The following is a 56,516-nucleotide window of genomic DNA, read 5'->3' as shown; positions in this document are numbered from 1 at the left end:
TCGATCTGGACGATTTTTATATGGCCGGGGAACCGGCATCCAAGCCGCATTATCGCTTTGAGCTGACGGTCTTTAAAGGAACTTTAAACGAGACGGTAAAGCAGAAGTTGACTCAGCAACTGACGGAGCTGATTCTACGCTTGGAAGGAACTGACGATAATATTCTGAATGCGGCCCGTGTATGGGTGATTATTCATGAGATTGAGGATGGGAATTGGGGCGGAGCAGGCAAAATATATTACCTGCAAAGTCTCCGCTCCATGATGAAGCCCTCGTAATTCGGATTACAGGGCTTTTTCGACAATCATAATGCCTGGGTCGTCTTCGCAAGGAAGCAGTTGAAAGTCGAACTGCGAGACCAACTGAAGCATGCTCTGGTTCTGTTTCAGGACTTCACCGGTCATGCGCTTCAACCCTTTATTTCGGGCATGTTCGATCAAGCTTTCCAACAGCTGACTGCCGATTCCTTGATGCTGGTAATCGTCGCGGACAACCAGTGCGAATTCACAGCTTTTCCCGTCCGGGTTAGTACTGTAGCGGGTGACTCCCAGTTCAACTGTTTTACCATGCTCTTCGGTGTAAGCGATAAATGCCATTTCCTGATCATAGTCGATCTGTGTAAAACGTACCAGCATCTCTTTGCTCAGGTTTTTCACACTCTGCATGAAACGCAGGAATTTGGTATGTTCTGACAGGTTGGAGACGAATTCAGTTTCCAGTTCGGCATCCTCGGCGCGGATTGGACGAATCCAGATGTCCAGACCGGAAGCACTGGTGAAGTGACTTTCCAAGTGAGTCGGATAGGGGTGAATCGCCATATGGGAATAAGGTGCCTGACTGCTGGCAACCCGCTGCACGCGAATACGCGCGTCGACCGCCAGGGTTTGTTCTTCATTGGCCAATACCGGGTTCAAGTCAAGCTCAAGAATTTCCGGCAGTTCGCTGACCATATCGGAAAGGTTCATTAAAATGTCGATCAGTTGCGATTGATCTACCGCCGGCAAATTACGATAGTTGCCGAGCATCTTGCTGACCTTGGTCGACTGGATCATGCGCTGGGCGATAAAAGCATTCAGTGGCGGTAAAGCGCTGCTGCTGTCTTTAAGAATTTCTACCATGGTGCCACCGCTGCCGAAAGAGATTGCCGGGCCGAAGACCGGATCGCGGCTGACACCGATAATCAGTTCGCGGGCGTGCGACATGCGCATCATCGGCTCGATACTCACCGAACGGATATCGTCATTCGGATAGTGTTCTTTGACCGATTCAATCAATTCGTTATAAGCACGTTGCAGCTGACTCGGTGTTTCGATATTCAGTTTGACTCCGCCGCTGTCGGATTTGTGGGTAATCAGGTCGGAATGCACTTTGATTGCGACCGGGAATCCGATGTTTTCCGCGGCAACCAGCACTTCTGCCGGAGTATTGGCAATCATCGCCTGAGTAACCGGAATCTGGAAAGCTTTCAATAGGGCCTTGGTTTCAAGGGTATTCAGCAGTGTGCGATTATCGTGCAAGGCGTTGTGGATAATGCGGCGCGCGCCATCAATATCGAAATGGCCGTGCTTGTTTGGTTCGGGAACCTGCTGTAACAACGTTTGGTTGTGGTGATATTCGGTAACGAAGTGCATCGCTTCCACCGCGGCTTCCGGCGTGCGGAACGTCGGGATGTGCGCTTTGGTAAAGGCTTCCCTTGCCGGTCCGACCAGATTGTCTCCCAACCAGGCGGTCAGCAACGGTTTTTTGTGTTTTCCTTGTTTGGATAATTCAACCAGGCTTTCGGCGATAGCAACCGGGTCGGTCATTGCCTGGGGTGTTAACAGCACCAGAACGGCATCAAAAGCGTCGTCTTCAAGACAGACTTCAATCGCCTTGCGATAGCGTTCGGGAGTCGCGTCTCCCAAAATATCGATTGGGTTATTATGTGACCAGTGCTCCGGTAAGAATTCGTTCAACTTCGCTTGGGTTTCTTCACTGACCTGAGGCATTTTAATACCAAGCTCGGCCGCGAGGTCGGTTGCCATAACACCCGGTCCTCCGCCGTTAGTGACAATGACTAGGCGTTTGCGTTTTATGGTTAAATCATAGGAAAGGGTTTTTGCCGCGGCAAACAGCTGGCTGATGGTTTTTGCTCGAACTACGCCTGCGCGTTCGATTGCTGCATTAAAGATATCGTCTCCGCCGACCAGTGCTCCGGTATGTGAGATTGCCGCCTGAGTTCCTTCCGGCATACGTCCGGATTTGAGCAGAATGACCGGTTTCATGCGCGCCGCTTTTCTGAGTCCGCTGAGGAATTTGCGTGCATTGACGATCCCTTCGATATACAACAGAATGCTATGCGTCTGGGCATCGACGGCGAGATAGTCGAGAATTTCTCCAAAGTCGAGATCGGCGGCATCGCCGGTTGAAGCCACTAAAGAAAAGCCGATTTCATTGGATTCCGCCCAGTCGAGAACGCCGGTACACAGGGCGCCGCTTTGCGAGACCAGGGCCAGTTTTCCCGGTTGTGCCTGGTTTTTGCTAAAAGTAGCATTCAAACCGATTTTCGGGCGCATAATACCCAGACAGTTAGGACCGACCAGACGCATGTTGTAATGGCGTGCGGTTTTCAACACCGTTTGCTTTAACTGTTTTCCTTCTTCACTTTCAAAACCAGCGGAGAGAATAATCGCAAATGGGATTTTGGCCTGGCCGCAAGCGTGAAGTATTGATTGAATGCTGTGTGCCGGTGTGGCAATAACGGCAACGTCGATCTCATTATCAATGGCTTCCAAAGATGGATAGCAGGCTTGACCTTGCACCTGCGCATGCTTAGGATTGATAGGATAGATATTGCCTGTAAACCCTGCAGTAAGAAGGTTCTGAAATGCGGTGCCACCAACTGATTCCGGTCGGTCACTGGCTCCAAAAACAGCAATGGAAGTCGGATTAAATAATTTTGACAGATAATGTGGTTCCATTAATAACGTCCTTGCTTCTGCAGAAATGGAAAGTGAAATAGATGTTTCTTTATATTAGCCATCCAAAATGTAAATTGCATGACAATGGATGGGGTCATCCTGAAAACTCCCAGCGTACGGCGCGTATAGAAGATCAATTAATCGCCCAGCGTTTATTTGATTTTATGCTGACGAAGGAAGCGCGTAAAGCGGAAGTTGCCGATGTCGTCAGAGTCCATACCGAGCATTACTGGAATGTTCTGCTTCGCAATCTGCCCGAGGAAGGCGTGGTTCGAATCGATGACGATACCGTTCTATCTCCCGGATCTCTCGAAGCGGCATTGTATGCCAGCGGCGCTGTCCTGGATGCAGTCGATGCTGTGATGGAAAACCGAGCTTCCGGCGTTTTCTGTAATGTCAGACCGCCGGGGCATCATGCCGAAGTGCATCAACCTATGGGGTTCTGCATTGTCAATAATATTGCCATCGGAGCGGCTTACGCCCTTGATAAATTCGGTTTGCAACGGGTCGCGATCCTCGATATCGACGTGCATCACGGCAACGGTACCGACAGTTATATCCATCAGGAACCGAAAGCCAGCCTGATTTCCAGTTTTGAAGAAGGGCTCTATCCGTTTACTCCGCTTGAATCCGATGTGGCTAACTTGCTTAAACTCGGTTTAAAGGCCGGGGACGGTTCTGCAGAGTTTATGCAGCTCTGGGAAAGCCAGGCCTGGCCGTTTTTGCGCGAGTTTCAACCGGAACTGATTCTGGTTTCCGCCGGGTTTGACACGCATCGTGCCGATCCTCTGGCGCATATCAATCTGCGAGAGGACGACTTTGCGATTTGGGCGAATTCGTTAAAAGCCTTGTTGCCGGAAATCGGAAATCCCAAAGTGGTGTCGGTTTTGGAAGGCGGCTACGATCTGAATGCACTCGGTTCCAGCGCAGCCGCCTATATCAAAGCCATGGCAGGACTTTAATACCGCTTCTCCAATTCAGCGAATATCCGCTCAGTTAGGGAAGTATTTATCCAATTCCTCGTAAACGACTTCCATATACATCAGCTTCGGACCGCCGCCCATAACGACTGCCATCATAGCTGCCTCAAGAATCTCTTCTTTGCTGGAGCCCTGATCGACACAGCCTTTAACATGAATCGCGATACACCAGGAGCACTGGAAAGCAACGCCCAGAGAAAGCAGCATCAAGTGCTTGGTTTTCTCTTCGATTGCGCCTTCGGCTTCCGCTACTTTTACGAAGCCGCTGAAATTTTTCAATTGGGTCGGCATATCTTGCATTAAACGACCCATCATGGCGCCGGTTTCTTTTAATCGTTCCATTTTGTCCTCCAAAATTAAATAACGAAATAAGGTATGGAATTTTTAGCCCAGATTCCCAGTGTTGTCAGAGAAATATTTATGACACTTCGGGTCGCGGAAAGGACGCAGCTAATAAAACAAACGCCATTCACAAACACGCAGCTTATGTTACGGAGGTTTAGCGGCCGATTAATTTTTTCGACACATGCAGGTCGAGTGGAAAGAGAATAATATTATTTTTTAATTTTGGATATTTTCATGCCTGAAAAAGGCGAATGAATCGGCTGTTTGAACAGCCGGCTTTATAGGCCGACCATTCGAAGCGCTTAATAAGATTATATGAAGGTTGGTTGGAAATGAAAAGCAGATTTTAGAACTAGTTTTAAATACCTTTATTTGGCTGCCACTGACAGACACACTCGTCATAGGCGCGATCACCGAAACTCTCAATCAGTTGCTGTTTCGCTTCACTGTCCAGCATGACCGGGATTTGGTAGGCACGGTTAATATAGGTTTTGGCAAGATTTCTCGCACCACTGAATTCGTTGCCGACTTCGGAAATTCGATTTTGTACAACTTGCTCGACAACACCGTTTTGGCGTGAGCTAATGACATTTTCAGCAATGACTTTCATAAGCTGGCAACTGATTTGTTGTTCCATAACCGGTTTTTCAGCAGACATCGCTAAAGGCGAAGCCAGAGCGGCGGCGATTAAAGCAGCAAATGGAAGGGATTTGATCGTTTTCATAAAGCACCTCTGATTTTTATTCGATATGAACCGACCCAAATCGAGCGGATTCTATATAGTGTCTCTATGCTTGCAGTCAATTTAGGACAACAGAGAGACGGTTATAGATGTCCGTTGGAATTGAAGCCAGAGCGTATTGAAAAATACTCTCTAGAAAAAACTCTACTCCGATTAGAAAAGTTTGGAAATAGAATTTTTTTGGCACTATTTATGCATATCTTATAAAAGCGTTTAATGAAATGTGTAAAAGAAAAATAATAAATTAAAGTGGGAAATCGTAATGAGTAAAGGATATCAGTACTCATGGCCGAGATGATGAAAGTCATGCTGGTGGATAATGAATCGGCGCGTTCTGCCTTGTTGGCTCAGGCTTTGGCCGATCATGGATACAAGGTTGTGGCGCGCGTCCAGCCGGGTCCGAACCTGCTGGCTATGGTTGCGCGTTATATGCCGGATATGGTCGTGATCGACACGGATTCGCCGGACAGGGATATTTTGGAAAGCATGTCGTTGCTGAATGAACACAACCCTTTACCGGTGGTGATGTTTGCCGACGAGGATAACGAAACGGTCATTCAGGAAGCGATCCGTTCGGGAGTGAGCGGTTATATCGTGCGTGATGTCGATAAAGAACGGGTCAAATCGGTAATGAATGTCGCCGTAGCGCGTTTTCGCGAATATCAGGCTTTGAAGAACGAACTCAAGGTAACGCAAAACGAACTTGAAGAGAGTCGTTTGATCGATAAAGCCAAGCGTTTGTTAATGAAACAGAAAGGGGCGACCGAAGCACACGCCTATGAATCGATACGCAAGATGTCGATGGAGACCAATAAGCCGATGGGTGAAGTGGCAAAAAATATTATCAGTGTGCTCGAGTTATAAGGATAACAAGAATGCTAAATACAATCGAAAAATCACAATTAATGATCGGTTTTATTCCTTTAACCGACAGTGCGCCTTTAATCATCGCTCAAGAGGAAGGGTTCTTTGCTGATGAAGGTTTGGAGGTAACGCTTTCCCGCGAGGTTTCCTGGTCGAATATCCGCGATAAATTGATGTTCGGCGCATTGGATGCCGCACATATGCTGGCACCGATGCTATTGGCTTCATCACAGGGTGTCGGCAGTGTGAAAAAGCCTTTGGTCACGGCTTACTCATTTGGTTTGAATGGTAATGCCATCAGTGTCTCCAACCAGATCTATGCGGAACTGGAGAAGCTGGAGCCGCAATTGATTATGCAGCCGCAAGCGACGGCGGTTGCGATGAAAAAGCTGGTCGAGCAGCGTAAGCAGCAGGGAGACGCGCCTTTGAGACTGGCAGTGGTGTTCCCGTTTTCCATGCATCACTATTTACTGCGTTTTTGGCTGAACTCGGCCGGAATCGATGTCGATAACGATATTCAGATTCTGGTCGTGCCTCCACCGAGTGTGGTTCAAGCGCTGGAAGAGGATCTGATCGACGGCTATTGCGTTGGTGAACCCTGGAACAGTCACGCTTTGGAAAAAGGTGTCGGAGTTCCTTTGATCAGTGGTTACGATATCTGGAACAATGCCCCGGAAAAAGTGCTGGGGGTGCGCAGTCAGTGGGCAGAAGCCAATCCGCAAACCCACGCTGCTTTGATTCGCGCACTTTATCGCGCCAGCGAGTGGATTTCTCAACCGCAGAACCGTGATGAGGTTATTGAATATCTGACTGCTCCCGAATATATCGGCGCGCCGAAAAATTCGATCATGAACGCCTTTGCTGGAAAGCTCATGTCGCCGGACGGAACTCAGGTTCGCGAAGTAAAACGCTTTACCTTGCCGTTCCGTTACCAGGCTAATTTCCCATGGCAGTCGCACGCGGTATGGATTGTCGAGCAGATGCAGGCTTGCGGACAACTTAATGAAGAGATGGATGCGCAGGCAATTGCCGAGCAAAGTTATTTGACCGATTTCTATCGCGATACCGTTCAGGCCTTGGGTGTCAAGTTGCCGGACAGTAATTATAAAGTTGAAGGGCAGCACGCAGAACCATGGTCGATGGATGGAATCGATTTGGCCGAAGATATGTTTTATTGTGGTGCCAGTGATTCATAATGGTTCAGAAAAGTATTTAAAAAATTGAATTGAAAATCGAAAAAGCTTCTTTTGATGCTTTTTAAATGGCGTATTTATACTTCTAATTAAAAGTTGGCATCAAAATCGCTTTAGGTTTGGCAAGTTGTTGAGTGCAGACGCTCATAGAACTTCGCATTATTGCGGGGATTCTATGGGCGTTTTTTTTTGCCTGCAGTTTTTGCAAAGCTCAACTCCAAATACATTTTTAAAGGGAGTATTTAGTTATGGGTTCGCATTCTCGCCGCCAGTTTTTGAAAAAGACCGTATTAGCCGCCAGCATCGCTTTGGCCGGTTCGGCGGTTTCTTCACAGGCCTTAGCTTCGGGTTATCCAGAAAAAGAAGACCTTAAGTTTGGTTTTATCAAACTGACCGATATGGCGCCTTTGGCAATTGCCTATGAAAAAGGTTATTTCGAAGATGAAGGGCTGTATGTGCAGTTGGAAGCACAGGCTAACTGGAAGGTATTGCTGGATCGCGTTATCGATGGCCAGCTGGATGGTGCTCACATGCTGGCCGGTCAGCCGATCGCCGCAACTATCGGTTACGGCACCAAGGCAAATGTTATTACGCCGATCTCAATGGATTTGAACGGGAATGCGATTACGGTTTCCAATAAAACCTGGGAGGCGATGAAGTCCTGCGTTGAAATGAAAGACGGTAAACCGGTTCATCCCATCTCTGCGGCAGCGTTAAAACCGGTAGTGAAATCTTATAAGGATGCCGGTAAGCCATTCAAAATGGGCATGGTCTTTCCGGTTTCAACACATAACTACGAACTGCGTTACTGGTTGGCAGCCGGCGGTTTGAATCCGGGTTATTATGCGCCGGATAAAGGTGATACCTCCGGAACTTTGAAAGCCGATGTCCTGTTATCCGTTACACCGCCGCCGCAAATGCCGGCAACCATGGAAGCGGGTACCATCGAAGGTTACTGTGTAGGCGAACCCTGGAATCAGCAAGCGGTATTTAAAGGCATCGGTGTGCCGGTCATTTCCGATAATTCCATTCAGAAAAACAACCCGGAAAAAGTCTTCGGCCTGCGTGAAGACTTCTACGAAAAATATCCGAATACCACTATCCGCATCGTCAAAGCAATGATCCGTGCCGCCTACTGGTTGGACGAGCAGAACAACAAAAACCGTCCTGCGGCGGTAAAAATTCTGTCGCAACCGAACTACGTCGGAGCCGACTATAAAGTGATTGCCAACTCCATGACCGGTACCTTTGAGTATGAAAAGGGCGATAAGCGTTCCGAGCCGGATTTCAATGTCTTCTTCCGTTACAACGCAACTTATCCTTACTATTCGGATGCCATCTGGTATATGACACAGATGCGCCGCTGGGGGCAGATTTCCGAACAGAAATCCGATGACTGGTACAAACAGATGGCCAAAAAAGTCTACCGTCCGGATATCTATAAAAAGGCGGTGCAAGAGTTGATTTCCGATGGAAAGTTCAAGAAATCCGACTTTGCCGAAGTGTATGAAACAGATGGTTTCCGTGGCGAGCAGGATGACTTTATGGATGGCATTCCGTATGACGGTTCAAAACCGAACGCCTATATTGAAAGCATGAAAATCGGTTTGAAAGGCAACGAGAAGCCGTAATTCTACTCAACCTCACGGCTCCTGTTTCTTTTGTGGAGCCGAACGAAAATAACAACCAGGGACAGATAAATGAATCCGTTAAAGTGGGCTTTTGTCGAGCCATTCTACAAATTGATTATCGGTGAGGATCGCAAAGGGCAGGTAAATCTGCTCGTAAAAAGTATCGGTCTTCCGATTGCCGGATTACTTGCCTTTTTAATTATCTGGCAGGGCGTATCCAGTCATATTCATACGTCTCTCGGCCAGTTTCCCGGACCGGTGCAGACGTACCAGCAGTTTGTCGCCTTAAGTGATGAAGCCGATGCTGCGGCAGAAAAAGAGGCGGCTTTCTATCAGCGACAGGAAGAGCGCAATGCGGCACGCATGGCAAAAGATCCGAACTATGAGCCTCGCGTCCGTGATTATGTCGGACCGCCAACTTTCTTTGATCAAATCTGGCGCAGTCTTGTCACGGTAATGAGCGGTTTCGTTCTGGCATCGATTATTGCCATTCCGATCGGCATTGTAATCGGCCTGAGCAGTAATGCCTACGCCGCTTTCAACCCGCTGATTCAAATTTTTAAACCGGTTTCGCCTCTGGCTTGGCTGCCGCTGGTGACTATGGTGGTGTCCGCGGTGTATGTCAGCGACGATCCGATGTTTGATAAGGCGTTCCTGAATTCGATGTTTACTGTGTTGCTGTGCTGTCTGTGGCCGACGATTATCAATACCGCGGCGGGTGTGGCGACGGTCACGCAAGACCTGAAAAACGTCAGCCAAGTATTGAATCTGAGCTGGTGGACGCATGTTCGCAAAATCGTACTGCCTTGTTCGATTCCTATGATGTTCACCGGTCTTCGTATCTCTCTAGGGATTGCGTGGATGGTGTTGATTGCCGCGGAAATGCTGGCACAGAACCCGGGCCTGGGCAAATTCGTGTGGGATGAATTCCAGAACGGCAGTTCGGATTCGCTAGGACGCATTATGGTGGCAGTATTGGTGATTGGTGTGGTCGGTTTTGTTCTAGATCGCGGTATGTTGACCATTCAACGCCTGGTCTCATGGGATAAGTCAGTTGCGCTTCGCTAATCGAAAAGGAAATTAAATATGTCTGAATCACATTTGGAACTTACCCGCGTCGGCATCGAATTTCCTACTCCGAAAGGACCGTTTCGTGCGCTGACTGACGTCAATCTTAAAATCGAACAGGGCGAATTTATCTCATTGATCGGCCACTCCGGCTGCGGTAAATCGACCGTGCTGAATATTGTCGCCGGACTTTACCAAGCGACCGAAGGCGGGGTTTTGCTTGATGGTAAAGAGGTCAATTCACCCGGGCCGGAACGTGCGGTGGTCTTCCAGAACCACTCGCTACTGCCTTGGCTAACCGCCTATGAAAACGTCGAGCTGGCGGTCGATCAGGTTTTTAAAAAGACCAAAAGCGCCGCCGAGAAAAAAGAGTGGATTGAGTACAACTTGAAACTGGTGCATATGGATCACGCCATGCATAAACGTCCGGATGAAATTTCCGGCGGGATGAAACAGCGTGTCGGTATCGCTCGCGCTTTGGCAATGCAGCCTGAGATTATGCTGATGGATGAACCTTTTGGTGCTTTGGATGCTTTGACCCGTGCGCATTTGCAGGACTCGCTGATGGAAATCCAGAAAGATCTCAACAACACCGTGATTATGATTACCCACGATGTTGACGAAGCGGTTCTGCTGTCGGATCGGATTGTGATGATGACGAATGGCCCGGCAGCAACAATCGGCGAAATTCTCAAGGTCGATCTGCCGCATCCGCGTGACCGTTTGGCGCTGGCAGATGACCCGACCTACAACCACTATCGTTCCGAAGTCTTGCGTTTCTTATATGAGAAACAGCGCAAGGTTGAGCATTAATAACGGAGTGCATGGAATGGCAGCAGGCGTCAATAAGCCCGAGCTGATTATGGTCGGTGCCGGTATGGCGGGCACGCGCTTTCTGGATGAGCTGCTTGCTTTGACGGATCACTATCGGATTCGGGTTTTTAACCGAGAACCGCATGGCGGCTACAACCGCATTATGCTGTCGCCGGTTTTGGCGGGCGAAAAATCTCTGGCCGAGATTATGACACATGATGCTGACTGGTTTGCCGCGCAGGGCATTGAATTGCACACCGACCGATCAATTGTCGGCATCGACCGTCAATTACGTCAGGTGCGGGATTCATCAGGTAAGTCGTATCACTATGACAAGCTGATTATCGCCACCGGCTCGAAGCCGTTTATGTTGCCGATTGAAAATATTGATCTGTCAGGAGTCGTGAGTTTTCGCGAAATTGGCGATGTGCATAAGATGCAACAAGCCGCCGATGGTGGCACGCACGCGGTGATTATCGGCGGCGGTCTGCTCGGTTTAGAAGCCGCCTACGGTCTGCAAAAGCAGGGCATGGATGTGTCGGTAGTGCACCGCAGTAGCGTGCTGATGAATGCTCAGATGGACGCGGAAGCCGGTGGCATGTTGCAAAGCGAGTTGGCGACCGATTCAGCCGAGCGACAGGGAATGCGGTTTTATATGCAGTCCGAAGTTGTCGAGATCATTTCCAATGAAAACAATCGCCATATTCAGAGTGTTCGCCTTAAGGACGGACGGGAATTGTCCTGCGATCTGTTGGTGATGGCCATCGGCATTCGTCCGAATGTGGAACTGGGCATGCAAGCAGGGCTGGAGGTCAACCGCGGTATTGTGGTGAACGATCAGTTGCAAACCTCGGATGCCAATATCTACGCCTTGGGCGAATGTGTTGAGCATCGCGGACAAACTTACGGGCTGGTCGCACCGCTCTACGAGCAGGCTAAGGTTCTGGCCGATGTTTTGGCGGAGCAGGGGGCGGAAAAAGAGCCGGTTTACGAGGGAAGTTTGACTTCTACCATGCTGAAAGTGACGGGTATTAATTTGTTCTCAGCCGGTGATTTTAATGCCGATGGCGAAAACAGTGAAACCTTAATTTTCAGAGACCCGCAAGCAGGTATCTACCGCAAGCTGGTTTTACAAAACAACCTCATCGTCGGCGTACTGCTATACGGCGACACCTATGAAGCCAATTGGCTATTTGAACTATTACAAAACCGAGCGGACGTTAGTACTTTTAGAGATACCGTTCTATTTGGTTCCGGGTTTACTAGCGCTGCCTAACCGCGGTGGATGGAGAAAATTATGCAACAGCAAAAAATCGTCGTGATCGGTAACGGCATGGTCGGTCACACTTTTATCGAAAAATTGGTTAAGAGCGAAGCGCGCCAAAATTACGAAATTATTGTTTTTGGTGAAGAGCCGCGTAAAGCCTACGACCGCGTTTATTTGTCGTCATATTTTTCCGGTAAAACGGCCGATGATTTAAGCTTGGTCAAGCCGGGTTTTTATGAAGAGAATCAAATTGATATTCGTCTGAACTCGAAAGTGGTTTCAATTGACCGCGAGGCAAAAACAGTGACTGCTGATGATGGTTTGGTACAAGATTACGACCGTTTAGTATTGGCAACGGGTTCTTATCCGTTTGTACCACCGATTAGCGGCAATGATCGCGAAGGGTGTTCGGTGTATCGCACGATTGAAGATTTGGATGCCATTCAAGCGGCGGCGTCAAAAGGCAAAATAGGTACCGTAGTCGGTGGCGGTCTGCTTGGACTGGAAGCGGCTAAGGCGCTAAAAGACCTGAATCTGGAAACTCATGTGGTCGAATTCGCACCACGCCTTATGCCGGTGCAGTTGGACGAAGGCGGAGCGGCTCTGCTAAAACGCAAAATAGAAAACTTGGGTGTAATGGTGCATACCAATAAGGCGACGCAAATTATTAGCGACGGCGAAACGTGCATTAATAAAATGGAGTTTGCTGACGGTCAAACGCTGGAAACCGATATTGTACTCTTCTCGGCAGGGATTCGTCCGCGTGACGAACTGGCGAAACAGGCGGAACTGGAACTGGGGCCGCGCGGCGGGATTGTGATTAACTCGCACTGCCTGACTTCTGATCCAAGTATCTATGCGATTGGAGAATGTGCGTTGCATGAAGGCATGATTTACGGTCTGGTTGCGCCGGGTTATGCCATGGCGCAGGTAGTGGTTGACCAACTGAACCTCAATGAAAACCGTTTTGAAGGTGCTGATATGAGCACCAAACTGAAGCTGATGGGTGTGAATGTGGCGTCTATCGGTGACCCGCACGGCAATGACGAAGATGCGCTGAGCTATGTTTACGAAAATGGGCCGGAAGAGATTTATAAAAAAATCGTGGTCAGCAAAGACGGCAAAAAACTGCTTGGTGCGGTGCTGGTCGGCGAAACCGAAGACTATGGCAATCTATTGCAGTTAAAACTCAATGACATGGAACTGCCGGAACATCCTGATATGTTGATTCTGCCAAATCGCGACGGCTCGGCAGGCGCGCTGTTTGGGCCGGATGCTCTGCCGGATACTGCTCAGCTCTGTTCTTGCTATGACGTCTCAAAAGGCGATGTGATTTCGGCGGTAGAAGGCGGTGCCATGTGCCTGTCGGATATTAAATCCTGCACCCAGGCCTGTACCGGTTGCGGAGGCTGTACTCAGTTGGTCACCAATGTCTTGAATAACGAACTGGAAAAACGCGGTGTTGAAGTCAGCAAAGACATCTGCGAACACTTCCCTTATTCGCGTCAGGAGCTGTATCACCTGTGTCAGGTTGAAGAGATTAAAACCTTCGATGAGCTTCTGCATAAACACGGTAAAGGTTGTGGCTGTCCGGTTTGTAAACAGGCGGCAGGCAGTATTTTCGGCTCGCTTTGGAACAGTTACGCGCTGGAAAAAGACAAGATTCCGCTGCAAGACACCAACGACAACTACCTCGGCAATATGCAGAAAGACGGTACCTACTCGGTAATTCCGCGTGTGCCGGGCGGGGAAATCACGCCGGATAAACTGATTACGCTCGGTGATGTGGCGAAGAAATTCAACCTCTACACCAAAATCAACGGGGGTCAGCGTATTGTGCTGTTCGGTGCGCAAATGAATGACCTGCCGGCAATTTGGACGGATTTGCTGGCGGCAGGATTTGAATCGGGACAAGCCTATGCCAAAGCCTTGCGTACCGTTAAATCCTGCGTCGGTTCCACTTGGTGTCGTTACGGTTTGGACGACTCGGTGACCATGGCCATCGAGATGGAAAACCGCTACAAAGGTCTACGTTCACCGCACAAACTCAAAATGGGGGTGTCTGGTTGTACCCGCGAATGTGCCGAAGCTCAGGCGAAAGATATCGGTCTGATCTCCACCGAAGAGGGCTGGAACCTGTTTGTGTGCGGAAACGGTGGTATGAAACCGCGTCACGCTGATTTGTTCGCCACCAAATTGAGCAAAGAAGAGGTGTTTAAATACGTTGATCGTCTATTGATGTTCTATATCAAAACCGCTGACCGCCTGCAACGTACCGCAACGTGGATGGACAATATGGAAGGCGGATTGGAATATCTGCAAGATGTGGTGATTAACGACTCACTCGGCATCGGCGAACAACTCGAAGCGCAAATGGCAGGCATTATCGACACCTACGAATGCGACTGGAAACGAGCCATCGAAAATCCGGAATTCACCAAACGCTTTAAATCGTTTGTAAATACCGAAGAACCGGCAAAACAAGTCTTCACCATCGAGCGTGGACAAGTCCGCCCATCCACCACCCAAGAAAAACTCGACGGTATTGCAATAGAAATCAAAGCCAAAACGGATTATACAAATGTAGCCTGATTAATCGAACGTCAAAAAAACTTAATATAATCAGCCACTTATTTTAATTAACGAGTGGCTTTTTTACTTTACATATAGGTAGTTTTTTGTACTATGGATTATTATTTATAAACGATTTATGGAGGAAGAATGAGATTTTTAAATATATTGCTTATAACCGCTCCTATTTTATTAACGGGATGCTCATCAGGCTTCTATGTATACGACAATGAAAGCGAAATTGGATGCAATGCCTCTAATCCTTGGAAAAAGTGTGGGGGTATTCCTTTTAGAGAGCAAAAACTGTTTGCTGTGACAAGAACGGTTACCTTTAAAGTTTCTGAAAAGTTTAAAGATAAAGCTGAAGCTATCCGAATTTGTAACCAGTCTGTTTCAGAAGAAGTTCCAATGTATTTACCTTTAGGAAAACAGCGGTATATACATTACGAGAAACCTATTATGGGGAGCAGCAATTTTACAGTGCAATTTGATAGAACAGGTTCGCTATTGGGTTTATCTGTTGCATCTGATTCTTCACAGATTGCTAAGGCAGCGTTGAATACAACAGGCACCGTGGCAAGCGCAGTTATTGGTGCTTTACCAGCTTATGTTGCAGCAAAAGGTCTGGCTGATGGGATTGGAAGTGTAACTGATAGCTTGAATATAATTAATGGAAAAATAGATTTTATAGAAGGCAAAATAGCACCTCTATTAAAAGATAAAGAAGTTATTAACTTTGTTAAGGAACGAAATAAAAAGTCTTCTTTTCTCAATAGTGGAGAAAGTGATTTGGAAAAATCGGGAAAATCTTCAAAAGTAAAGCAGTTTATAGAATATGACAAGCAATTAGATACATACAAGAAAATAGAAGAATCTTTAATTACATTACTTCAGAAGCAAAGTGATGCCCAACTTAGAACGATTTATTGTGAAATAGATAAGGTTGAGCTAGATAAAAATATTAAGGCAATATCTGAAAACTAAGCAATGGGATCATAAGGATAAGCAATGGGGTCAGACTCGATTGCTTTTTAATTTTTTAGGCGTGAAATTGCCATGACCACACTAAAAGAGGTGTTGTTATGGCTCGTCTTCCTCATTTTACTATTCTCGGTCAGCCACAGCATGTGATTGTCCGTGGCAATAATCGCGAACCGATTTTTTATGCGGATGCGGATTATCTCTTCTATCTTGAAAAACTTCAGCAGGCTTGTGAAAAGCACCATTGTGATTTGCATGCTTATGTCTTAATGACGAATCATGTTCATCTTCTAATTACTCCCAATACGGAAAACGGCATTTCAAAAGCGATGCAGATGATTGGGCGCTATTATGTTCAGTATTTCAATCACACTTACCAACGCACTGGGACTTTATGGGAAGGGCGTTACAAGGCGACCTTAATTGATAGTGAGGCTTATGCGTTGAGTTGTTATCGCTATATTGAACTTAATCCAGTTCGCGCCGATATGGTTAGCCATCCCGCCGAATATCCTTGGTCGAGTTATCGTTATAATGCGCTCGGCGAAAAGTACAAGCTAATCCCCGTACTTTTAGTTAGGTCAAAATGAAACGGATCGTGCTTAGAATTTCCGGAAATTATTTGATGTAGCGGTGAATGCTAAACATTGGATGGAACTTGGACGAAGGAAAACTTTTCTTTGCATAATCAAGTTCGAAATTCGGCTTCATCTAGTTTCTTTTCAAAAGCAGCATCGATATTCTTCAATACGACTTAATTCCGACCTTGATTATGATTGTTGGTCAGTTTTTCATTTTTAGCGCCCTACAGGGCGTTGATCGTTCGCTTATTCGTGGTGAATAGGTGACGATTCAAAATAATGTCTATTACGACCGCGCTGGTGGCGTGAATTTTCTGTTGTGCTTTGTCGAGTACAAATTCAATTGTATTAACTGTTCTGTTTTGGTTCGCATGCACTATTTTGAGAATCATGTTACGGATGCGTGCGGTTTTGTGCTTGATGTGCGAAAGGAGGTTGAGAGGCTGGTAGGCGTGGCGATGGCCCGAGCGAGAGAGGCTGTTTTTAGCGGAAGAGAAGACAGGTGAGTTGGCGTTGAGAGAAGAGAGATTTAGCTTTTGAGCAAGGCTGCTCAGCGCTTTGGCTTGCAGGAGGCTTTTGTTGGCGAGTTGAGTGGAAAAATAACTAAGTGCGACAAGAAGGGATAAAAATCCCAGCAGGAATCCAACTAAGGGTTGGTATCCCATTTTTGCGGGGTGTGACATTGGATAAAAAGGTCCTTTGGGTCTAAGGTGATTAAAAAAATGGCGACATTGTGATCAAGTTGATCGTCGTCAGTCGTTTTAAAGCATTATTGGTGCCTGTTCTTAACAGCGAAGATCGTTTTTTGAAAAGAGTTAAAAAAAGCTAAGAGATACGTTTCTGGCATGCGCAATATTTATTTGGAAATGTGTGATTTATGCTTCGCTTGGGCTTTTGAAGGAAACAATGACCGAAGAAAATACTATAGCCCTGATTTCGACCGTAAATTACTTCGGTTCATCAAGCTCGCTAGTGTTTGAACCTTTTCAGGTATAATCGTGTTTTAATTTCAGACCTCAGTTTGTGTTGCCGGTTGGCGGTGTTGCAAGCTGCCGTTAGCAGGCTTTCCTCAATGACTTCTCTTTCTTTTTCCGAACTGGGCTTACGCCCGGAATTGCTCACCGCTCTTGAGAGCATTAATTATCAGCTGATGACGCCGATTCAAGCGGAAAGTCTACCGGGAATTTTGTCAGGCAAAGATTTGATTGCCCAAGGGAAAACCGGTTCGGGGAAGACGGCGGCTTTTGCGCTGGGAATTTTGCAGAACATTCAGCCGAAAAACTTCCGTGTTCAGGCATTGGTTTTATGTCCTACCCGCGAGTTGGCCGAGCAGGTTGCCACTGAAATTCGTCGTCTTGCCAGTGCCATTGAAAACATTAAGGTGTTATTGCTTTGCGGTGGCGTGCCGTTTAAACCACAGGCGGCATCGCTGGAATACGGTGCGCACATTGTGGTTGGTACGCCCGGGCGGATCGAGGATCATTTGCGCCGGGAAACGTTGCACCTGAAGCATGTGCAGATGTTGGTTCTGGACGAAGCCGACCGTATGTTGGAAATGGGATTTGAAGAATCTTTGAATGCCATTGTCGAGCAGACACCATCTAATCGGCAGACATTGTTATTCAGTGCGACCTTTCCGGAAGCGATTCAGAGCATTTCCAGCCACATTTTGCACAGCCCGCAACAGGTGAAAGTGGAGTCGGTGCATGATGAAGCGGTGATTCGCCAGCACTTTTATCAGGTTGCCGACGATATGGAACGTCAGCAAGCGGTGAAGTTGTTGCTGATGGCGCATGAACCGACGTCGGCCGTCATCTTCTGCAATATGAAAAAAGAGGTTCAGAGCCTGACAGAGAATCTGGCGGCGGACGGTTTTAGCGTGATTGCCTTACATGGCGATCTGGAGCAGCGAGAACGCGATCAGGCGTTGATCCAATTTGCCAATCAGAGTGCGACGGTGCTGGTGGCGACCGATGTTGCGGCTCGCGGTTTGGATATCGACTCGGTGGAGATGGTGATTAATTACCATCTGGCGCACGATGCCGAAGTGCATATTCACCGTATCGGGCGTACCGGCCGTGCGGGAAAACAGGGTTTTGCTTGCTCTCTGTTTACCGAAAAACAGCGTTTTAAAATCGCGCAATTGAGTGAAGTTCTGGGGCAGGAAATTGTTACTGAAGAATTGCCGGGCAAGGAAGTATTAAATCAAATTCCACGTCGCGCACCGATGGTAACTCTACTGATCGACGGCGGCAAAAAACAGAAAATCCGTCCGGGCGATATTCTCGGAGCCTTGACCGGAGAGGGTGGAATCAGCGGCGATGAAGTCGGCAAAATCAATGTCACCGCCATGCGTTCTTTTGTGGCGGTAAACAAGAAATCCAGCCAAAAAGCGCTGAATAAATTGAATCACGGTAAGCTGAAAGGCAAAAAAATCCGCGCACGTTTTGTGCAGTTGGAAAACCGCTATTAAGGCCGATTCTTAGAAATGAGTTGCTCTAAAGCGCTTGCAGAGCAATTCATTTGCATTGTTTTTTATTTTGAGACGACATTGATTTAAATCGTCTCAAAACATTCAAAGCCGATGGCGCTTTAGATCCCTCGCTTAGGTTTAAAACGATTTCTCCGGCATCATCGATGAGTGATGGTGGCTGATTTTCCATTCGCCGTTGCGGAATTCGTACACAAAGGTATAGCGCGCCGGTACAACGACTTTTTCACCGTTTTTAACCACTTTAAACTCATATACGCCGGCATCGGTCAGTTTGTTGCAGCCTTGTTTCAGGTTGCGCGAAACAATCGTGCCGTAAGGTTTCGATTGCAGGAAGTGGTGGAAATAGTCTTCGATTTCCGCATGATTGACGCGAGGCACGTTGGAGACGGTCGGCAGCAGAATCGCATCGTCCCAGTAAAGGTGTGCAACCGCTTGCGGCTCGCCGGTTTGCAATGCCTGGTTCCAGCGTTCGAACAGTTCTTTGGCGACCTGTTCGGTGGCCGGAGCGCAATAACAGCTTTCATTGGCGTTCGGAGTATCAATCGGCGCACGTAAATCGCGTTGGGTCACTGGGCTGGTTGCCGATTGAGTCCGCTGGAATCCGCTGACGCTGACATTTTGATTGGTGTCCCATTCGATCCCAACGGTGCCGCTGATCGGGTAACGGTTGCTCATAATTTTGTCCTCTTGATTCTTAAATTTTGTCGCCGGAATAATTAGTTCAGTTCTTTGTCGTCTTCTTTAAATTTTTCGAAATATTTACGCACGATCGAACCGGTTGGCTGACAGTTGATCTTTTTAAAGATGACGTAATAGATCAGCGCGTGAATCACCAGCGTGATAACCAGGCCTTCGAAAATACCGACTTCGAAAACCAGCACGCCGCACAGCGTAGCCAGCAGCATGGCATAAGGGCCATGTTTGGCGATATGCAGCAGTCCGAGAACCATCTTGATGCCGACAAAACTCATAATGATTGCCAGCGCAAAATACGGCAGATGATCGAGGTGATGGACATTAAAGACGAAGAAGGTAATCAACAAACCGATTACCAGCACCGAAAATTTGGTATAGGCGCCGGCCAGACGGTTGGTCGAGGATTTGGCCAGTCCGTCCAGATTGGTCATACCGCCGAAAAAGGACGAGCCCATATTCGATACCCAGATCGACAACAACGAGTTGTTCGAGTTGCAGGTGCGTTTCAACGGATCGATTTTCTCGATGGCAGCGTTGCTCATAACCTGCTCGATGACATCGACCACTGCCAGCATCAGAGCAAAGAAGAACGCATACACCCACATCCAGGCGCTATCAAAACTTGGAATCGGCAGGCCGATATTGAACTCGACATCTTCGACCTTAAGCATTTTCACTTCGACAAACATCGCGGCGATAATGCCGAAGACGATCAGCGCAAAGTAGGGAAGGGCCGGATTGGTGTCTTTAAACTGCTGGAACAGGCCAAAGAAAATCAGAGCGCCGAGAATCGAGAGAATCACAACATGCATTCTCGATTCGTTCCAGAACTCTTCGCCGCCAGTCATACCGACCGGCAGCATCCATAAGAACGGTAAAAATTTCATGGCAATCTTCAGGCCGATTCCGGCGAGCAGGCCTTCGACCAGATAACCGGGCACGGCCATCAGCAGATAACGCTGCCAGTTAAACTTCCAGATCAATGCCTGGAAGGTGGCGGTCAGGAAAATAATGAACGCCATGTTCTCGATGCCGAAGGTGGCGACGCCCAACGCCAGAATCGGCGCCAGACCGGCGGCAATTCCCGGCGCGCCGATAAAGTTGCCGGGTCGGAACCAGGCAAACAGAAAGCCGATAAAGGACGCAAAGGCAACGGTCGCCAAACCGACTTGAATCGGATAGTCGGACATCAGGGCGATACCGATCGACAGTGGAATCGCCATGGTGGCAGTGATCACACCTGCCTGAACGTCACGAACGGCATATTCTTTTCTGAATGCGGCCGATCCCTGATTTTCAATATGCGCATGCGCGTTTTCAGTTTGCATATTTTCTTGTGCCATAGTTTTCTACACCTTCGTAATGACAGTCATAAGTGCTTAAGCACTAAAACCCAAAACGTCACTGTTACTCAGTTATGCAGCTTTCGACGTGGTTCTACCTGAAAGCTAAATTCATTATTGCGGTCAAGACTTTTGCCCTTCACTTGTCGCCTCTCAGCCGGTTCTCTTAAGCCTCCCGCAACGATTGCAAGAGAATGAAACAAGAGCATACAAATCCAATATGAGTTTGACGGGCATAAGCGTTTACCCAGAGAGAAAACCGAACAAATTTATGCCAAGCTTAAAAAATCGTTCTTAAGCGAAAACCATCCTAGTAGCTCAAGAGGCAAATTAAAAATTGATAATCCAACTTGAACCTATAGAAACTATCAATAGATTCGTGTGAATGAAGTGGTAAACGGCGAGAGTGACAGAGTCGAGATTCTTTGTATATCGGTATGACACTTGTGGAGAAAATTTAATTTATCGTGGGTTGTACGCTGCTATGGCCAGATTGTTTGCCGTAAATGGACAAACGTTGAAGGCAGGTTTTCGAGTTACGATGGGGTCGGAAAGGATGCTTAAGGCAAATTGACGATTTTAATTTCAGCTGTAAAGCGCTATCCTAGGCACCATCATAGTGATGCGCACAAACAAGGTCCAAGGCGAGAGTGATGGATATTGGATTAAATCCGTTTTTGGTGGTCTTCTATTTCCTGTATGTCTTTCTGGTATTGTCGGCAGTCATTCACATGCTGTACCAGAGGCGTTCGCCACAGAATCTGATGGCGTGGCTTTTGACCCTGTTATTGCTTCCCTATCTCGGCGTATTCCTGTATCTGATTTTCGGTTCGCGAAAGCTACTCTATAAACGCAATAAGCCGAATATCACCATTCCGTCTAAAACCGATGAAACCGCAATCATTCCAGCTGAAAATCGCCTGGCGAGGCAAATTGACGAGTTATTGATCGCCGACCAGATTGCCAGCACCACGCATCATAATCGCATCGAGCTTTGTGGAGATTCCTGTCAGTCTTTCGAGTGTTTTATGCAGGCTCTGCAAGATGCTCGGTATAGCATCCATCTCGAAACTTATATTTTTGAACTGGATCAAACCGGCCGACGAATTTTGCGGGCGTTGATTGCCAAAGCTCGCGAAGGGGTTCAGGTTCGATTATTACTGGATGCAGTCGGTTCTTTCGCTTTGTACCGCCGTCCCAAAGCGCTGCAGGATTTGATCGAGGCTGGTGGCAGGGTGGCTTTTTTTCAACCGGTATTCAAGAACTTCTTCAACAGTCAGGTCAATTTACGCAACCACCGAAAAATCTATCTGTTTGACGATTCGCTCGGTTTTACCGGCGGGATGAATTTGTCCAACGACTATTTCGGAACCGAGGAGGACAAGCCGAAAAACGATCGCTGGAAGGATCTGTTATTCCGAATGCACGGCCCGGTTTTGTCGCACTATCACATTGTTTTTAACGAAGACTGGTTTTACACCACAGAAGAAAAATTGCCGTTACCAAAAGAGTCGGTTCCGGCGGAACGACCAGGGCAGTTGATACAAACCATCCCATCCGGGCCGGATATTCATAAAGAAGCACTGTTTGAATCCTTGTTGCAGGGACTTTACGCTGCACAACGGGAGATCGTGATCGTGTCGCCCTATTTTATTCCCGACGGTTCGATTATGACGGCGCTGCTGATTGCCATTAAACGCGGCGTAAAAGTGGTGCTGGTATCGCCGGAAAAATCCGACCATATCGTTTTTGACCTAGGGCGCAGCTCGTACCTGCGAGAGTTTTCCGAGGCCGGGGGAGATATTCACTTTTTCGCCGGTAAGATGCTGCATGCGAAATTGATCTTTATCGACCGGCAGGCGATGCTGTTCGGTACCGCCAATCTGGATTACCGCTCGCTGTTTATCAATCACGAACTGGCGAATTGGGTATATGATACGGCTCTGATCGAACAGACGGCGAACTGGGTTGAAGCTCTGATTCGAGGCAGTCGACCTTATCAACTTTCCAGCAGCAGGGGGAGAAGACTGTTGGAAAACCTCACCCGAATTTTTGCGCCTATTCTATAATCGGGATATAGAGTGATTTTGAGGCAAGCCGCGCAGAGATGTACAAACCCAAATTAACCCCCATATCGCATGAGCGCAAGATTCTGCATGCCGATTCCGCTTTGCCCAATCCGTTTCGTCTCTTGACCTGGAATCTATATAAAACCGATTTCTCACATTATATTCACCGGCCGATCGAACAGCTGCTGAATATTGAAACCCCGCATCTGTTGTCTTTACAGGAAGCCGCGACGGTTCCGATGCAAGGACGGTTTTTCAACCTGCCATATGTGATGGCACCGAATATCGAAACCCGCCGCAAGCATTTCGGTGTGCTGACTGCCAGTGAATACGGCATGACCGCACAGCATCAGTGCCTGACCCGCAGTCGCGAGCTGGGATGGATGACGCATAAAACCGCTCTGATTACCGAGCATCTGTTGGAAGACGGGCAGACGCTCACGCATATTAATATCCATGCGATTAACTTTGTTCCAAACCGGCTGTTTCGTCAGGAGTTGAACCTGCTCTGGAGTCTGGTAGCGGATAAAAAGGGACCAATGATTGTCAGTGGTGATTTTAATACCTGGAATAAGGCGCGGGTCTCTTTTCTGGAAAACTCGGCACGCCAATTAGGGTTATCTCAGGTCTCTTATCCCGACACTACTCCGATTCGGACTTTGAATCGTCAGATTCTGGATTATGTGTTTTATCGCGGTTTAACCGTCGATTCGGCACGTGCATTTCATGTCAAAACCATTTCCGATCACAATCCGCTGGAAGTGGTTTTTTCCGTTTGATTTCAATTTGTTGCCGATCTGAATGAAATTTCAAGAGTTTGACATAAAAACTCTGTATTATTAAGCCTATTACTGCTTTTAACGTAGTTAATGTGTTTAAGGAATGAACACGATGGCAAGAGCGCAGAAATCTCCGTTTATTATTGATCTTGAGGCATCCGGCTTCGGTCCGGATAGTTACCCGATTGAAGTGGGTCTGGTGCTTGCTGACGGTTACCGGTTTTGTACTCTGATTCAGCCGATTCCTGAATGGACTTACTGGGACGATGAAGCGGAAAAAGTGCATCGGATTTCTCGGGAAATTCTGCATAAATACGGAAAACCGGTTGATGAAGTCGCGGATATTTTGAATGAGTTATTACGCGGCATGACACTGTTTTCCGATGGCTGGGTCGTCGACCAGCCGTGGCTCAATAAGTTATTTTATGCGGCCGGTAGAAGGATGGAATTTTTCATCAGTCCGCTGGAAATCATCCTTACCGAGCGGCAGATGGAGATTTGGCATGATGCCAAGGATCAACTTCTAAGCGAGACCGAGCTGCAAAGACATCGTGCCAGCAATGATGCCTGGATTATTCAGGAAACTTTCAAGCGGACGCAAACCATCTCGAGCTGATATCGTTCATGTATGAAAATGTGTATTGCGGGGTTTTTATCTATTTGCTGAGGCATGGTAAATTTCGCTGAAAAATCTCGCGATCGATTATCTTTCGATAGCGCCAATTTCATGAGCGTATTCCACTTAAATCTGCAGCCTCCATTCTGATTTTTTAATCCAGATAAAGCAATTTTAGCAACCATCCACTGAGGTATAAGCCGAATCCAAAAACGGCATGGGTGATTAAGCTGTGAATGCGGGCTTGCCTTGGGTTGGAGGTTCGAGATGCGGCAACACCAGCCCCCATTCCCGGTTGCATAAGAAAAAAGGGCGCGATAACTGTTGCGATGCCAATCGCTAAAGCAGGCAGGAGTGTTGGGTTTTCTAGCCATGACTCGCCATTCAAGAAAATCATCAAAGCGGCAAAGGCAATACCAGTCAGATAGTGGACACCCCATCCCAGAACTTGCTCCCCTCGTACAGGAGCAGCCGCCATAATAGAATGATGGTAAAAGCGTCCGTAACGCATATGAGCGATCCATCGTCCAACTAATCCGTAATCGGCTGACGGAATTCGTAAAAACTGTTTTCGAAGAATAGACCAAAGATCCATTATCAGGGTCGCTCCAATACCGATAAAAAAGACTGAGAATAGTGTGTTCATTCCATTTTTTCCTATATTTGGGTTTTCGTTTAATGTAATGCTAGACTAGCACTTAAAGTTAACTTTAAGTCAAGAGGGGTTATGGATATTTCTGAGGTGGCGAAACTTTCAGGTGTCTCGGCAGCGACACTGCGTTTCTATGAAGAAAAAGGGTTGATCGCTTCTTTCGGCAGGCGAGGAATCCGTCGGCAATTTAAAGCGAGTGTTATGGATCGATTGGCGCTGATTGCTTTGGGTCGTTCGGCGGGTTTTTCATTGAATGAAATTGCCGGTATTATCGGTTCGGACGAAAAGCCCTCGATTGATCGACAATTGCTTCTGGACAAGGCTGAGGAACTTGAGCGCTCGATTCAGAAATTAACGGCGATGCGAGATGGCCTCAGGCACGCGGCCGACTGCACGGCACCCAGTCACCTGGAATGCCCGAAGTTTAGACGACTGATGGGATTGGCCTCTATGGGTGTATTTGATGAGGCCGTTAGAAAATCGTTTTTGCAAAAGTAGGCTACAGGTTCTCGACGGATTAAATTCTGCCCAATTACAATAATGAGTCTTGACTGATTTTTAGGAAGTTTTGCAGGTTATCCTCTTGATAGTGGTTTTTTTCTTATGTCAGGTAAATAAAGTCAGCAGCTTCCACGCAAAATCCAGCCAGGCGATCAATAGAATCGCTCCCCCGAAAAGAAACGTATTCCGCCGCCAGATCAGACGGTTCGATCCAAGATGAATGAAACTGTGGACTATTCGACTGGTTACAAATATCCAGGCCAGATAGAGTTGCAATGCATCAACTTGTTTGCTGGCGAAGAGGGTAATAGCCAGAAGATAGAACAGTACCGGCAATTCGAACAGATTTTGGTAGTGCTGTTCGATCTGAGTAAGATAGGCCGGGAGCTTACCGCCGCGGTTGAGTAAAAAATAGTGCGGGTTTAAACCATCCTGTCTGACCGCTTTGACTCTAAGTAGTAACATTCTGAACCCGACTGAAAGGGTCCAAATCACTAATGCAATTAAGGGAAAAAGTATCCATTCCTGCTGCATGACGCTTCCTCTTGTTTATTGGTTGTTCAACAATTTGCTTTTCATGCTAGGCAAAATCAAAATATGTTCAAGAACATATTTTTAGATGGAGGAGCGGATGATGGCTAAGTCTCCGAATAAAAAGCAGCAAACCAGACAGAAGATCGTAGAAAGTGCCGCACAGCTATTTACCGCGCACGGCTTCGATAAGGTGTCGATCGACGATATTATGCATAACGCTCAACTGACCCGAGGCGGGTTTTATGCGCATTTTTCTTCCAAAGAAGCCCTGTATTCGGAAGCGATTACCTCAGCCGCAAGTCTGAGTTTTGCTGCAAGAATTCCTGCAGCGGAGCTTTCCGACCAGGAACGACTCTTACTGCTGCTAAAGAGTTATTTGAGCGAGAATCATTTAAGCGACACGAACCCTGCCTGCCCTTTGGCATTTTTGGCGACCGACGTGGCGCATCAGAACGACGAAGTCCGTGATGCCTATACGACTGTATATAAAAGGTTGGCAATTTACATCGCCCGGTTGATGGCGGAGTCGCCGAACAGCGATAGGGTTTTGGCTTTGAGTGCAATGATGATTGGCGGGGTTGCCGTTGCTCGATCACTGAATGATGAATGGACGCGAGTGAAATTGTTAACGGCCTGTGAAAAAACCGCGCAGGAGTTGATCCGCAAAAGAGATGGAAAAACGACTGTTTAAAGTCTAAGGACGCGAGGGGGATTGAGAGATTAAATTTTGTTCCTGTACCGTTTGTGGGTATTATTACGGTATCACGGTAATGAGATGTAATCACATTTGTTCTTAAGTATTACCGATTTCAAAAGTCTGTTTGAGCGTATTTCATTATGTTTTGGGATGAAGCATATTTTGAGAAATAGCCTGTATATTTTGACTGTATTACTCCTGCTGCTAAGTCCAAAAGCATGCTGGGCAATGAGTGACACTTCCGTTTCTAGAGAGACTGATGCCCCAATTTCTCTTCAGTTGCGCTGGACGCCGCAATTTCAGTTTGCAGGTTATTACGCCGCGCTTTGGCAAGGGTATTATCGCGATGCCGGACTGGATGTCACAATCATTCCCGGTTCGCCGCAGCGTCAGCCGAATAAGGAGGTTTTGGCGGGGAGAGCGCAATATGGTGTTGGAAACAGCGAAGTGCTTTTAAGCTATCTTCGTGGAAAGCCTTTAGTTGCTTTGGCGGCGATTATGCAGCACTCACCGTCGGTTCTGCTTACCAGAAAGGACAGCGGAATCAGAACGCCGCAGGATTTGATCGGTAAAAAAGTCATGATGTATGGCGGAGCCAATGATGTTGAGTTTCTCGCTCTACTGGCAAGTGAGGGCGTTAAGCCTGAAAGCCTGACAATTCTTCCCAGCAGTTTCAATATCAATGATTTGATTGACGGCAAAGTCGATGCGTTCAATGCGTATTTGAGCAATGAACCGTTTTATTTGTGGGATAAAAATATTAAGCCGTATGTGATTAATCCGGTGGAATATGGGGTGGATTTCTATAGCGATATCCTCTTTACCCGCCAGGATGAAGTCAAAAAGCATCCCGAAAGAGTGAAAGCTTTTCTTGCGGCATCTATTAAAGGCTGGGACTATGCGCTGAATCATCAAAGTGAAGTGATCGCGCGTTTATTGAAATTGCCAGGAATCGAAAAGACCCGCCAGCAACTCTTGCAGGAAGCAAGAATATTAAAGAAATTGATTCAACCTGATCAGGTGCCGGTCGGAAATATCAATCCGGGTCGTTTTGAACGTATGGCTTATCATCTGGAAGAGTTCGGTTTTGTCACGGATCACCATGAGATAAACGGTTTCATATTTGATCCGAATCCGAAAATCAGTCAGTCGGCCTTTTTTAAAGTGCTGGGACTGATTTTAGCGGGTCTATTACTGACAATCATGATTGCCACCTGGTTTTGGCGAATCAATGCTCGCCTCAACAGCGAAATCGAATTAAGAAAGCAGACCGAGGGTTCTCTGGAAGCTTCGCGTAAACACTTTCAACATATTGTGGAAAACCTGCAGGAGGTTTATTACCGCACCGATCTACAAGGAAAGGTAAAGTACGTTTCTCCATCGGTTCAGGAAAAAATGCACTATTCTCCACAATCGGTTATCGGTCTCAATATTGAAAGTTTCTATGCACCGCCTTTTTCTCGCAGAGATTTTTTGAAAGCTCTGAAAGCGAATAACGGCAAGATTAAAAATTACGAATTAAAAGCCGTTAACGGGCAAGGGCGGGAAATTTGGGTGGCAACTAATAGCCGTTACTATTACGAAAACGGCGAAGTTTGTGGTGTTGAAGGGACATTTCGCGAAATTACTCAGCAGAAAGACCATGAAGTCATGATGAAAACCATGGCGTTTGAGGATCCTTTAACCAATCTTTTGAATCGCCGCGGTCTGGTAAAACATCTCGATCAAGCCCTAAGAAACTGTTCGATGAATGGACTTTATTGTGCACTGTTATTTATTGATCTGGATAACTTTAAGCCGGTGAATGATAAGCATGGCCACAATATCGGCGATCAGCTTTTGCAGGCGGTTGCCAGACGATTGAGAAATGCGGTTCGTAGCAGCGATCTGGTTTTCCGTCTTGGTGGAGATGAATTTGTGATTTTGTTGAATGATCTGGGCACTGCCGACTTACATGCTGCCCAGGATCGAACCGAACGGATCGTTGATAAATTATTAAAAGTTTTAAATGATCCGTTTCGGGTTGAGGAGTTGGAACTGACGATTTCCGCCAGCATTGGTATTAAGGTTTTTCGTGATAATGTGACTAATACCGATGAGCTGATCGAACAGGCTGATCAAGGACTGTATGTGGCCAAGAAAGAAGGTAAAAACCGCGCTCATATTGTTTAGTTCTAAATAGCACTGTCTTCGACTATTTTCAGAAGTGTACTATTCAATTTTTCGACATTGGCACATTCGCTGATTTGGTGTCTTGCAGCGAGGTAGTTCAAGTCATTGAAACTAAGCCATACTGTGCCTTCTTCATCTTCCCAGGCCAAGACCTTTAACGGTAAATCCAAGCCGATTACTTGTGAGCACTCCATCAACGGGGTGCCGCCTTGCGGGCTGCCGAAAATTAACAGCTCGGTCGGGCGAAGATCAGCACCGATTTTTTGCGCGCCTGCAGAGTGATTGACCCGGGCGAAAATATTCATATTGCGCTTATGAATTTCTCTTTCGAGATTATCGATCGACTGGGTAACACTGTGAGCGCTCTTTATGGTAATTATGCCATCGTTATTAGACATTGGAATATCCTGAGTTTGCTGAAAATTAAGAGTGAATTTACATTTAGTATATTCGGTTCATAGGGCTAAATTCAGCACTTTTTAAGCCAAGAATCAAATTGCTTTTGCTTGTTGTACTTAGTGCAATTTAGATGCAATTTGTTTTTATAAAAGATGTTCGTTATTTTGGTTTTTGTCTGTTTTTGTGTAAAAAAGTTCAATTTGGTAGCGGGCGTTTTGCCTGAATCACCTCTCGAAGTCTAAACTATCAGTTACTCTGGTTTGATTGAACGTAAACTTATGGGAAGGCCTTTTTAATGCTGGTAAAAGTTATTAGCGGCGGTCAAACCGGCGCTGACAGGGCGGCACTGGATGTGGCTTTGGATTACGGTTTTCCCTCAGGAGGAAGTTGTCCCGTCGGTAGGCTTGCCGAGGATGGAGTGATTAATCAACGTTATCCGTTGGTGGAGTATGGTGAGGGATATCCGCCCAGAACCAGAAAGAATGTTTTGGATGCTGACGGTACGGTGATTTTTTATGAGTCCGACTTGAATGGTGGTACCAAAGCCACGTTGGATTTTTGTATTGATCGTAAAACCCCGTATATTCTTATTGATAGTCGGGCGCTGGCAGTGTCGCAAGCCGCTCGATTAATAGAGCAATTTATTGCAGAGTCTGAGATCGAGACTTTAAATATTGCCGGGCCGAGAGCGAGTAAGTCTCCGCAGATCTATTCGTATGTAAAGCAAACCCTTGAACAGGTTATTCAAATAGTGAAGTCATTCGAGTAGGATGGGGGGCAGCAGCAAAAACGCTAAATTTTTACTGAGACGTCGTTTTTAATTTAGGGTATTAAATATGTCAATTCATCCTGATTCCCGTGCCAAGGCGCATCATATCTTATTAGACTGCGCCGAGGCGTGTCTTGAGCTGATCCCTCAGATTCATTCGTTAGAGGATTTTGAACGCATGGCCCGCGAGCATTCGAAATGTCCGTCGGCCAAGATTGGCGGTGACATCGGTTTGGTTAAACCCGAAGTCATTGTTAAAGAGCTGGGTGAACAAATTTTCAGTGATTTGCCTTTGGATCAGGTTCACGGTCCTTTTCAAACTGTGCATGGATACCATCTGATTTGGATAAAACGCCGGCATCTGGCAACTTGATCAAATACCTTGATTTCTTGTTACTCCTCCATTTAACAAGTGAGCTTAAATATTCCTCTATGCTAAATGCGCAATATCGATCAGGTTTTATCTCATTCTGTTCTTGATAATAGAGCTCGCCAATTAAGGGACTATTCGGTTGCAGATATGAAAAACAGGCGTTATCAACAAAGTATCGACGCAGTATGCGATCACATCTACAGACATCTGGATGAACCGATGACAGTGGAGGAACTGAGCGAGATTGCCAATTTTTCCAAGTATCACTTTCATCGCTTGTTTGCTGTCAGTGTCGGGGTTAATGTTTCTCGCTTCATTCAGCTACTGCGTTTGAAACGCGCCTCTTATCAGCTGGTATTTGATCGTGATCAGAAAATCATCGATATTGCATTTTCAGTTGGTTACGACAGCGCAGAGGCGTTTCATCGAGCGTTTAAAAAGAACTTCGGGGTTTCTCCAGGCGAGTTTCGTAAACAGCCGGTTTGGTCCGATTGGCATGATCAATATCAATTTAAAATGCATGGGAGAGATATGGTTATGCAACTTGGAGATAAGGTGGAAGTAATTGATTTTCCGGAAATTAAAATCGCGGTCTTCGAACACAACGGCAGCCCGCTGGTGTTAAATGATTCGATTGCTCAATTTATAGACTGGCGTAAAAGCAGCGGCTTATCGCCGATTAAAACAAGCCGGACTTTCGGCGTGCCGTTTAACGATCCGAATATGGTCGAGCCGGAAGCATTCTGTTTCGATATTTGCGGTGAAGTTAAGCAGATGGTTCCGGAAAATCCGCAAGGTGTGATTAATAAGCTAATTCCAGCCGGGCGTTGCGCCAAGATTCGTCATATCGGGAGTCGGGATCATCTTGACGATAAAATTTACTATTTGTATCGCGAGTGGCTGGGCGAAAATGATGAAAGTACGCGGGATTTTCCGGTGTTTTTTGAGTATCTGAACTTCTTCCCTGAAGTCGCCGAACATGAACAAATCACGGATATTTATCTGCCACTGGTTGGATAGGCTTGATTTGTGATTTTCAATAGCCGCCCATTGTGTATGAGCGGCTTTTTGTTTTGTCTTTTTGAGCGATGATTTCAAGGTTTTAGGCAGAGTAATGTGTTTTTACAATGATATGATTTCTAGAAAAATTAACCACGAAAATGGAGAGAGTGATGAGAAGTCATGAAATTGATTACCGTTTGATTGGCGACGACATGCAAGTGGTGGAGGTTGAACTTGATCCGCATGAAACGGTTATTGCCGAAGCGGGAGCCATGGCGTGGATGGAGGACGGTATCGGCTTTGAAGCGAAAATGGGCGACGGTACGGAAACCGACAACGGCTTCTTTGGTAAGGTACTGGGAGCCGGCAAGCGTTTGGTTACCGGCGAATCCCTGTTTATGACACACTTCACCAATCGTGGGGCGGGCAAAAAAATCGTTGCCTTCGGCGCACCTTATCCGGGCAAAATTATTCCGATGGATATGGCGGAACACGGCAATGCCATCACCTGCCAGAAGGACGCTTTCCTGTGTGCAGCCATGGGAACCAAAATCGATATCTCATTCAGTCGTAAAATCGGCCGAGGCCTTTTTGGTGGAGAAGGTTTTATTATGGAGCGTCTCAGCGGCGACGGTATGGCATTTCTACACGCAGGTGGGACCGTGGTGCAGAAAGAGCTGAAAGGCGAGACCATTTTTGTCGACACCGGTTGTGTCGTCGCTTATACCGATGGCATCGATTTTGATATCCAGAAGGCCGGTGGTTTGAAGTCGATGATTTTCGGCGGAGAGGGCATTTTCCTGGCGGTACTGAAAGGGCACGGAACCGTTTATCTGCAAAGCCTGCCGTTCTCGCGCCTTGCCGACCGTATTCTGCAGGCTGCTCCGGGCGGGGGCGGTAACGATCAGGGTGAAGGTTCGGTATTGGGCGGTTTGTCGAATATCTTCGAGAACCGCTAGAATCCGTTCTTTTTCATGTGTTAGCCCGGAACCGGAACCGATTAGGTCAATTCGGTTTTGAGTTTACGCCCGCCGCTGATCTGAAAACCTTCGCGCTGGTAAAACGCCAGCGTTTTATCAAATTGCGGTAACGGCGGAGTAGTGACTTCGAGCCGTTTCCAACCCTGCTGCTTGCCATGTGTTTTAACGGCATCGAGTAACGCTTTGCCAACACCCTGCGCACGATATTCCGGTTTGACGTAAAGCTCGGCAAGGGTGGCAAAAGCGCCTTCGGCGTAAAGTGCAAAACTCGGGTAGATAGTGACAAAACCGATCAAAGCGTTATTCCGTTCGGCGACGAAAACGATATTTTTACCTTCGCGAATAAACTCATGCAGGCGCTGTTGCGCTTCTTCAAGATGAAAAGAGAAAGCGGTTTCATTAATTGCTTGCATGATTTCCGCCAGCAGTTCACCGATCAGTTCGGAAATTTCAGGTGCTTGATGCGCCTGTGCCAAGTGTATATTCAGCATATCGGTACTTCATTTATCAGAATTTAAGTCAGATCTTTAATTAAACCGCCTCCAGCGATTTTCGCAACAACTTTATAATTTAAATAAAATTGGTTAATGTTTTAACTTGGCAGGGCATTGAACTTCATTGGGTGGTTTAGATGGGAATACAGACACTGGCGTTGTTATTGATCGGCTTTTCAGTCATTTATAGCTCCGAGCTATTGCTCACGCAGTTCCCATCCGAGAGATACCGGAACAAATCCGTTAATAACAGATGGTTGAGCGTACCGTGAATCGACTGGAAGAATGCGCCCATATCACGTTTACGTTCTTGATCAGGAATCTCCGAGCAGGCTTGATAGAACTGGCGGTTCATCGCATGGTTGTATTGAGCCTGCCATTGCAGATTTTCGAGTAAATTCACTCTATTTCGCCTCGAGTCAAACGGTGGTAAGCCTGAACCAATTGTTGGAAAACCGGCCCGACGGCTTGTTTCAGTTTGCGGCCGTTGACTTCACCGATCGGAATTAATTCGGCGCCGCTGCCGGTCAGGAAGCCTTCATCGGCATTGTAAACATCATACAGACTCATGGGTTGTTCTGCGACGGTTAAGCCGTTTTGCTGTGCCAGTTCGATAATAGTATCGCGGGTAATTCCCTGTAGGATTCCGGCTTCAAGCGGCGGAGTGAGCAAGATACCGTTTTTGACGATAAACAGATTGGCGGCACTGGCTTCGGCAACCTGTCCGGCATGGTTCAACAGGATGGCGTCATCGGCTCCCGCCTGATTGGCTTCCATCTTGGCAAGGATGTTATTCAGATAGTTTAAGGTCTTGATTTTCGGTTCGAGCACATCCATCGGCGTTCGGCGTACCGAGGCCGTGATCAGGCGGGCGCCGCGTTGTTGAATTTCATCGTGGCCCATTTTCAAGCCGCGATAAAGAATGAAGACATTCGGCTGGTTGCAGTTGCGCGGGTCCAACCCTAAAAAGCCTTCGCCGCGAGTCACTACCAGACGGATATAGCCGTCGTGCATGCCGTTAGTGTTGATCAGTTGTTCGCAGGCTTGCGTCAGATCGGCGATCGAATAGGGCATTTCAAGTTGCAGCGCATGTGCGGATTGCTGCAAACGTTTCAGGTGTTCAGCCAGTTTAAAAGTGCGCCTGTTGTAGACGCGCATGCCTTCGAAAACGCCGTCGCCGTAGAGTACGCCGTGATCCAGAACCGAAACTTTTGCTTCTCCGACCGGAATGATTTCGCCGTTTAGCCAACAGTATTCTTGCATTCAATTTTGTCCTTGTTTAATGGATATGCCACCACCAGGGGGTGGCGCGAGGTTGCAGCGAACTTTTCTCTGTATCGCAGTCGGCTTGCGGCCAGCTCTGAAAAATGCCGAGCAGTGTAATCGCGACCAGTAAGAAACCCAACCAGCGTGACATCTTATTTATCCTTAAAAATCATTGAACTATAGTTTATGAAGGATGCTATATTAAATACAGATTTAGAAAAATAGAATTTTTACGGTACAGATTGAGTGTTATGTATTTTGTACTGCTGATCGGTGCCGGAATTGTATCGGTTTCGATGAAAGTTGTAGGGTAATGCGCTTGTGTTCATTGCTTCCATAGTGAGATTTTAGGAGTATCTGATGTCCGGTTTTTTGTATGAGAATCTGGCGGCCGGTTTGGGGCAGCAAATCAAGGAAGGGCTCTATGCTCCCGGGGATAAACTTCCCCCTGTGCGGCGTTTTGCCGAAACTCAAGGAGTCAGTGTCGCTACGGCTGTATCGGCCTATTACCGACTGGAGGCGATGGGGTATATCGAAGCACGCCCGAAATCCGGATTCTATGTAAAGCGTCTATATCGGGGAGAAGTCGATACCCCGTCGCAGAGTCAACCCGATTCGGTGCCTTCGGCGGTAACCGGGCAGGAAATGGCGCTGAATTTGGTTAAGTCAACGAATAACCCGAATATGGTGCAATTTGGCGCGGCCGTCCCGGCACCTTCTTTTTTGCCGACACAGATGATTGCCGAGGCGGTTCGCAAAGTTGCAAGACAGGATTCCGAGATTCTCAACGATTACCTGTTTCCGCCTGGATTGCCGGAGTTGAGACAGCAGATCGCACGGCGAATGGTCGGAAACGGCTGCAATATTTCCTCCGATCAAATTATTGTAACTGACGGTTGTCAGGAAGCTTTGCGTCTGGCTTTACGCGCCTGTGCCGAACCGGGCGACGTGATCGCGATCGAATCGCCGACTTTCTACGGTTTGTTGCAGGTGATCCACTCCTTGCGCATGAAAGTCATCGAGATTCCGACGGATCCGGATACCGGCCTGTCGCTGGAAGCATTGCAGATGGCGATTGATCAGTGGCCGATCAAAGCTTGTGTTCTGGTGCCGAGCTTTAGCAATCCATTGGGATTGAGTATGCCCGATGATAAAAAACGCCGCCTGATTCAGATGCTCTCGAAACGTGAAATTCCGATTATCGAAGATGATGTTTACGGTGAAATTTCTCATGATAACCGCCGTCCGAAACCGTTGAAGGCGTTCGATAGCGACGACTGGGTGATCTATTGTTCGTCATTTTCCAAGACCCTGTCTCCGGGGTTGCGTCTTGGCTGGGTCGCTTCGAAGCGCTATCGGGAGCGGTTGGAGTATTTTAAGTATGTGGCCAATCTGGCAACATCCTCGGTCGCGCAATTGGCGGTGGCGGAAATTCTGCAGTCCGGAAAGTTCGACCGCTATCTGAGCAAAATCCGTCAGCAATATGCCTTTGCGGTGGATCGAATGACGGCGGCAATCGTTAAATTGTTTCCCTTCGGTACCAAAGTGACCCGCCCAAAAGGGGGCTTTGTGTTATGGATCGAGTTGCCTTTTGCGATTGATACCTTTGAACTGGCCAATCGTCTGGCTCGCCACCAGATCAGTATTGCTCCGGGGAGAATTTTTTCGATGACCGAAAAATATAACCATTTTTTGCGCTTGTCGTGCGCGCTTGACTGGAATACCGATACGGAATTGGCTTTACTGAAAATCGTGAATGAAATTGAGTTGATGAGGATCGATTCTTAAGCAAGTATGACAGTGTGGCTAATTTCATATTTTTTGTAAGGAATTAATTGTGCGCACCGTGGTTTTACTATTAGTATTTGCAGAGAATTAGCCAAAACTAAATTTTTCTGTTGAGCGAGGTTCCTGACAGCGCGGCTTGAATTGCCGCCGTGCCTAAACAAGAACCTTCTTAACCACTTCTGTAAATAATTCATGCATTACGGTCAATCTGATATGAGCACCTCCGTTCAAAAGACATTGAATTCCGAACGATCCTTCTGGTTCTTTCTCGGTCCGGCGTTTTTGGTTTCCGTCGGTTATATGGACCCGGGCAACTGGGCAACGTCTCTGGAAGCGGGCTCACGCTATGGTTACGATCTGTTGTGGGTTATTACCCTGGCATCGCTGGTGGCGATTTTAATGCAGTTGTTGAGCGCGAAACTGGGGATAGCTACCGGTAAGAACCTGGCTCAGATGATTCGAATCCAACATCCGGGACGAAGCGGGACTTTTTTACTGTCGACCGCCGCTGTGGCAATGGTTGCGACCGATCTGGCCGAATTCCTCGGTGTGGCGGTCGCTCTTAACCTTTTGTTCGATATTCCTCTGGTGGTTGCGATCTTCCTGACGATTTTCGATGTGTTGCTGATTCTATGGTTGGAGAGATTCGGTTTCCGCTGGGTTGAGATGACGATTCTGGCATTTGTTGCCACCATCGGTCTGGGATATATCGTCGAGCTTTGGCTGGCGCAACCGCAATGGCTGGATGTCGCGCATTCAATGCTGGTGCCGAATGCGACGATCTTTGACACTACGGCGCTGTTTATTGCGATGGGAATTCTCGGTGCAACGGTGATGCCGCACAATTTGTATCTGCATTCGCATCAGGTAATGACTCGTCGTCAGTCAGGTGTAGTCACTCCGGCAACGCGACTCCGCTGTTACCGGATGATGAAATGGGATACGGTGTTGGCCCTGACGGCTGCCTGGTTGGTGAATTCGGCTATTCTGATTATGGCCTCGGCCGCCTTTCATGAGAAGGGATTGCTGATCACCGATATTGACGAGGCCTATAAAACGCTTGGTCCGCTTCTGGGGAGCGCAGCGGCTTTGACTTTCGCCATCGCTCTGCTGGCATCCGGCGTCGCCAGTTCCACAACCGGTACTCTGGCCGGACAAATCGTGTTTGAATCTTTTTTCAAAAAGCGTCCGGTCAATATTCTAAAAATCCGGGTTTTTATCCGTCTGGCGACAATGATTCCGGCAGCGGTGGCAATTCTGATGAGTGCCACGCCTTTGAGTCTTCTGGTACTGTCGCAGGTGATTTTATCGATGCAGTTGCCGTTTGCGGTAGTTCCTTTGGTGAAGATGACTTCGAATCCGCATTTAATGGGTGATCTGGTGAATGATCTTAAAACCAGGATCATGGCGTGGAGCGCGACCGGTATTATCGTCGGTTTAAATATCTGGTTGCTGGTAATGCTGGGGTTTGAGTCTATCGGTTAGAATCTATTCTCGAAACAGACAAAATTGATCGGGTTCGCAAAATGGTTTTCTTTCGAAAAACGGCAATAACGGATGTCGAAGCACTGCTGGAATTGTATCAAGGCGTGGCTGAAGTTCCTGGCGGTCTGGCGCGATTGCAGCATGAGATCAGCCGGGAATATATTCATGGATTTGTTGAAAAGACACTCGCAACCGGCATCGGGCTGGTGGCGGTAAATAGCGAAGACGAAAGGATTGTCGGTGAATTGCATGCCTATAGCCCGAACCTGTTCTACTTCGAACATGTTCTGTCCGATTTGACGGTTGCCGTCGACAAAGCTTTGGCTGAGATGTGCATCGCTAAAGCGATTCGGGATGATGCGAAAATTATGGCTTTGCACACTAGCGTGATTATGCAGACCGCGCTACCGATGTATCAGCGAATGGGCTTTCGTTTTTTAAAGGAGGTACCGGACATTTTCGGTGTTTCCTATGCGGTTTATACGAAGCAGCTATCAGCCGCCGTCTGAGCAAAGGTCGCTTTTGGCACACGAATGCGTTTATGCTGTAATGCAACAGTGATGTTATTCGATGTGCAATAAGGAGGTGGATTATGCAAACCGTGCGCATGAAAAATACTGCCAAAGGTATTCTATTACAGGACGAAAAAGTTCTTTTTCTGCGTAAAGAGTATTCCGACGGTCGTGTGGTCTATACGTTACCCGGCGGAACTCAGGAAGCGGGCGAACCTTTGGAAGAAACGGCCATCCGCGAAGTGTGGGAGGAAGTCGGCGCTAGAGTGAAGGTGCTGTCGTTGCAAAAGGTTTATGAGCATCAACGGCCGTCAAAATCCGATCCTGAGATGGTTAAGTACAAGGTAGAATTTGCCTTTTTGTGCGAACTGCTTGAAAGTTATGTACCGCATAACGGCATCCATCCCGATCCAAGTCAGGCAGGAGTAGAATGGCTGGCTTTGGCAGAGCTGGATAACAAAGTATTGGATCCACTGCCGCTTGCGGAAATCCTGCAGGAAATTCTTCAGGATTCCGGCTCTTGCTACCATAATTTAACCGCCTGAATCGACGGTGTTTATATCGTTCAAGGATGAATCAATGCAGAAATGGCTGGTCGCTTTATGTTTGTTTTTAGTTGCGTTTTCCGCTTCGGCGGAAGATGCCGAATTAGGCGAATTGTTTTCCAAACAGAATGTAACCGGGACCTTAGTTCTCTCTTCGCTTAAGGGAAAGCAAGCGTTTGTTTACAATGAAACTCGCTCGGAACAGCGTTTTACTCCGGCGTCGACTTTCAAAATTTTAAATACCTTGATTTCCGTACAGGAAAAAATCGCTTCGGGTAAAGACTCTGCTTTTAAGTGGGATGGGCATCATTATGATATTCCTGCCTGGAATCAGGATCAGACCCTGCAAAGCGCTTTTCAGGTCTCTTGTGTATGGTGTTACCAGCAACTAGCCGAGAAAATCGGCGGGGCGAGTTACCGTCGCTATATCGAGAAGTTACATTACGGGGAGTTGGGCGAGTCATTTAAGGATACGACCTTCTGGCTGGACGGTTCTTTAAAAATCAGCGCTGTCGAGCAGATCGCCTTTTTAAAGAAAGTTTATCGTCAGGAGCCGCCGTTTGACCACTATGCTTACCAGACGCTAAAAAGCATCATGCTGGTAGAGAAAAAGCCCGGGTATTTTATGGAAGCCAAGACCGGCTGGGCACAAGGAATCGGCTGGTATGTCGGCTATGTAGAAACGGCCAATGATGTGTGGTTTTTTGCTTTGAATATGGATGTGAAAGATCCAAAAAAACTTTTTTGGCGTCAGGAGTTAGTGCGTCAGGCACTGAGATTAAAAGGGATTGTTTAAAATGTCTCGGTACGGAAGTTTTAAGGTTAAAAAGGACTTGATCGGATGAATGGGGAATCGGTGAAATCATCTTTTTGGTTGCAACTAGGCAGTCTGTTATTATTTTTGGCCGTGGCTGCCGGCGCCTTCGGTGCGCATGGCCTGCAGGATGTCTTTTCCGCCAAGCAACTCGATGTCTGGCATAAGGCGGTTAATTATCAAGTGATACACGCTTTTGCTCTGCTTGCGGTTGCTGTATTTTTACCGGTTTTTCCGCAAGGCACATCTTTGTGGCGCAAAGCCGGTTGGAGCTTTTTGATCGGGGTGCTTCTTTTTAGCGGCAGTCTGTATTTATGGGCATTGACCGGAGTGAAATTTCTGGTATTTTTAACGCCCATAGGCGGAACTGCATTTTTAATCGGCTGGCTGTTTGTTTTTCTCGGTGCCAGAAAGCTGACTCTTTCTTGATAAGCTCAATTAGAAACGCCGGATCCGGCGTTTTTTCTCTTAATTTTCGCATGATTTAATAAGGTGTCTGTATGGACTTTGAAGGCCTGATTGCCGAATATGGCTATTTGGCAGTATTTATCGGTTCGTTTTTGGAAGGCGAGACGGCTCTGATTCTGGGCGGTTTTCTGGCGCATAACGGACACCTGCTTTTGCAATGGGTAATGATCTCTGCCGCCTTGGGATCGTTCCTGGGTGACCAGCTGTATTACTATATCGGCCGCTACAAAGGTAAAAGCTACCTGGAATCCAAGCCTCTTTGGAAGCAGCGCAGCGACAAGATATTCGACTATTTGAATCGTCATCCGGTATTGTTTATTCTCGGTTTCCGCTTTATGTACGGACTGAGGACGGTAGCGCCGTTTGTTATAGGCGCCAGCGGTTTTCCGCCGCTACGTTATACGATCTTGAATATTATCGGAGTCACTATCTGGGCAATCGTTATCGGTAGTCTCGGTTATTATCTCGGCCGTTTCGCCGAGCAGATCCTGAATGACGTTCAGAAATACGAGATGTGGATTCTCGGTTTTATCGCTTTGGCCGCCTTCGGCTACTGGATCTATCGAATGCGGAAAACCCGTCGTGAAGCTCTCATTAAGGCTTCGGAAGATGATCGGCAGGCTTGATTATTCGATGTATTTTCCAGAAAAGGTGTTTTCATGTCTTTTTTAGCAGGGCATTAAGTATTTTTACTTCTATTTACTGTTTTCTTGTGTCATATTCTGTACGAGGAAGAAGGGTGATTTGGTTCCATAGCTAAAAACGACCATTTTTCTTTATTTTAAATCAGAGTTTGCATAAGTGGATAAGGAAAATAAAAGTATGAAGAAGAGCATGAGTCTAGTGTTGATTTCGGTGTTTTCGGGAGTTTTGACCGCTTGTGGAGGTGGCGGTTCCGATGAAGGCGTCAGCTATACCGTTGCCAGTCTTCCCCAGGAAGCTGAAGTTGTAATCACCGACGAAAATGGTGCTGCTGTTGCGAAATCAACCGCTCAGATGATTAATGGCGGTTTAGCCGAGAGTTTTATTAATGATTTTTACACTACCGCATCTTTGTCGTCGGGATCATCGCCAAAGACAGCGAAAGATGTAATTGATTTAATTCGTGAAGAATTTATGCAAGCCCAAGGCAGTTTGGGTAGTGTCCCTGTCGGGGTTGAAGGGAGTGGCAGTGAGAATTGTCCTGTTTCCGGAAAAGTTAGCTATTACCTTAATGTATCTGATCCGGATGCCATTTTTGCCAATAACGGCGACTATGGAAAGATCGTTTATGATCACTGTGTCGATCTTTATGATGGAGATTTCTTTGAGCAGAACGGTGTCACTGAGCTCAAGATGAATCAGGTTAGCGCATCCTATAGCGATTCCGATCTGACATTGAAGAACTATACGGCGGATCTTGAAGGGAGTTTTTCCATGTATAGCTCTTCAAGTAAGGTTAATTTGAGAGAGTGGGGCGAAACGGATAATTTTTCTCAGAAGTCTATTTCCATTACCACCGGCGATATGAATTTCACTCTTGACGGCGTAGTTTCGAATCTGAAATACAACACGTTTACCGATCAGTATATTGACGGTGAAAATGGTGCCAGCTCGGTCTCTTATTCATACGATGGATTATATGATTTCGGTGTCAATAACGTATTCCACGGAGCTCTTGATTTGCAGACCATGGAACCGTTTGTCGTTTACTATGGCGATGATTTCCCGTCATACGGTCAAATGATTATTAATGGGGCGAGTGGTTCGGTTCGAGTGACAATTTATTCTGCTGAAGAAGTTCTGATTGAGGTTGATGCTGATGACAACGGCGTGTATGAGTATTCTGAAACGATGACTTGGGCGGAACTGATCGCATAAGGTGAAGCGTTTTTTATTTGCTATTTCTGCGGTTTGCTGTGCTTTTACTTCCATAATTACTTATGGGAGTGAGTTGCATTTGAATGCCGGCCTTCAATCGATAGACTTGTCCGAGTTCTCTATTAACGGCAATCGGCTGGTCAGCGAGTCGGGTATTCTTCCGGTTATCGGACTGCAAATCGATACTGATCTGGATTCCCGCTGGTTGTTGTCTGCTTATGCAAATTACTCCCGCGGAGATCTGGATTACGACGGTCATTTGCAGAGTGGTAGTCCATACCGCTCAAGTACGGCAACGGAAATCTCCACTTACGGCGTATCGCTTAAATCGCCGCTCGGCGGAAAGGTTTTAAACGCCGAGCACTCTTTGTTACTTGGTTTCGAGTATGAAAGGTGGCGGCGGCAAATTGCTGGTAGTCATTCGGTTTCTGAGTTGACCGAAAAGTACGATTCCCCAAGTATTTTTGTCGGGCTCAACTCCGAATGGCCGTCTTTTGAAAGCAGCTTGATTGCCGCCTATCGCTATAACAGCACAATGGACCTTGATCTGTCTGATCAAGCCTATGGTTCCATGGAGCTGCCGGGCAGTCTGGTAATTCGTTTACACCTCGAAAAACCGCTCCTGAAGCGTCTATCAGCCAATCTCTCCGTTCAATATGCGCAAACCACCCGTTCTTCCTCTTATCCGCTATATGCCAGTAGCGATTCATCCTTGATAGGCAATATCATTCAACCGGAACATAGCAAAAGCAGTATCGCTTTTTATCTGAGTTACCTGATCGACTAAGATTCAGTACACTTTGTAAACGTTTTGGTTATTTTTGATTTTTTTCCCGAGTGAATAGGGTGCGATGGACTACAAAGGATTTTTCAGCTTTGCCGCAGTTCTGCTGACGTTTGTCGGTTTCTTTCCGTACATTCGCGATATTTTGCATAACCGGGTAAGGCCGCATGTGTTTTCCTGGGTTATTTGGGGGACAACGACCTGCGTTATCTTTTTTGCCCAGTTGCAAGGCGGCGGTGGGCTGGGTGCCTGGCCGATCGGGATTTCGGCGCTGATCACTTTGTATGTCACTATCCTGGCCTTTCAAAAGAAAGGCGATTTGAGCATTACCCGCTTGGATTGGTTCTTTTTGCTGTCCGCCTTGGCATCTTTGCCCTTATGGTTCTTAACCGCCAATCCTCTGTGGGCAGTGCTATTGCTTACGTTTATCGATCTGTTGGGATTCGGTCCGACTTTCCGCAAATCCTATGCTTTTCCCTATGAAGAACAACCAGGGTTCTTTGCCATTTTCATGCTGCGTAATCTGTTGGTGGTGGCTGCTTTGGAACATTATTCCTGGACCACGGTGACTTTCCCGGCGGCGGTCGCAGTGGTTTGCCTGGCGCTGATCATAATGATTCTGCTGCGACGATCCGTTGTGATGCCTCCCGAGTACAAAAGCCGAGGATAAACCGTACGTTTTTACGGTTTATTTTTTTGGCGAAAAAATACGTTTGGCCAGTAGAACCAGCGCCAAGGCGATGATTCCGATAACAAGGCCCAGAAGCAGCTCTCCGAGGATAATCGGCATCCATTCGATAGCGTGGTGTACCGTTTCGAGGTTGTGTACGAAAATGCCGCCGCCGACCAGCAGCATGGCCAGGGTGCCGACCACACCGAGAATACGGATTAATTTCGGCAATGCTGCGATAAGCGTGCGTCCCGTTTTGCGAAGCAGACCGGCTTTAAAACCGCTATGTTCCCGACTGTTTTCGACCAGAGCAAAACCGGCATCGTCCATTCTGACCATTAAGGCGACCAGACCGTAAACACCGATCGTGGCCACAATAGCGACAAAGCTGACCGCACCGATCTGAATACCTATCGGCTGATCGGCGACTGAACTGAGCGCGATAATAATAATCTCGATTGACAGGATAAAGTCGGTGACGATCGCCGAACGGATTTTGCTTTTTTCCAGTGACAGAAGTTCTTTCTTATCGGTCACACTTTTGGCAGCCGGTGCTGCATGTTCACGATGAAACAGGAACTCGTAGATTTTTTCTGCACCTTCGTAACTCAGATAGATACCGCCGAGAAGCAGTATCGGAACAATCAGCTGCGGTAGAAATGCGCTTAACAGGAAAGCGATCGGCAGAATAATCAGCTTATTGATAAACGAGCCTTTGGTAATCGCCCACAACACAGGTAATTCCCGACTGGCGTGGAAACCGGAGGCGCGCTGGGCACCCACCGCCAGATCATCACCCAGTACGCCGACAGTCTGTTTGGTGGCAATTTTGGATTGTGTCGCGACATCGTCAAACAGAGACGCGATGTCGTCTAATATCACTAAAATCCCGCTGGCCATTGAACTCTCCTCAGCCTTTTAATTGATTACAGCATCATAACGTCTTTAAACGGAAAATGTTAACAAGACAAGACAAGACAAGACAAGACAAGACAAGACAAGACAAGACAAGACAAGACAAGACAAGACAAGACAAGACAAGACAAGACAAGACAAGACAAGACAAGACAAGACAAGACAATGCCTTAACGATTTAAATTCATAAAATAAGGTATGCTGAGTGAAGTTTCAAATAATGAGAGTGAGATGAAATGAAACTGCCGATTTATCAGGTGGATGCGTTTGCCGACCGGGCTTTTGAAGGGAATCCGGCCGCCGTGTGCATACTGGATTCCTGGCTTTGCGAAGAAACCATGCAGGCGATCGCAGCGGAAAATAATCTTTCGGAAACCGCTTTTGTTGTTCCGTATCAAGAGAATGCTTACCAAATCCGCTGGTTTACGCCGACGGCCGAGGTTGATCTATGCGGCCATGCGACTCTCGCAGCCGCTTATGTCTTATTCGAGTGCGTCGGTTTGCCCGATGAAGAGATTCGTTTTTGGTCTCGTTCCGGGTGGTTGATGGTTTGTGTTGCGGAAGATCTGTTGCAGATGGATTTTCCGGCTCAGCAACCAGAGTCGTGCCCGTTACCGACGCAAATTCAAAGAGCTTTCGGCATTGAACGGGCAGAATGTTTCCAACATCAGGATTATCTGGTGGTTTTGGACGACGAGTCCTTGTTAAGAGATTTAACGCCCGATTTTCAAGCGTTAATGGATCTGGATTTGCGTGGTGTCATCCTTACGGCACCTTCCAAAGATTTTGATTTTGTGTGTCGATTCTTTGCTCCCCGCTACGGAATAAACGAAGATCCGGTAACCGGTTCGGCCTTTACTCAGTTGGCGCCTTTTTGGGCCGAGCGATTATCGAAAACCGATTTGACGGCTAAGCAGGTCTCGCGTCGCGGCGGCAAGGTTTATTGCCGATGGGAAGGTGAGCGGGTATTTATTTCCGGTCGAGCAGCACTCTATTTGCGTGGTGAAATTGAAATACAGGATGTGTGAGGTGGCCAAAGATATCCGAATCTGTTTTTGGGGAGGCCCGTGTGAGAACTGTGCCGGAGAAACGGCTTAAACTAAAACGTTCGACTTTTTCGTAAGAGAGATCATTTAATGTTTAGGAAAATTACATCAATAACTAATTATCTAAAACTCGGTTTATTAATCGTTTTGAATTCAGTAGTGCTTTCATCTCAGGCAAGCCCACTTGAACGTCATATTTTCGTTAATGGCAAAGATCGAAGTTATATTGTTTATTTGCCCGAGAATGCACAACAAAAAAATAACCTATCAGTCATCTTTGCATTTCATCCCTTTTTAGGCAGTGGAAAAGGATTTTTCGAACAAACTGGTTTTAGCGGTTTACCGGAGGCAAGCAATTTTATTTTTGTTTTCCCAAACGGTTATAGACGTTCTTGGAATGCAGAAGAGTGTTGCGGCGCTGCCGTCAAGAAAAATATTAATGATGTTGAATTTGTGAAAGAAATTTTTAAAGATCTTCAGCGATTTGTTAGTGTCAGTAAAGAGCATAATTTTGCTGTTGGGTTTTCTAATGGGGCAATGTTCAGTCAGAAATTAGTTTGTCATATGTCTGAGCGGTTTGCTGGTTTTGCTGTTTCTGGTGGTTTGTATAAGTTAGATGGAAGTTGTTATTTAAAACGACCGGTTTCTGCTTTGTTTATGTCAGGATTAGAAGATCCGTTTGCCCCTTTTGATGGTGGTGAGAGTTTAGCTGGAGGAGGAGAACGCCCCGGTGTTCCTTATGTTTCAGAAGCTTGGGCCAAAAAAGAATCCTGTAAATCCCAATATCAAACTTCTTTGGTTAAGGACGTTTCTTGTATGGGCTATGGAGAGTGTTTGGGCGGTTCTCGCATTATAAGTTGTCCCATTCCTCGTATGGGACATTGGTGGCCGGGGCAGAAAGGAAATTCTTTTGCTAAGAAAAAATTTGGCCCAGATCGCCCGGACCTTCCCATTTCTAGAGAAGTTTTGAAGTTTTTCCTCTCTTTGTTGTCTTAATTCATGAGGAGAGCCATTTTTTAGCTATTTCGAAACTGGAGTGTTAAGAGGTAGGTGCATTTCATCCAATAAGCAACGGCTATCGAAAAATGGCGAATATTCTGCAGTCCGGTCATTGATGGTTCTAACAAGATTGCTGCTAACCGCAACACTTCGGTAAGCGACGGGGTGTTCCGGTTCCCTGGTATGCATTTCTCTGGCCGATGACCCAGAAATGGGGAGAAAAAAGTTACCGGAACAATCCGCGCCGCAAGGAAAATGCCCGGCTGGCGCTTAAAAATTCCACTTTAGGTTAATCTCTTAACTTGAGTTAACCTTTTGTTAACCTCGGTTGTTTTATAGTAACCATACTATAAAGGTTAAGGCATCATGTTGAATATTCTGTTGGTTGAAGACGACTTGGATCTGGCGCAGACGCTGGTGGAGTATTTGGCTCTGGAAAACATCGCCTGTGATCATGTGGCCAACGGCGTAGCAGGAGAAAAACTGGCTGGAGAGACTGCTTATAATGTGCTGGTCTTTGATGTCAATCTTCCCGGGCAAAGCGGGTTTCGTAGCTGTGAAAATCTGCGTGCAGACGGTATTGATACGCCGATTTTACTGTTAACCGCGCGTGACGGTTTGGAGGATAAATTACAAGGATTCGAATCAGGCAGTGACGACTATCTGGTGAAGCCCTTTGAAATGGCGGAACTGGTTGCCCGTCTCAAGGCTTTGTCCTTGAGACAGAGTGGTCAAGCAAAGCGTTTCCAGATTGCAGACCTGACTGTAGATGTGCAATTACGCCGAGCGGAACGCGGCAGTCGGGAACTGCGTCTTTCTCCCGCAGGATGGAAGTTGCTGGAAATTTTGATGCGCAACAGTCCCCGTGTCGTTAGCAAAGCGCGTTTAGGGCAGGTGTTATGGGGTGATGATCTGCCGAACAGCGACAGCTTGAAGGTTCATTTGCACAAGCTGCGAAAACTGGTGGATGCCGAAGGTGAAAGTCCTCTGATTCATACGGTTGCCAACCACGGCGTTGCCTTGAAAGTCGAAGAATGAGGGGGAAGGATTTGCGCTGGAGTTTGCGGTATTATCTGGCGGGCATCGTTCTGTTCATCGGAGCGGGGCTGGTTGTCGGCTATACATTTGTTGCAGGGTCTTTTTTTCGTCAGGGGATCGATACTTATATTCTTAGCCAAATGCATGGAGCCGCAGAGCTTTATCAGCGAAATCCTCAGGTGTTCGAATCCTCGCCGGCCGATGGCTTATTTACTGTTTCCGGAAACTGGGAGAATTTTCCAGCGGAGTTCAAACGGAGGTTTTCGGCATCCGAATTGGATGACGGAAAACTGCATAAACAAGAGATTCACACGGATGATCGTCTTAAGGATCGCTTGTTATTTGCACTGAAGGTTACCGATGTGAGTGAGGAAGCGGTTTATGTCGGTAAACTGTTGAAGCCTTCCGAAGTCCCGGAAATCGGTATTCAGAAAGCCGGTCGCTCCTTTATGTTTCTGCATATTAGCAGTGGCGTGATTCTGCTGATTTTAATCGGCATTTTATTTTGGCTGCTGAAAACGGTGGGACAGCCGATTGAGCGTTTGGGCAAATGGGCGAAAAATTTATCCGCGAAAAATATTAATGCTCCGAAACCGGATTTTCGCTATAAAGAGTTAAATGACCTGGCTGAATTGATTCAGCAAGGTTTGGTTACCACTTACCGTTCTATGGAACGCGAGCAGCGGTTTTTAAATTATGCCAGCCATGAATTAAGAACGCCGATTGCGGTGATCCGCAACAATATTGAATTGCTGAACCGGCTAGACAATGAGCGTCCGGAACGGGAGCTGGCGGTGTTGCAACGTCTGCAGCGCGCCGGCATTACCATGACCGATTTGACCAATACTTTGTTATGGATGAATCGGGAAAGTGAACAGAGCTTGCCGGAACTGGAAATCCGCCTGGACGAAGAACTTCAGGAGGCCGTCAGGGGGTTGAATTATCTGCTGGAGCACAAAGAGATCGAATTAGAGTGTCGTACCGAACCTTTTGCGATGCGCTTGGCAAAAGGACCTTGTCAGATTGTGCTCAATAATTTGATTCGCAACGCTTTTCAGCACAGTTGGTCCGGGCGCATACTGATCAAGCAGGAAGAAGACAGAATCGAGATTCGTAATACTCTGCCGACGATCGGGCAGTCGAGTGATGATCAGGGGTTCGGTTTGGGAATGATGTTGATCGAGAAGCTTTGTCGTCAATTCGGATGGCAGTATTCCAGCCGTTCGGATAATGGGGAACACATAACAATGATTGAATTTAAACCTTCTTTAAATCCTTTGAATGGAGAGTCGTTATGAAACGCTCGCTGATATTGGGCGCGGTAACGGTCTGGTTACTGACGGGATGTTCTACCTTTAATTCCCGGGAAATGGCGCAAGAGACGGCGCCGCAGCAATGGAAAAGTGTCAGTGCTCTGGTGCAGTCCGGTCAGCAGAGTAATCTGACCTGGTGGAAAGAGCTCAAAGATCCGCAACTGGATCGACTGGTCGAGGAAGCGATCAATGCCAATCCGGATGTTTTGACAGCCTTATCGGCTATCCGGGAAGCCCGGGCTTACCGTAAGCAGGCTAAAGGCGTCCTGCTACCTTCCGTAAAGGCGAGCGGTGGCTTTAGTTCCAGCAATAATCACGATACGAATATATCGGTTGATAGCTATTCGGCAGTGGTTGATGCCAGTTGGGAACCGGATATTTTCGGAGCGAATCGCAGCGCACTTTCGGCAACCGAAGCCCAGGAATTGGCGGCTCAGGCCGATTATGCCGATACCTTGATCAGTTTGAGCGCGGAGGTGGCGACAAACTATATCGCTTTGCGCAGTTATCAAACGCAGTTGCAGATTACCGAAGAGTCCCTGAAAAGCTGGCAGGAAAGTGTGCAACTGACGGTTTGGCAGGAGAAAGCGGGTATTGTCACGCAATTGAATGTCGAACAGGCCAAACGCAGTTACGAGCAGACATTGGCGACAATCCCGAGTCTAAAACAGAATATCGTTGATGCTCAATACCAGATTGCGGTGCTGCTCGGGCGTCAGCCGGAAGATCTGCCGCAATCTTTGTTGGCCACGACCGCTTTGCCGCAGTCCCCGACTTCAGTATTCCTGCCTATGCCGACGGAAGTCTTGCGCCAAAGACCTGATATCCGTGCCGCCGAACAACGGGTTCTGGCTGCGATGGCACAAACCGATGCGGCCGAAGCAAACCGTTTACCCAGCTTTGCCCTTGGTGGAAATCTCACTTTCGGTGCAGGCAGTTTAAGCGATTTGTTCAGTGTGTCGTCTCTGGTCTCAACCGTTTCGGCCAGCGTCGCTCAGACTTTGTTTGACGGCGGTCAATTGAAAGCTCAGGTTGAGATTAAACAGGAACTCGAAGCCCAGGCGCTACTCAGTTACCGTAAGACCGTGCTGCAAGCTCTGCAGGAAACCGAAAGCGCGCTCGCTAATCTGCAACACAGTCGAGAAACCTACGAAGCTTTGCAGAGGGCAATGGAAACTTCCAAAGAAGAAGAAAAACTGGCACTGATTCAATATCAGGCGGGAGAATTGAGTTTTTCCGATGTATTGGATGCGCAAAGAACGTTGCTATCGCTCCGTAAACAGAGTGTCGAAGCGCACGCAAGCGAACTGGGACAGGTGATCACTTTATCAAAAGCCGTTGCCGGAAAATGGGCAATGACGAAAGCGACCAAGGATGCGATGAGTCAAACTGGAGATGACAAAAATGCAAACGAATAATGAGACGGATCGTCTAAAACAAGAGTTGAGTCTGGATAAAAAACCGAAGGCGAGAATATGGCGTTGGCTCGTGTTGTTGATTGTTTTGGCAGCGGCGGGTTATGCAGTGTGGTATTTCTTTCTGTCATCACCTTCGAACAAAGCCGTTTACGATATCGGTAAAGCCTCGACAGGCGATATTCGGGTAACGGTTTCAGCCACCGGAACATTGCAGCCAACCAATGAAGTAGAAGTGGGGAGCGAGTTGTCAGGAACCATTGATGAGGTGCTGGTTGATTACAACGATAAGGTAGAAGTAGGTCAGCTGTTAGCGCGCCTGAATACCGATAAGCTTCAGGCTCAGGTCCTGCAATCCAAAGCGGCTTTGCAGGTAGCGGAAGCCGGTGTGCTGGAGGCCGATGCAACCTTGAAAGAATCCATCGCTCAATATGACCGCTTGAAAGAGGTTCGTAAAATGAGCGGCGGTAAGCTGCCGTCCAAAGCGGATTTGATTGCGGCCGAAGCGACGATGAAACGGGCTAAAGCGGCCAAGCAGACGGCTAAAGCGCAAGTGGAGCAGGCGAAGGCCAGTTTGGAACAGTACTTGACTGACATCTCCAAAGCTAAAATTGTTTCGCCGATCAACGGGATTGTTTTGATTCGTTCGATCGAGGTCGGTCAAACGGTTGCGGCGTCTATGACTGCACCGGTTCTCTTTACGCTTGCGGAAGATCTGACCAAAATGGAGCTGCAGGTTGATGTCGACGAAGCCGATGTTGGTTTGGTGGAAGCGGGCCAGAATGCGACCTTTACGGTTGATGCCTATCCGAATCAGAATTTCCCGGCCAAAATCAAACAGGTACGCTACGGTGCGGAGAGCTCCGACGGTGTGGTTACCTATACCACTTTGCTGGAAGTGGATAACCCGGAAGTCAAGCTACGCCCTGGTATGACTGCGACCGCCGATATTCTGGTTAAAGAGAAGAGCGGTATTTTAATGATTCCGGTTGCAGCACTGCGTTTTACACCTGAATTGCTGAATAACGGTACGCAACAGACCGAGAAAAGCGTCATTCAATCTTTGATGCCGCGTCCGGGCAGAAGCAATGGTGTCACCATTAAGAAAGAGGCGGTTGAGAACGGTTATCAACGTGTTTGGAAGCTGGTGAACGGTCAGCCGCAACCGCTATTGATTAAAATCGGTGAAAGCAGCGGCAGTAAGGTTGAAGTAGTGGAAGGCGACCTGAAGGCCGGTGACGAATTGATCGTCGGAGTCGAGGTATCGTTAAAATGAGTTCGGACAATGCAGCATCCGTAGCGGATGTGCCGCTGATCGAGTTCCGCGACGTCGAGAAAACCTACGGGAAGGGTACATCCGAATTCAAAGCTTTGAAGGGTGTTAATTTTCAGATTAACGAAGGCGAATTCGTTGCCATTATGGGGCCCAGCGGATCAGGCAAATCGACGGTCATGAATGCCTTAGGGTGTCTGGACACGCCGACGGCGGGAAGTTATCTGTTTCAAGGCATTCGGGTCGAGTCCTTGAGTCGCGATCAGCGAGCGTTGTTGCGACGAAATTATCTCGGTTTCGTTTTTCAAGGTTTTAACCTTCTTGCTCGAACCTCGGCGCTCGAGAATGTCGAATTACCCCTGCTGTATCGCGGAATGAATCGTCACGAACGCCACGCAGCAGCCCGCAAATCGCTTGCTCTGGTCGGACTGGAAGGTTGGGAAAATCATGCTCCGGGAGAGCTTTCCGGAGGGCAGCAACAGCGTGTTGCGATAGCCCGTGCCCTGGTGACCAGCCCGAAGGTCCTGCTGGCTGACGAGCCGACGGGAAATCTGGATACAGCCCGCAGTAAAGAAATTATGGAATTGCTTAGCCAGTTGAATTCCGATTTGGGGATTACCGTTTTAATGGTAACGCATGAAGCCGAAATGGCGGCTTATGCCAATCGCCTGATTCATTTTGTGGACGGTAAGGTTGAACAGGATTTCTATCAGGAGCCGACATCATGATTTTAAATGCGTTTTTGCTCGCCGTGCGTGAAATTCGTCGCAACCTGATGAGGTCGATTTTGACCATGTTGGGGATTATTATCGGTGTGGCAGCCGTGATCACGATGGTCACTCTCGGTAACGGGGCGACCGCCCAGGTCGCGGCGGAAATTTCCAGTCTGGGAAGTAACTTACTGATGGTTCGTCCCGGGCAGCGGATGGGACCGGGTCGTGATTCCAGCGGTGCCAAGAGTTTTAAGATCGAAGATGCCGATGCGATCAGTAAAGAGATTGCATCGATTGTGGCTGTGGCACCGACGGCTTCGGCCAGCGTAACTGCGGTGTACGGTAACGAAAACTGGTCGACCACCGTGGTCGGCAGTAACAACGATTATTTTATTACCGGTAACTGGGAGCTGGCGGAAGGCCGTAAATTTACCGCTGCCGAGCTTAAAGCCGGTAAAACCAGTTGCGTGATCGGTAATACGGTGGCGAAAGAGTTGCTGGGAAGCAATGAAGACGTGCTGGGTAAAAAACTGCGTCTTGGAAGTTTTTCATGCCAAGTGATCGGTCTGCTGCAACCGAAAGGGCAGTCGATGATGGGGAACGACCAGGACGATACCATTATCATGCCGATTAAAACGGTTCAGCGCCGTTTGACCGGCAATCAGGACATCCGTATGATCCGAATTTCGGTTAAACCGGATATTAATACAGATGTGGTAAACCGTGCGATTACTCTGTTGCTAAGAGATCGACGCCATCTGAGCGACAACGAGAAAAACGATTTTATGGTCATGGATACCCGGGAAATCACCAATACACTGACCGGTACAACGCGAGTCATGACCATGCTGTTGGGGGCGGTCGCTGCGGTTAGTCTGATTGTTGGTGGTATCGGGATTATGAATATCATGCTGGTGTCGGTGACCGAGCGTACCCGGGAAATCGGTATCAGGATGGCAATAGGCGCTTTGGAAAAAGAGGTTTTGCTGCAGTTTCTGGTTGAGGCCGTAGTGCTGTCGTCTCTGGGCGGTTTAATCGGTATTATTCTGGCCCTGATCGCTTCCTCCGTAGGAAGTATTTTGATGGGGGTTCCGTTTACGTTGAATTACGGGATTATCACCCTGGCATTTGTGTTTTCGGCGATAGTCGGGGTCGTGTTCGGTTACTTCCCGGCGCGAAATGCGGCGAGATTAAACCCCATCGATGCCTTGAGGCATGAATAAATCTGCCATTTAAAGAGAATTATTCAGTATCTTATAATGGTCGCAGGGGGCTAACAATTCAGTTCCAGGAGGGTGTTGTGTGAAAAAGCCTGTCTTTGCTTTATCAATATCGTTGTTGTTCGCTTTTTTTCCTCTATTGACGGCGACCCTGGCATCCTGGTTTGCAGAATTGAACAGTTGCGTTTTAAATGAAGGCGGTGTGAATGCTTGTATTGTTATGGATCACGATATAGGCGGAACTCTTCATTCGATGCTTGTTTCCGGCTGGTTATCGCTGCTGACATGGCCCTCCTTGGGGTTGTTGGCTGCAACCGTCAGTACATTATGGCTGTTGGTGGTCGGTGTGGATAGGTTGGGAAAACGCCGGGCAGCGAAGAAGACCTGATCTTCCCCCAGCAGAATAGTCTTGTTTTGTCCGTTATAACCTTTGGCCGGAGAGGAAATCTGCTCCGGCGTGGTAGTTTAAGCTGCAAAAATCTCGTCGATCTTGGCTTTTGTGTTTTCTATCGATTTCGCAACGGCTTCGTCCCCCATCCCCATATTCGGGGTTTCAAAAACGGTTATGTCGGTAATGCCGATAAATCCCAAAACCGTTTTCAGATAAGGCGTTACAAAGTTCATCTGATCCAATGGCGGCTGAGTGTAATTTCCTCCGGAAGAGATGAAAAGATAAGCTTTTTTGTTTTTCAGCAATCCTTCAGGACCGTTCTCGCCATAGACGAAGGTTTCTCCGACGCGGGTTACGTGATCCAGGTAAGCCTTTAGCACCGAAGGTATGCCAAAGTTATACATCGGACTGCTGATAACAATGCTGTCGGTTTCTCTTAATTGTTCAAGGTATTGCTCGGAAAGGGCTAGCGTCTGCGTTTGCTGTTCGTCTCTCTGATCCGGTTTGGTGTACATGGCACCGATCATATTTCCGTCTATATGAGGCGGTTGGTCGGCGGCAAGGTTTACTTCAAGCGTTTTCGTTCCCGAACGATTGTTTTTCCATTTTTCCGCGAAATACTCCGCCAGTGCTTTAGAGTGTGATTGAGCGCCTGCTGCGCTGGAATCGATTTGTAATAATGTCGCCATGACAGAGTTCCTTTTTGTTGTTAAGTGTAATCGAGATTACATTTTATATAATTCTGTATTTAGGAATAAAGGTCGGTATTAGGAAAACACTTTTGCTTTTTTAGCAATAAAAAGGTGAGGGTTTGAGGATGGATAAAAAAAGCCCCGCATGCGAGGCGGGGCAAAGAAATAGGGAGAGAGCCATTCTCCCTGGGGAGCATAAACTGAAAAATAAACGCGCTTGGCGTGCTCGCTTTAGAACACCATCGTGACTTGCGCGGAAACGCGGTTGTCGATCGTATCCAGAATATCGTGCACCGCTGAAGCGCTTGGTAGCTTAGGTGCGTCGATTGAACGGATCTCGTAGTTCAGGCGCGCCGAAGTCTTTTTGTTGAAAAAGTACTGTGCGCCCAGTGTCGTGGTTCGGAATTCACGATAGTTGGCATCGACTTCCGTTCCGCTATCCAAGGCATCGTAGCGCAGGTTCAATTCCAGTTTTGGTTGAACGCGGTAACCGAAGTCAAGCTGATAAGCATAGGCTTTTTCGTCGGTTAGAACGCTAAATGAAGAGGTTTGCGTGCCGTTGTTCGATAGTGCACCGGGAAGCGCTGCACCGCTGGTTCCTCCGTAGATCATACCGTCGGCGGTGATGTATTCCGCTGCCAGACGGTATTTACCGTCGAAGTAGGTCATCCCTAGACCGGCACGCTTACGATTTTTCTCGGTAGAAACGCCGCTGATACTAATGGTGCGCTTACCGTCCTGCATCCAGGCATAGAATTTCATACCGTGGCGGCGCGGCCCCACCGTATTGTCAAAGACCTTTTCGGTTGATAGATATAAATACAGATCTTTGTTTTCATCATTATCGGTCAGAGCCAAGCCGTTACCGTTACCGAGCATGACGGCGTAACTGTTTTCCCAATCGCCGTTTCGGAAAGCGTCAAAAATTTGAATCCCGGTATCACGACCCGCGCCGACGGAAGCGCTGCGAGCTGTATCCCCGGTGCTATTGTCGAAGAAACGTTCCAATAACAGGCGATCGGTTCCACTGGTGAAGTTAACATAGTTGAAGACCGGGATTGCTTTCAAAAGCTCTTCGGAGCCGGGTGTCTTGAATAGACCGACTCGAACGCGAGCACCTTCAAGGTGGTTAAAAGTCACGCTGGCATCGGTCAATTGGCCTTGAGAGGCGTTGCCACCGGTGGTGATACCGTTGTTACCGAGTTCTGCCATCAAAAAGTAATTGATATTGCTGTCTAATGGGAAATTGGCGCCACGGATACCGATACGGGCACGGCGGATATTGAAGCCGCTGGCGGTATCCAGTTGCGGTGCCATTTGGTTAAAAGCGGCTTTCTGGCCCGCCCAAGGTCCGGCTTTCAGCTTGGTGTCGTCGGTGGATTGGTATTCAATCTGGGCAAATCCCCACAGTTTTGCGGCCGGTGCTTGGTTCGGTTTTTCGGTTCCCTGCAGCATCAGCCAGTTAGCTGCCTGTGCACCCGGTGCGATCAGCAGGCAGCTCAATGCTGCGGTTAAAGCGGTTTTTTTCATACTAGCCATGCCAGTTTTGTTTTGAGTAAGCATAAGTGTCCTCTTCTCTTTTATTCCGAGATGGTATTTATTGGATCGAATTGTCGATGTTTACGGACGAAGGTATAGATAGCCCTTCGATTGAAGATAAGCGAGTTCTGCGACTCCGCTCGGAACAATGCTGGATTTTTCGACGTCATATAGATCGCGCTCGACATTAACCTCGCGTCCTTTGACGGTATTGGCACAGACGTTAAAACGGACACCTTGCATTTTGAGTTGATCGATTTTTTGCTTCATTTGCGTATCCGCGTTGGCCGCTTTGAATTTAGGGACGTTTTTAAGTGCTTCAGGTTTAAGTAACAGGGATAGGCCGTTGCCGTGCAGAACTACCTGGATATCCAGATTGTCTTCGCCGACGGCGTTAATGTGGTTTTGAATGTTGCGTAGAGTTGACGACTGTTTTTTCGCATCGTCATAGTTGATGTGATAAACCACTTTTTGATGGCCGTAACGGTTCTCATCGGCTGCCTGACTGGCAAATGAGATCAGGGATAAAAGTGACGCGAAGAATAATGCGCTCCAGCTAAGATTTTTCATAATGTTTTCTCCAAGAGTGTTCTCTGATTGTTATTTCCGACGAATCTACAGGATTCTGTTTTATGGTTTTAGCAATTGCCAACCGGCTGCATTCAGCTGAAGAATGCGGCCTGCTCCGGCCGGTACGATTTGGACACCTTCACTGGTTTGCAGTTCGTACCCCAGTTTGCCTGCAAAGTTTTTAAGCGTGTTGGCGCACGCACTAAAGCGGATACCGGCAGCCATCATCGATTGCATGCGAGTCTGATTCGGGTTGTCTTTCAGCATCAGACGAACACCGGGACCGAAAGCGACCACTTCGATATCGACGTTTTCCGGTCCGTAGTAACGTTGCAGGTTGCCGGCAACATTCAGAACCAGAGTTTGTTTAAATGGATCCTTATCGCTGATTTGCAGCACTACCTTATGGGCGGCAAAGGTATCCGGCAGAGGCGCTTCCTGTTGCGCGGCAAAAGTTTGGCAAGAGACGAGCAGGGTGATCAGCCAGAGCATCCGTTGCAATGAGTTCTTTAGCATTCGTTAAATCCTTCTGGGTTGTTCAAAGGGTTGAAATTGAGCGCGCTTACTGGGTAAACGAATGGAGAGCTGTTTTTATTCCATTTTTTTGAGCCAAAGTTTTTTATTAGAGAGATAG

General features: G+C 47.5%; 59 protein-coding genes (1 of these 59 running past the window's edge). 41 read left to right on the top strand and 18 right to left on the bottom strand.

The window, feature by feature from the left end:
• On the top strand, positions 1-278 hold the 3' portion of the coding sequence (locus H8792_RS02045; RefSeq protein ID WP_194947483.1) for a tautomerase family protein. 154 nt of this gene lie to the left of the window's left edge; only the last 278 of its 432 coding nucleotides appear in the window; its start codon lies off the left edge, out of view; its stop codon occupies positions 276-278.
• Between the two features lie 6 nt (positions 279-284).
• On the opposite strand, the gene H8792_RS02040 is transcribed toward H8792_RS02045, so the two are convergent.
• Complete coding sequence (locus tag H8792_RS02040; protein WP_194947482.1) at positions 285-2,960, bottom strand: bifunctional acetate--CoA ligase family protein/GNAT family N-acetyltransferase; 2,676 nt, start codon at positions 2,958-2,960, stop codon at positions 285-287.
• Positions 2,961-3,001: 41 nt separating this feature from the next.
• On the opposite strand from H8792_RS02040, the gene H8792_RS02035 reads away from it, so the two are divergent.
• On the top strand, positions 3,002-3,922 hold the full coding sequence (locus H8792_RS02035; RefSeq protein ID WP_194947481.1) for a histone deacetylase family protein: 921 nt from the start codon (positions 3,002-3,004) through the stop codon (positions 3,920-3,922).
• A gap of 30 nt (positions 3,923-3,952) precedes the next feature.
• Here H8792_RS02035 and H8792_RS02030 read toward each other — a convergent pair whose 3' ends face one another.
• Entirely contained in the window at positions 3,953-4,282 is a 330-nt protein-coding gene (locus H8792_RS02030; RefSeq protein WP_194947480.1) for a carboxymuconolactone decarboxylase family protein, read from the bottom strand.
• A 361-nt stretch (positions 4,283-4,643) separates the two neighbouring features.
• Positions 4,644-5,009 carry a hypothetical protein gene (locus tag H8792_RS02025; protein WP_194947479.1) on the bottom strand — a complete coding sequence of 122 codons (366 nt, stop codon included), beginning with the start codon at positions 5,007-5,009 and terminating at the stop codon, positions 4,644-4,646.
• 303 nt (positions 5,010-5,312) lie between these two features.
• On the opposite strand from H8792_RS02025, the gene H8792_RS02020 reads away from it, so the two are divergent.
• The 9 genes from H8792_RS02020 to H8792_RS01980 all read left to right on the top strand — a co-directional run bounded on the left by H8792_RS02020 (position 5,313) and on the right by H8792_RS01980 (position 16,005).
• A complete protein-coding gene (locus tag H8792_RS02020) occupies positions 5,313-5,891 on the top strand; it encodes an ANTAR domain-containing response regulator (RefSeq protein ID WP_194947478.1) in 579 nt (192 codons plus the stop codon).
• A gap of 11 nt (positions 5,892-5,902) precedes the next feature.
• Positions 5,903-7,087, top strand: a complete 1,185-nt coding sequence (locus tag H8792_RS02015) for a CmpA/NrtA family ABC transporter substrate-binding protein (protein ID WP_194947477.1) — start codon at positions 5,903-5,905, stop codon at positions 7,085-7,087.
• Positions 7,088-7,332: 245 nt separating this feature from the next.
• The gene (locus H8792_RS02010) at positions 7,333-8,715 is read left to right on the top strand and encodes a CmpA/NrtA family ABC transporter substrate-binding protein (protein ID WP_194947476.1); all 1,383 of its coding nucleotides are present in this window, start codon (positions 7,333-7,335) and stop codon (positions 8,713-8,715) included.
• A gap of 69 nt (positions 8,716-8,784) precedes the next feature.
• Entirely contained in the window at positions 8,785-9,783 is a 999-nt protein-coding gene (locus H8792_RS02005) for an ABC transporter permease (RefSeq protein ID WP_194947475.1), read from the top strand.
• An 18-nt stretch (positions 9,784-9,801) separates the two neighbouring features.
• Positions 9,802-10,596, top strand: a complete 795-nt coding sequence (locus H8792_RS02000; RefSeq protein WP_194947474.1) for an ABC transporter ATP-binding protein — start codon at positions 9,802-9,804, stop codon at positions 10,594-10,596.
• A gap of 16 nt (positions 10,597-10,612) precedes the next feature.
• Positions 10,613-11,872 (top strand): NAD(P)/FAD-dependent oxidoreductase, encoded by a 1,260-nt coding sequence (locus H8792_RS01995; RefSeq protein WP_194947473.1) that lies wholly within the window; start codon positions 10,613-10,615, stop codon positions 11,870-11,872.
• Positions 11,873-11,893: 21 nt separating this feature from the next.
• Positions 11,894-14,455, top strand: a complete 2,562-nt coding sequence (gene nirB / locus H8792_RS01990; protein ID WP_194947472.1) for a nitrite reductase large subunit NirB — start codon at positions 11,894-11,896, stop codon at positions 14,453-14,455.
• Between the two features lie 129 nt (positions 14,456-14,584).
• A complete protein-coding gene (locus H8792_RS01985) occupies positions 14,585-15,418 on the top strand; it encodes a BAR domain-containing protein (protein WP_194947471.1) in 834 nt (277 codons plus the stop codon).
• A gap of 98 nt (positions 15,419-15,516) precedes the next feature.
• Positions 15,517-16,005 (top strand): transposase, encoded by a 489-nt coding sequence (locus H8792_RS01980; protein WP_228766890.1) that lies wholly within the window; start codon positions 15,517-15,519, stop codon positions 16,003-16,005.
• A 215-nt stretch (positions 16,006-16,220) separates the two neighbouring features.
• Here H8792_RS01980 and H8792_RS01975 read toward each other — a convergent pair whose 3' ends face one another.
• Complete coding sequence (locus H8792_RS01975; protein WP_194947470.1) at positions 16,221-16,679, bottom strand: hypothetical protein; 459 nt, start codon at positions 16,677-16,679, stop codon at positions 16,221-16,223.
• A gap of 389 nt (positions 16,680-17,068) precedes the next feature.
• Between H8792_RS01975 and dbpA the strand changes: the two genes are divergently transcribed.
• Positions 17,069-18,469, top strand: a complete 1,401-nt coding sequence (gene dbpA, locus H8792_RS01970) for an ATP-dependent RNA helicase DbpA (protein WP_194947469.1) — start codon at positions 17,069-17,071, stop codon at positions 18,467-18,469.
• Between the two features lie 138 nt (positions 18,470-18,607).
• Here dbpA and H8792_RS01965 read toward each other — a convergent pair whose 3' ends face one another.
• Together H8792_RS01965 and H8792_RS01960 are read right to left on the bottom strand one after the other, a co-directional pair.
• A complete protein-coding gene (locus H8792_RS01965; protein WP_194947468.1) occupies positions 18,608-19,165 on the bottom strand; it encodes an SgcJ/EcaC family oxidoreductase in 558 nt (185 codons plus the stop codon).
• A 41-nt stretch (positions 19,166-19,206) separates the two neighbouring features.
• Complete coding sequence (locus H8792_RS01960; RefSeq protein WP_194947467.1) at positions 19,207-20,529, bottom strand: SulP family inorganic anion transporter; 1,323 nt, start codon at positions 20,527-20,529, stop codon at positions 19,207-19,209.
• Positions 20,530-21,182: 653 nt separating this feature from the next.
• Between H8792_RS01960 and cls the strand changes: the two genes are divergently transcribed.
• The 3 genes from cls (at position 21,183) to H8792_RS01945 (ending at position 23,993) form a co-directional block, all read left to right on the top strand.
• Complete coding sequence (gene cls / locus H8792_RS01955; protein WP_194947466.1) at positions 21,183-22,598, top strand: cardiolipin synthase; 1,416 nt, start codon at positions 21,183-21,185, stop codon at positions 22,596-22,598.
• A 38-nt stretch (positions 22,599-22,636) separates the two neighbouring features.
• On the top strand, positions 22,637-23,377 hold the full coding sequence (locus H8792_RS01950) for an endonuclease/exonuclease/phosphatase family protein (RefSeq protein WP_194947465.1): 741 nt from the start codon (positions 22,637-22,639) through the stop codon (positions 23,375-23,377).
• Positions 23,378-23,489: 112 nt separating this feature from the next.
• A complete protein-coding gene (locus H8792_RS01945; RefSeq protein ID WP_194947464.1) occupies positions 23,490-23,993 on the top strand; it encodes a 3'-5' exonuclease family protein in 504 nt (167 codons plus the stop codon).
• A 154-nt stretch (positions 23,994-24,147) separates the two neighbouring features.
• Here H8792_RS01945 and H8792_RS01940 read toward each other — a convergent pair whose 3' ends face one another.
• The gene (locus H8792_RS01940) at positions 24,148-24,639 is read right to left on the bottom strand and encodes a DUF2938 domain-containing protein (RefSeq protein WP_194947463.1); all 492 of its coding nucleotides are present in this window, start codon (positions 24,637-24,639) and stop codon (positions 24,148-24,150) included.
• 81 nt (positions 24,640-24,720) lie between these two features.
• Here H8792_RS01940 and H8792_RS01935 point away from each other — a divergent pair, with 81 nt between their 5' ends.
• Entirely contained in the window at positions 24,721-25,143 is a 423-nt protein-coding gene (locus H8792_RS01935; RefSeq protein ID WP_194947462.1) for a helix-turn-helix domain-containing protein, read from the top strand.
• A gap of 108 nt (positions 25,144-25,251) precedes the next feature.
• On the opposite strand, the gene H8792_RS01930 is transcribed toward H8792_RS01935, so the two are convergent.
• Complete coding sequence (locus H8792_RS01930; RefSeq protein WP_194947461.1) at positions 25,252-25,680, bottom strand: MAPEG family protein; 429 nt, start codon at positions 25,678-25,680, stop codon at positions 25,252-25,254.
• 97 nt (positions 25,681-25,777) lie between these two features.
• Here H8792_RS01930 and H8792_RS01925 point away from each other — a divergent pair, with 97 nt between their 5' ends.
• Both H8792_RS01925 and H8792_RS01920 read left to right on the top strand, forming a co-directional pair.
• Positions 25,778-26,371, top strand: a complete 594-nt coding sequence (locus H8792_RS01925; protein WP_228766888.1) for a TetR/AcrR family transcriptional regulator — start codon at positions 25,778-25,780, stop codon at positions 26,369-26,371.
• Between the two features lie 234 nt (positions 26,372-26,605).
• A complete protein-coding gene (locus H8792_RS01920) occupies positions 26,606-28,549 on the top strand; it encodes an ABC transporter substrate-binding protein (protein WP_194947460.1) in 1,944 nt (647 codons plus the stop codon).
• Between the two features lie 2 nt (positions 28,550-28,551).
• On the opposite strand, the gene H8792_RS01915 is transcribed toward H8792_RS01920, so the two are convergent.
• Complete coding sequence (locus H8792_RS01915) at positions 28,552-28,947, bottom strand: DUF302 domain-containing protein (RefSeq protein ID WP_194947459.1); 396 nt, start codon at positions 28,945-28,947, stop codon at positions 28,552-28,554.
• 296 nt (positions 28,948-29,243) lie between these two features.
• Here H8792_RS01915 and H8792_RS01910 point away from each other — a divergent pair, with 296 nt between their 5' ends.
• The 4 genes from H8792_RS01910 to H8792_RS01895 all read left to right on the top strand — a co-directional run bounded on the left by H8792_RS01910 (position 29,244) and on the right by H8792_RS01895 (position 32,051).
• Positions 29,244-29,717: a putative molybdenum carrier protein gene (locus tag H8792_RS01910; RefSeq protein ID WP_194947458.1), complete on the top strand. Its 474-nt coding sequence runs from the start codon at positions 29,244-29,246 to the stop codon at positions 29,715-29,717.
• A 67-nt stretch (positions 29,718-29,784) separates the two neighbouring features.
• Positions 29,785-30,090 carry a peptidylprolyl isomerase gene (locus H8792_RS01905; RefSeq protein ID WP_194947457.1) on the top strand — a complete coding sequence of 102 codons (306 nt, stop codon included), beginning with the start codon at positions 29,785-29,787 and terminating at the stop codon, positions 30,088-30,090.
• A 147-nt stretch (positions 30,091-30,237) separates the two neighbouring features.
• Positions 30,238-31,110, top strand: coding sequence for an AraC family transcriptional regulator (locus tag H8792_RS01900; protein ID WP_194947456.1), 873 nt, complete (start codon positions 30,238-30,240; stop codon positions 31,108-31,110).
• Positions 31,111-31,262: 152 nt separating this feature from the next.
• Positions 31,263-32,051, top strand: coding sequence for a TIGR00266 family protein (locus H8792_RS01895; RefSeq protein WP_228766887.1), 789 nt, complete (start codon positions 31,263-31,265; stop codon positions 32,049-32,051).
• A 41-nt stretch (positions 32,052-32,092) separates the two neighbouring features.
• On the opposite strand, the gene H8792_RS01890 is transcribed toward H8792_RS01895, so the two are convergent.
• From H8792_RS01890 to H8792_RS01875, 4 genes are all read right to left on the bottom strand, one after another.
• Complete coding sequence (locus H8792_RS01890; RefSeq protein ID WP_194947454.1) at positions 32,093-32,563, bottom strand: GNAT family N-acetyltransferase; 471 nt, start codon at positions 32,561-32,563, stop codon at positions 32,093-32,095.
• A gap of 187 nt (positions 32,564-32,750) precedes the next feature.
• Positions 32,751-32,969 (bottom strand): DinB family protein, encoded by a 219-nt coding sequence (locus tag H8792_RS01885; RefSeq protein WP_324187584.1) that lies wholly within the window; start codon positions 32,967-32,969, stop codon positions 32,751-32,753.
• Positions 32,966-33,829: a branched-chain-amino-acid transaminase gene (ilvE, locus tag H8792_RS01880; protein ID WP_194947453.1), complete on the bottom strand. Its 864-nt coding sequence runs from the start codon at positions 33,827-33,829 to the stop codon at positions 32,966-32,968. The genes H8792_RS01885 and ilvE overlap by 4 nt, the downstream gene beginning before the upstream one ends.
• Positions 33,830-33,845: 16 nt before the next feature.
• Positions 33,846-33,983 carry a hypothetical protein gene (locus H8792_RS01875; RefSeq protein WP_194947452.1) on the bottom strand — a complete coding sequence of 46 codons (138 nt, stop codon included), beginning with the start codon at positions 33,981-33,983 and terminating at the stop codon, positions 33,846-33,848.
• Positions 33,984-34,192: 209 nt separating this feature from the next.
• On the opposite strand from H8792_RS01875, the gene H8792_RS01870 reads away from it, so the two are divergent.
• The 10 genes from H8792_RS01870 to H8792_RS01825 all read left to right on the top strand — a co-directional run bounded on the left by H8792_RS01870 (position 34,193) and on the right by H8792_RS01825 (position 42,758).
• Complete coding sequence (locus tag H8792_RS01870) at positions 34,193-35,620, top strand: aminotransferase-like domain-containing protein (protein ID WP_194947451.1); 1,428 nt, start codon at positions 34,193-34,195, stop codon at positions 35,618-35,620.
• Positions 35,621-35,833: 213 nt separating this feature from the next.
• Entirely contained in the window at positions 35,834-37,105 is a 1,272-nt protein-coding gene (locus tag H8792_RS01865) for an Nramp family divalent metal transporter (RefSeq protein WP_194947450.1), read from the top strand.
• Positions 37,106-37,146: 41 nt separating this feature from the next.
• On the top strand, positions 37,147-37,614 hold the full coding sequence (locus tag H8792_RS01860; protein WP_194947449.1) for a GNAT family protein: 468 nt from the start codon (positions 37,147-37,149) through the stop codon (positions 37,612-37,614).
• An 83-nt stretch (positions 37,615-37,697) separates the two neighbouring features.
• The gene (locus H8792_RS01855; protein WP_194947448.1) at positions 37,698-38,162 is read left to right on the top strand and encodes an NUDIX domain-containing protein; all 465 of its coding nucleotides are present in this window, start codon (positions 37,698-37,700) and stop codon (positions 38,160-38,162) included.
• 34 nt (positions 38,163-38,196) lie between these two features.
• Positions 38,197-38,958 (top strand): class D beta-lactamase, encoded by a 762-nt coding sequence (gene blaOXA / locus H8792_RS01850; protein WP_194947447.1) that lies wholly within the window; start codon positions 38,197-38,199, stop codon positions 38,956-38,958.
• Between the two features lie 60 nt (positions 38,959-39,018).
• Positions 39,019-39,405: a DUF423 domain-containing protein gene (locus tag H8792_RS01845; RefSeq protein ID WP_324187583.1), complete on the top strand. Its 387-nt coding sequence runs from the start codon at positions 39,019-39,021 to the stop codon at positions 39,403-39,405.
• Between the two features lie 71 nt (positions 39,406-39,476).
• A complete protein-coding gene (locus tag H8792_RS01840) occupies positions 39,477-40,070 on the top strand; it encodes a DedA family protein (RefSeq protein ID WP_194947445.1) in 594 nt (197 codons plus the stop codon).
• Positions 40,071-40,266: 196 nt separating this feature from the next.
• Positions 40,267-41,304 (top strand): hypothetical protein, encoded by a 1,038-nt coding sequence (locus tag H8792_RS01835; RefSeq protein WP_194947444.1) that lies wholly within the window; start codon positions 40,267-40,269, stop codon positions 41,302-41,304.
• Between the two features lie 79 nt (positions 41,305-41,383).
• Entirely contained in the window at positions 41,384-42,091 is a 708-nt protein-coding gene (locus H8792_RS01830; RefSeq protein WP_194947443.1) for a TonB-dependent receptor, read from the top strand.
• A gap of 64 nt (positions 42,092-42,155) precedes the next feature.
• Entirely contained in the window at positions 42,156-42,758 is a 603-nt protein-coding gene (locus tag H8792_RS01825) for a hypothetical protein (protein ID WP_194947442.1), read from the top strand.
• 18 nt (positions 42,759-42,776) lie between these two features.
• Here the strand turns inward: H8792_RS01825 and H8792_RS01820 are convergent, their stop codons facing one another.
• On the bottom strand, positions 42,777-43,658 hold the full coding sequence (locus tag H8792_RS01820; RefSeq protein ID WP_194947441.1) for a DUF808 domain-containing protein: 882 nt from the start codon (positions 43,656-43,658) through the stop codon (positions 42,777-42,779).
• Between the two features lie 251 nt (positions 43,659-43,909).
• Between H8792_RS01820 and H8792_RS01815 the strand changes: the two genes are divergently transcribed.
• From H8792_RS01815 to H8792_RS01775, 9 genes are all read left to right on the top strand, one after another.
• Positions 43,910-44,701, top strand: a complete 792-nt coding sequence (locus tag H8792_RS01815) for a PhzF family phenazine biosynthesis protein (RefSeq protein ID WP_194947440.1) — start codon at positions 43,910-43,912, stop codon at positions 44,699-44,701.
• 108 nt (positions 44,702-44,809) lie between these two features.
• Complete coding sequence (locus H8792_RS01810) at positions 44,810-45,715, top strand: alpha/beta hydrolase family esterase (protein WP_194947439.1); 906 nt, start codon at positions 44,810-44,812, stop codon at positions 45,713-45,715.
• Between the two features lie 369 nt (positions 45,716-46,084).
• Complete coding sequence (locus H8792_RS01805) at positions 46,085-46,756, top strand: response regulator transcription factor (protein ID WP_194947438.1); 672 nt, start codon at positions 46,085-46,087, stop codon at positions 46,754-46,756.
• Positions 46,753-48,054 carry a sensor histidine kinase gene (locus H8792_RS01800; RefSeq protein WP_194947437.1) on the top strand — a complete coding sequence of 434 codons (1,302 nt, stop codon included), beginning with the start codon at positions 46,753-46,755 and terminating at the stop codon, positions 48,052-48,054. Before H8792_RS01805 ends, H8792_RS01800 begins: the two co-directional genes overlap by 4 nt.
• Entirely contained in the window at positions 48,051-49,487 is a 1,437-nt protein-coding gene (locus H8792_RS01795; RefSeq protein ID WP_194947436.1) for an efflux transporter outer membrane subunit, read from the top strand. Before H8792_RS01800 ends, H8792_RS01795 begins: the two co-directional genes overlap by 4 nt.
• Entirely contained in the window at positions 49,474-50,760 is a 1,287-nt protein-coding gene (locus tag H8792_RS01790; protein ID WP_194947435.1) for an efflux RND transporter periplasmic adaptor subunit, read from the top strand. The genes H8792_RS01795 and H8792_RS01790 overlap by 14 nt, the downstream gene beginning before the upstream one ends.
• Positions 50,757-51,485, top strand: a complete 729-nt coding sequence (locus tag H8792_RS01785) for an ABC transporter ATP-binding protein (RefSeq protein ID WP_194947434.1) — start codon at positions 50,757-50,759, stop codon at positions 51,483-51,485. Before H8792_RS01790 ends, H8792_RS01785 begins: the two co-directional genes overlap by 4 nt.
• Positions 51,482-52,693 (top strand): ABC transporter permease, encoded by a 1,212-nt coding sequence (locus H8792_RS01780; RefSeq protein ID WP_194947433.1) that lies wholly within the window; start codon positions 51,482-51,484, stop codon positions 52,691-52,693. The genes H8792_RS01785 and H8792_RS01780 overlap by 4 nt, the downstream gene beginning before the upstream one ends.
• 79 nt (positions 52,694-52,772) lie before the next feature.
• Positions 52,773-53,078 carry a hypothetical protein gene (locus tag H8792_RS01775; protein WP_194947432.1) on the top strand — a complete coding sequence of 102 codons (306 nt, stop codon included), beginning with the start codon at positions 52,773-52,775 and terminating at the stop codon, positions 53,076-53,078.
• Between the two features lie 77 nt (positions 53,079-53,155).
• Here H8792_RS01775 and H8792_RS01770 read toward each other — a convergent pair whose 3' ends face one another.
• The 4 genes from H8792_RS01770 to H8792_RS01755 form a co-directional block, all read right to left on the bottom strand.
• Positions 53,156-53,770, bottom strand: coding sequence for an FMN-dependent NADH-azoreductase (locus tag H8792_RS01770; protein ID WP_194947431.1), 615 nt, complete (start codon positions 53,768-53,770; stop codon positions 53,156-53,158).
• Positions 53,771-54,004: 234 nt separating this feature from the next.
• Positions 54,005-55,312: a porin gene (locus H8792_RS01765; RefSeq protein ID WP_194947430.1), complete on the bottom strand. Its 1,308-nt coding sequence runs from the start codon at positions 55,310-55,312 to the stop codon at positions 54,005-54,007.
• Between the two features lie 81 nt (positions 55,313-55,393).
• Entirely contained in the window at positions 55,394-55,882 is a 489-nt protein-coding gene (locus H8792_RS01760; RefSeq protein WP_194947429.1) for a DsrE family protein, read from the bottom strand.
• 60 nt (positions 55,883-55,942) lie between these two features.
• A complete protein-coding gene (locus tag H8792_RS01755; protein ID WP_194947428.1) occupies positions 55,943-56,398 on the bottom strand; it encodes a DsrE family protein in 456 nt (151 codons plus the stop codon).
• Positions 56,399-56,516: the final 118 nt, after the last annotated feature.

Origin of the sequence: Thiomicrorhabdus heinhorstiae, from assembly GCF_013391765.2 — a bacterium.
Classification (GTDB): Bacteria; Pseudomonadota; Gammaproteobacteria; order Thiomicrospirales; family Thiomicrospiraceae; genus Thiomicrorhabdus; species Thiomicrorhabdus heinhorstiae.
The sequence above is the reverse complement of the archived record's forward strand: the minus strand, read 5'-3'. Positions and strand labels throughout refer to the sequence as shown.

Excerpts from the sequence above, each read along its gene's own strand:
- H8792_RS02040 (WP_194947482.1), bottom strand. The coding sequence starts at position 2,960 with ATGGAACCACATTATCTGTCAAAATTATTTAATCCGACTTCCATTGCT.
- H8792_RS02035 (WP_194947481.1), top strand. The coding sequence starts at position 3,002 with ATGTTTCTTTATATTAGCCATCCAAAATGTAAATTGCATGACAATGGA.
- H8792_RS02030 (WP_194947480.1), bottom strand. The coding sequence starts at position 4,282 with ATGGAACGATTAAAAGAAACCGGCGCCATGATGGGTCGTTTAATGCAA.
- H8792_RS02025 (WP_194947479.1), bottom strand. The coding sequence starts at position 5,009 with ATGAAAACGATCAAATCCCTTCCATTTGCTGCTTTAATCGCCGCCGCT.
- H8792_RS02020 (WP_194947478.1), top strand. The coding sequence starts at position 5,313 with ATGGCCGAGATGATGAAAGTCATGCTGGTGGATAATGAATCGGCGCGT.
- H8792_RS02015 (WP_194947477.1), top strand. The coding sequence starts at position 5,903 with ATGCTAAATACAATCGAAAAATCACAATTAATGATCGGTTTTATTCCT.
- H8792_RS02010 (WP_194947476.1), top strand. The coding sequence starts at position 7,333 with ATGGGTTCGCATTCTCGCCGCCAGTTTTTGAAAAAGACCGTATTAGCC.
- H8792_RS02005 (WP_194947475.1), top strand. The coding sequence starts at position 8,785 with ATGAATCCGTTAAAGTGGGCTTTTGTCGAGCCATTCTACAAATTGATT.
- H8792_RS02000 (WP_194947474.1), top strand. The coding sequence starts at position 9,802 with ATGTCTGAATCACATTTGGAACTTACCCGCGTCGGCATCGAATTTCCT.
- H8792_RS01995 (WP_194947473.1), top strand. The coding sequence starts at position 10,613 with ATGGCAGCAGGCGTCAATAAGCCCGAGCTGATTATGGTCGGTGCCGGT.
- nirB (WP_194947472.1), top strand. The coding sequence starts at position 11,894 with ATGCAACAGCAAAAAATCGTCGTGATCGGTAACGGCATGGTCGGTCAC.
- H8792_RS01985 (WP_194947471.1), top strand. The coding sequence starts at position 14,585 with ATGAGATTTTTAAATATATTGCTTATAACCGCTCCTATTTTATTAACG.
- H8792_RS01980 (WP_228766890.1), top strand. The coding sequence starts at position 15,517 with ATGGCTCGTCTTCCTCATTTTACTATTCTCGGTCAGCCACAGCATGTG.
- H8792_RS01975 (WP_194947470.1), bottom strand. The coding sequence starts at position 16,679 with ATGTCACACCCCGCAAAAATGGGATACCAACCCTTAGTTGGATTCCTG.
- dbpA (WP_194947469.1), top strand. The coding sequence starts at position 17,069 with ATGACTTCTCTTTCTTTTTCCGAACTGGGCTTACGCCCGGAATTGCTC.
- H8792_RS01965 (WP_194947468.1), bottom strand. The coding sequence starts at position 19,165 with ATGAGCAACCGTTACCCGATCAGCGGCACCGTTGGGATCGAATGGGAC.
- H8792_RS01960 (WP_194947467.1), bottom strand. The coding sequence starts at position 20,529 with ATGGCACAAGAAAATATGCAAACTGAAAACGCGCATGCGCATATTGAA.
- cls (WP_194947466.1), top strand. The coding sequence starts at position 21,183 with ATGGATATTGGATTAAATCCGTTTTTGGTGGTCTTCTATTTCCTGTAT.
- H8792_RS01950 (WP_194947465.1), top strand. The coding sequence starts at position 22,637 with ATGTACAAACCCAAATTAACCCCCATATCGCATGAGCGCAAGATTCTG.
- H8792_RS01945 (WP_194947464.1), top strand. The coding sequence starts at position 23,490 with ATGGCAAGAGCGCAGAAATCTCCGTTTATTATTGATCTTGAGGCATCC.
- H8792_RS01940 (WP_194947463.1), bottom strand. The coding sequence starts at position 24,639 with ATGAACACACTATTCTCAGTCTTTTTTATCGGTATTGGAGCGACCCTG.
- H8792_RS01935 (WP_194947462.1), top strand. The coding sequence starts at position 24,721 with ATGGATATTTCTGAGGTGGCGAAACTTTCAGGTGTCTCGGCAGCGACA.
- H8792_RS01930 (WP_194947461.1), bottom strand. The coding sequence starts at position 25,680 with ATGCAGCAGGAATGGATACTTTTTCCCTTAATTGCATTAGTGATTTGG.
- H8792_RS01925 (WP_228766888.1), top strand. The coding sequence starts at position 25,778 with ATGATGGCTAAGTCTCCGAATAAAAAGCAGCAAACCAGACAGAAGATC.
- H8792_RS01920 (WP_194947460.1), top strand. The coding sequence starts at position 26,606 with ATGAGTGACACTTCCGTTTCTAGAGAGACTGATGCCCCAATTTCTCTT.
- H8792_RS01915 (WP_194947459.1), bottom strand. The coding sequence starts at position 28,947 with ATGTCTAATAACGATGGCATAATTACCATAAAGAGCGCTCACAGTGTT.
- H8792_RS01910 (WP_194947458.1), top strand. The coding sequence starts at position 29,244 with ATGCTGGTAAAAGTTATTAGCGGCGGTCAAACCGGCGCTGACAGGGCG.
- H8792_RS01905 (WP_194947457.1), top strand. The coding sequence starts at position 29,785 with ATGTCAATTCATCCTGATTCCCGTGCCAAGGCGCATCATATCTTATTA.
- H8792_RS01900 (WP_194947456.1), top strand. The coding sequence starts at position 30,238 with ATGAAAAACAGGCGTTATCAACAAAGTATCGACGCAGTATGCGATCAC.
- H8792_RS01895 (WP_228766887.1), top strand. The coding sequence starts at position 31,263 with ATGAGAAGTCATGAAATTGATTACCGTTTGATTGGCGACGACATGCAA.
- H8792_RS01890 (WP_194947454.1), bottom strand. The coding sequence starts at position 32,563 with ATGCTGAATATACACTTGGCACAGGCGCATCAAGCACCTGAAATTTCC.
- ilvE (WP_194947453.1), bottom strand. The coding sequence starts at position 33,829 with ATGCAAGAATACTGTTGGCTAAACGGCGAAATCATTCCGGTCGGAGAA.
- H8792_RS01875 (WP_194947452.1), bottom strand. The coding sequence starts at position 33,983 with ATGTCACGCTGGTTGGGTTTCTTACTGGTCGCGATTACACTGCTCGGC.
- H8792_RS01870 (WP_194947451.1), top strand. The coding sequence starts at position 34,193 with ATGTCCGGTTTTTTGTATGAGAATCTGGCGGCCGGTTTGGGGCAGCAA.
- H8792_RS01865 (WP_194947450.1), top strand. The coding sequence starts at position 35,834 with ATGAGCACCTCCGTTCAAAAGACATTGAATTCCGAACGATCCTTCTGG.
- H8792_RS01860 (WP_194947449.1), top strand. The coding sequence starts at position 37,147 with ATGGTTTTCTTTCGAAAAACGGCAATAACGGATGTCGAAGCACTGCTG.
- H8792_RS01855 (WP_194947448.1), top strand. The coding sequence starts at position 37,698 with ATGCAAACCGTGCGCATGAAAAATACTGCCAAAGGTATTCTATTACAG.
- blaOXA (WP_194947447.1), top strand. The coding sequence starts at position 38,197 with ATGCAGAAATGGCTGGTCGCTTTATGTTTGTTTTTAGTTGCGTTTTCC.
- H8792_RS01840 (WP_194947445.1), top strand. The coding sequence starts at position 39,477 with ATGGACTTTGAAGGCCTGATTGCCGAATATGGCTATTTGGCAGTATTT.
- H8792_RS01835 (WP_194947444.1), top strand. The coding sequence starts at position 40,267 with ATGAAGAAGAGCATGAGTCTAGTGTTGATTTCGGTGTTTTCGGGAGTT.
- H8792_RS01825 (WP_194947442.1), top strand. The coding sequence starts at position 42,156 with ATGGACTACAAAGGATTTTTCAGCTTTGCCGCAGTTCTGCTGACGTTT.
- H8792_RS01820 (WP_194947441.1), bottom strand. The coding sequence starts at position 43,658 with ATGGCCAGCGGGATTTTAGTGATATTAGACGACATCGCGTCTCTGTTT.
- H8792_RS01815 (WP_194947440.1), top strand. The coding sequence starts at position 43,910 with ATGAAACTGCCGATTTATCAGGTGGATGCGTTTGCCGACCGGGCTTTT.
- H8792_RS01810 (WP_194947439.1), top strand. The coding sequence starts at position 44,810 with ATGTTTAGGAAAATTACATCAATAACTAATTATCTAAAACTCGGTTTA.
- H8792_RS01805 (WP_194947438.1), top strand. The coding sequence starts at position 46,085 with ATGTTGAATATTCTGTTGGTTGAAGACGACTTGGATCTGGCGCAGACG.
- H8792_RS01800 (WP_194947437.1), top strand. The coding sequence starts at position 46,753 with ATGAGGGGGAAGGATTTGCGCTGGAGTTTGCGGTATTATCTGGCGGGC.
- H8792_RS01795 (WP_194947436.1), top strand. The coding sequence starts at position 48,051 with ATGAAACGCTCGCTGATATTGGGCGCGGTAACGGTCTGGTTACTGACG.
- H8792_RS01790 (WP_194947435.1), top strand. The coding sequence starts at position 49,474 with ATGCAAACGAATAATGAGACGGATCGTCTAAAACAAGAGTTGAGTCTG.
- H8792_RS01785 (WP_194947434.1), top strand. The coding sequence starts at position 50,757 with ATGAGTTCGGACAATGCAGCATCCGTAGCGGATGTGCCGCTGATCGAG.
- H8792_RS01780 (WP_194947433.1), top strand. The coding sequence starts at position 51,482 with ATGATTTTAAATGCGTTTTTGCTCGCCGTGCGTGAAATTCGTCGCAAC.
- H8792_RS01770 (WP_194947431.1), bottom strand. The coding sequence starts at position 53,770 with ATGGCGACATTATTACAAATCGATTCCAGCGCAGCAGGCGCTCAATCA.
- H8792_RS01765 (WP_194947430.1), bottom strand. The coding sequence starts at position 55,312 with ATGGCTAGTATGAAAAAAACCGCTTTAACCGCAGCATTGAGCTGCCTG.
- H8792_RS01760 (WP_194947429.1), bottom strand. The coding sequence starts at position 55,882 with ATGAAAAATCTTAGCTGGAGCGCATTATTCTTCGCGTCACTTTTATCC.
- H8792_RS01755 (WP_194947428.1), bottom strand. The coding sequence starts at position 56,398 with ATGCTAAAGAACTCATTGCAACGGATGCTCTGGCTGATCACCCTGCTC.